This window comes from Nostoc sp. (genome assembly GCF_036919815.1).
Taxonomy (GTDB): domain Bacteria; phylum Cyanobacteriota; class Cyanobacteriia; order Cyanobacteriales; family Nostocaceae; genus Nostoc.
Genome location: NZ_JBALCE010000073.1, coordinates 1 through 57,671, shown reverse-complemented (window position 1 = coordinate 57,671; position 57,671 = coordinate 1). Strand labels below are relative to the sequence as shown.

The window sequence follows — 57,671 nt, the reverse complement described above, 5'->3', positions numbered from 1 at the left end:
AATTCTGGTTCAAAGTGTAGTTCGTTGGTAGAGAAGAAGAAAAAGGCTGAGTCTGCATTTGGCGTAGCTTGCCAGATGAAAATAAATGCCGTTGGTAGCCAAATTGATTTTTGGGTGATGGCTTGGCGTAGCTGCCCCAATTGATGTTTGATTGATAGAGAGTTAGTGTGATTAGTGTCTTGAGAATCTTTGTTAACGGGAGACTCAGCAATTAACCAAGCTACCCCTGAAACGATCAGAGGAAACAAGGCGGTAATCCCAAAGACAGTACGGGTAGTAAAGTATTGGAGCAGCAGACCGCTAAAGTATGCTGTTATTAAACCTCCGATCGCAGCAGCACCCCAGCACAGAGATTGTAGTGAACCGGCTTTCGCTTGTGATTCGCCTCTAGCTCGTTCTACAACCAGCGAGTCAACTATAACATCACTCATGGCGACAGAGAGAGAACTAAGGGCGATCGCTAACGTTGCTGCCCAGCTAGTATGAACTATTGTCGCCAGACTCACCCAAGAAACAGATCCCAGTATCCCGGATAAAATCAAGTAAGGACGCCGACGATAGCCAAATATCGGTAAGCCATCAGAGATAAAACCAAACACCGGCTTGATCATCCAAGGTAGAAAGACAATTCCCAATAGCGCCGACACTTCAACTGGACTCAGTAGCAGTTCATCTTTGAGGAAAAAGCTAACAGCTAGACGCGATAACCCTAAAATTCCTTGGACAAAGTAAACCGTGAGAATTGCAATTAACTCTGCATTAGGTTCATTACCCAAGAAGATTTTTTGTGTTAATGAGTCTTTGACCTTGGACAAGCCAGATGATTGAACCACCATTTGATAAATATTTTTTAAATTTTATTTACTTTTCTATCATATCGATTCTTCAGACGTGGGTTTTCTGTAAGCTGTTTCCTTTAAAGTAAGTGGGTGTGAATAATTAAAGGTTTATAGTCAGGGCTTCAGCCCGGAAAATAGCGCTGAAGCCCTGACTACAAGGGAATTTAATTAATTTTATATTCCGTAACATAGTTTGATTTATTCTTGCCCACTTACTTATTTCTTCTTTGAGTATTCTTTAAGACTTTCTTAACTACTTTTCTTTCTTCTAGCAAGACTTCCTTAGACATATTCCTACTCTGAAAGCTTGCTATGCTTTGAGTGTAGGAGAAGGGTGATCATAAGGATTAGGGCGAACCTACCGTCAGTAAGCTCGCCCTAACTTGTATTTAATGTTGAATTGTCGTCGAAAGTTTTGAAATCCTGTCTACGGCACGCTACGCGAACGTGAAGCCTGGGCTTAGGATGTAAAGAAAATTAGGAGAATCTTACAAAATCATTGAGGAGAAGTAAAAGTATAACCTCTCATGCACGGTTTGTCAACACCGAGCCAGGAAGGTGACTTCCTGGCTTAGGCATCCACTTATGACAATTGCAAAACTGACTTTTTGTTGACTCGACGAGTCATAACTGAACTAGCACCCACAAAACCAATCACAAGAACTCCTAATAGCGAAGAAGACTCAGGAACTGCTTTGGTAACTACATTACCGGTGATACTCTTGTAGCTAGTAGCGACTGTGTGATTATCTGATTCAAAACCAGTTCCGCCAATATTGCTGAATTGAACCTGATCAAAAGTTCCGGCAACATCGTAGAAGTTGATGAACGCATAGGGTTCTCCACTATTTTGATTTTTGAATGTCGAATTAGGATTACCGTAATAGCTGGCTTTATTTGCGAGGTTTCCGATATAACTAACCACATCGGCAGTAGTTATAGTTTGTACAACCTTATTTTTTGAAAGAAATGTCAGTACGTTATTAGCATCTCCCGCAGACCACCAAAGTCCAAAGTAACTTTGTGCGGTAGTCAAATTTAGGGTAGAAACCGTTTGACCAGATATGTTGGCGTTTACATCAAAATATTTGCCTGTTCCACCAGCACCACCATATTGGTCTGCATTCTGGATCAGAGTAGTCTTATAGCTACCAACATTTAGCGTTCCATCATTCGATTGAAAGCCTGCTGTACTGTAACCTGTTGTTTGTGCATCAAAAGTTTGTACATGAGCATTCACAAGATTTGATAATTGGGCATTTTGTACGCCTGCGTTTTCGATTGATACCGTAAAAGACGAAGCCATTACAGGACGGGTAAAAGTAGCCAAGGACAAAACGACACCAGAAGCGATCGCGGACTTAATTAAAAGACTTTTCATTTGGCAATTCTTCTCGGTTTTAAAATTTTTCTCGTTCAACACTCATTGTCCGAGGTGCTTCTAGATTTCAACATCAGAATAATTACTACTTTTTCGATTTGACTTCGCCCAGAGAAAAATGTAATTTATTGAATTTCATTTAGAGGAAAATTACTGATATTATGTTCTCTGATGTCAATCGCTTTATATAGAAAGCGCAAAGTTCTCAGTGCTAAATTGTAAACAAACTTTTTTTTATAAAAGGTGCATAAATGCATCCGACTGAAACAGCTGCTGTCTTTACTCGCGTTATCGGTTTAATTAGTGGCACATCCGTAGATGGCATAGATGCCGCCTTGGTAGAGATTTCCGGTACAGAATTGGATCTGAAAGTTGAGTTGCTAGCTGGGGTAACATATCCCTATCCAGCCGAACTCAGAGAAAGAATATTAGCAGTTGGTGCAGGCGTTGCGATCTCAATGGCAGAATTGGCAGAAATAGATGATGCGATCGCCATTGTGTTTGCCCAAGCCGCCCAAAATATTCAAATTGCTCATCAGCCAGCCACTCTCATTGGCTCTCACGGTCAGACGGTTTATCATCGACCACCTGCGGATAGGGCAATAGGGAATCAGGAAGAAAACCACTCCCATTCGGCTACGCCCTTCTCTTCGAGAGGCTGCGCCAACGACTACGCTCAGGACAAGCTCACGGCAAGCCCACTCCCTAGTACAGACGCGATTAATCGCATCTCTGCCCACTCCCCACTCGGCTACAGTCTGCAACTAGGGCGCGGTGCATTAATTGCCTATCTTACGGGTATTACAACTGTGAGCAACTTCCGCGTTGCTGATATCGCTATTGGTGGTCATGGTGCGCCTCTCGTACCCAGAGTAGATGCCTATTTACTCAGTCATCCCCAGGAGGGGCGTTGTATTCAAAACATTGGTGGTATTGGTAATGTTGCTTATATTCCCCCTCGGCATGGCGACTGGCTTTCAAAAATTCGCGCTTGGGATACTGGCCCAGGAAATAGTCTATTGGATCTAGCGGTGGAGCATTTAAGCGCTGGTGCTAAAACTTACGATGAAGATGGCAATTGGGCAGCGAGTGGTACTCCTTGCCATCCGTTGGTAGAACAATGGCTCAACCAAGACTACTTTCATCTACCGCCGCCCAAATCCACTGGTCGAGAGTTATTTGGTGTGACTTATATGCATCAGTGTTTAAAAGATGCCCAAGCATACCAACTTAATGCTGCCGACGTATTGGCAACTCTTACCGAACTTACAGCTGCTTCAATTGTTCATAGTTACCGCACTTTTTTGCCGTCAATGCCCCAACGGGTATTATTATGTGGCGGTGGTAGTCGCAATCTCTATTTGAAACAAAGATTACAGTTATTGTTGACATCAATACCAGTCTGGACTACAGATGAAGTCGGCTTGAGCGCAGATTTTAAAGAAGCGATCGCCTTCGCGGTTTTAGCCTACTGGCGAAATTTGGGTATTCCTGGCAACCTACCTACTGCGACTGGGGCACCTCAAGAAGTGCTTTTAGGAGAAATTTACCAAGGTCAACATAATTCATAATTGATAATTGATAATTCATAATTTAATTCAATTAGGACTTACGCAAAACTACATACTGTAGGGGCAATTGATGTAGCTTTAGCTGACCGCAGGGTATTGCCCCTACCTAAAAACAAGGGTTTCGGCTATTGTTTGCGTGAGTCCTGAAACAGGAAAAACATATAATATCAAAAAATTTCTTCAACGCGATCGCGGTTCATTACTTAACTTCATTACTCAGTACTGCTATAACTGTAGTCTTGGCGGCACTCGATCAAGGCAGGGAATATAAAAGGTGGCTCATACTTTTTTATTGGAACCAGGACGCTGGGCAATACAAGGAAATTGGCTGGAACGTAATGGGATGCCAATCAGCGTCAAGGGTATGACCTTAATAGCTTGGAATCGAGATAACTGGTTCACTATGGCCACAAAACTAATATTTCCTGGTAGCGATCGCTCGGAAATCTCTTTGCAATACAAGGGGCGGTTGCATGATGGAGAACGTCAGTATACTTTTTTACTCCAACATAATCTTTTGGGGCAGGTTGAAGGCGAAGGCTGGATTGGTCTAGATACTATTGTGCAGCATTACCAGGTACTAGGCGATCGTCAGCGTCGTAGTGGGTTTGAAACCCTACACCGAATTTCGGAAGATACATACTACCTCAGTAGTGGCGTCTTGGCTGGTCATTTTTTAACTAACACAATGGAAGCTAGCCTAGAGCGTCAGTCAACCTAAGAGCAGTAAGTAGTTAGTACAGCACTGCGAAATTGAGCAAGGCAATTACTAGAGTTAAGCTTGATCTCAAAGTTCCCGAAAGCCCTTGCTCTAAGAACTCTGGGCAGTTTAATGCTCTAAAAATTCCGGGAAAAAAGCTTGATCTCGATGTGGCCGTTTTAAGGGGTTAAGTGCTGCCTGACAAAAGGTATTACAGAGTACAAAATCTTACAGCGTAGGCGCAGCCCGCCGCAGGCATCGTCCTTTGGAGAAAAGAAAATTTGTGATCTATGTAATATCTCATGCCCGACCTTAACGAGTAATCGTTTATTCTCACCTAATTACTAAGTTTTAACTAAGTAGGCAAGAATAGATCAAACTATGTTACGCAATGTAAGATTCATGAAATAGACTCTTAGTAAAGGGTTCCAGCCCTCAAAATAGTGTTAGAGTCCTGACTACAAACCTGGGATTATTTATATCTACGTACTTATTGTAAAAAAGTAATTTTCAAATTATCATCAAGATTGTAGCATTTTGCTTTAGCCATGTAGTCAGTAGTCTGGAGTTCAGTTTCATGAATCCTAAAGTGTCAGTCATTATCCCTGCTTACAATACTGAAGCTTATATTGCCAAGGCAATAGAGTCAGCCTTACAGCAAACGCTCACTGATATTGAAGTGATCATGGTCGATGATGGTTCAAGTGATAAAACTGTAGAAGTCGCTAAAAGTTTTACTGACCAACGTCTTAAAGTGATAGTTAATCAACAAAATCTTGGGGTTTCTGCTGCGCGTAATCGTGCCATCAGAACAGCTCAAGGAGAATGGATTGCTGTTCTTGATTCAGATGACTGGTATGCTCCTGAAAGATTAGAAAAGCTTGTGTTGCTGGCAGAAGAAACAAATGCCGATATGATTGCTGACGATCTTTATTTAATCAAAGATGGTGCAACATCTCCTTGGAGTACATTGATTCAAGAAAGTGGAGAAGATGTAGATATAGATAAAGTTCTCCAAATTGATATCGTTGATTTTGTAGAAACTGATGTCTATGGACAAGCAGGGTTGCATCTTGGTTTAAGCAAGCCTATATTCAAACGAGAATTTCTGGTTAAGCACGGCATTGAGTACGATGAAACCATAAGAATAACTGAGGACTTTTGGCTTTATATGAAATGCTTAATCAATGGCGCTCGCTTTTTTCTGGTGCCAAAACCCTATTATTTCTACCGATCACGCCCCAATTCTATTGTACATCAAGGCATATTATCACGTCTAAATCAATGCTGCATAGCGACTAATTCTTTCATGCAACAAGAAGTTGTGAAAAAAAATCCAGCTTTAATGCGTGCTCTCTCTTATAATCTGGCAGTCTTTAAGAAAAATCTAGCTTACTTTCAAGTTGTAGTCCCTATAAAACAAGGGAAGTTGGTAACAGCATTCACAGAATTGAGCAAAAATCCATACTTTTTTTCTGATTTTATTCCCCGATTTAACAAGATGATCCAACGTCGAATTCAATACTATGCAATGGGTAATAAATTAGTTTTTGACATGTCTTATAACCTACAGAGAAAACGAAAAACTACCAATTAGTACTATCACACTTTTATTAAGAAATAATATATCCTTACGTAGTCAGAATGATCCCGAAGCTTAAAAATCTGGTCAGGCAATAAGTATCTGTGATTATCCCTACTTACAAAACAAAGGCAGAGGACAGTCTTGCTGGAGGTAGGAGGAAAGTGCTGATCAAGCAAAACTTTAGTTGTGGTTTATTGACCACTAAAATAATAGTTAGAAATCCTAATAAGCTAGAGCATTATTTATGAGGGATGAGGGCTTGGAACTGATAAAATCTTCCCAGCACGGCTTCATATTGCCCCGTCAGGCTTTATTGATATTCAAAACTCCGCACTCATTACTCAGTTCTCAGAACTCTGTAGTGACTGTGGTACTACCTAATTAGGGTTTTTGGCAGATCATAGAGTTATCTATTTAGTCAAAATTGGGCAAACTAAAACTACACGACAATTAAAGTGCAAAATGGTACAAAGCGTCATTATAAATCTACCCTTTCTGCTTGTTTGAACTAGTATGTTGCACCAGTTGTAATAACCGTCTCGGTTGCAAACTGCCAGATAATGGTTTCAATCCTCTAAAAGAGGACTGAAAAAAGCTAGTACAGCACTGCCTAAATAGAGCAACGATTGGAAATCGCACAAAAGCCTATCCTATAAGCTTTTTAACATCCATTTCTGCCTGGCGGTACAAGCCGAAAAAGTCATTTATAGGCGCAATAATTCAGATATCAGTTTGAATGCACTTGTCCTCCCAAACACTTACAATCTGCTTTTGGATTTAAATTATCTATGTCAGACCCCAACATTGGTCGCTTACTCAGCAAACGCTACCAACTCCAGGAGTTAATCGGTACTGGAGCAATGGGTCGGGTTTATCGCGCTAAAGATACTTTGTTGGGAGGTGTACCCGTTGCCGTTAAGTTTCTCGCGCTATCAATCCAAAATGAAAAGCTGCGATTGCAAGACCGCTTTGAGCGAGAAGCAAAAACCTGTGCTTTACTAGGGCAAAAAAGTATCCACATTGTCCGAGTTATGGACTATGGCGTAGATGATAATAATACGCCGTTCTACGTGATGGAATACTTACAAGGACAAAGCCTGAACAATATTATTCGCAAGCAACGACTGCCTTTACCAAGATTCCTGAGTATGGCGCGTCAACTTAGCCTGGGGTTACAGTGCGCCCATGATGGTATCCCAGTTGATGGTACAATTTGCCCAATTATCCATCGTGATGTCAAGCCAAGCAATATACTGGTGATTCAAGATCCCAGTTTCGGAGAATTGGTCAAGGTTTTAGATTTTGGTATTGCTAAGTTATTACAGTCAGATGGCGACCATACAAAATTTTATTTGGGGACATTGGCTTATTCTTCTCCTGAACAGATGGAGGGTAAAGAATTAGACAACCGTGCTGATATTTATAGTTTGGGCGTAATGATGTTTGAGATGCTCACAGGCAAAATGCCACTGGTGGCATCAACTCACTCTTTTGGAGCGTGGTATAAAATACATCACTATCAAAAACCACGTTCTTTTGCTGAGACTACGCCGGGATTAGAACTACCAAAAGAAATCGAAAATTTGGTGATGAGTTGTCTAGCTAAAGTACCACGCGATCGCCCCCAAAATATCGCTGAAATCCTCAGAGTTTTAGCATCTCTAGAAAAGCCTGAGCATATACGCATCCCTAAGCAAGACAGCCATGCCCTAGTTCCTGCTATTACAGTTAGCCCTAAGCTTGTTGAACAAAAGACAAAAGCCGATTTGCACCCATCCGGGTCAAACGATGAAATAGCTCAGGCCATTTCCTGGCCTGAAAATAAACCAATTGCCGATATTGTGTTTCCCCAGCCCATTCATACCAATGGGGAGGTTTTACCAGCTCTGTGGGTGATGCTACCGCAAGAGGAAATTCAAAAGCGCTTACTCTGTACCCGCTATAACCAATTTCTTTTCATTTCTATTCCTCATCCCATGCTGCTATGGATTACTGTGATCTACAACCGCAAACATGGCGCTAAATGGTTACCTTATTACCTTGATCTCAAAACCACTCTTGGTCAAGAAATTGTCCGCTTACTACAGCATACAGGTTATTACCGCCTGTTGTTCTTTGGACGAGAAGCACCAAATCACTGTACCCATATCTTACTTTCCAGCATCGCTTCTGCCCAGCGCCAACGACTGCAAGAGTGGGTCGCAATGAGCAATACATTGATATTCTCTGCCGACCCGCAACTTAGTAAAAGGTTACTCAAAAGCGAGTACGAAAAGATTAAGCCTCAAATTCTGGCAAAACTGGAAGGTATTGATACAGATTCTCCATACGATCTTTGCAGCTAGCCATAATTTCCTAATGTTACATATTTGAGATGGAACTAAGGTGTGGCCACTCCAAGTATGTAAACTTTTATAAACAAAATATATATAAACATGTAAGTTCCGGTTATATGTATAAAGAGCGAAATAACTAGCTGCCAAAGCAGTGCTATCTAAATTCTCTCTTCCTATTCCTGTGTACATATTCTAGATGATTATAAATTTACGCAGGTGTGATTCTCAGACTAGACGAAACAAAAAGAAGTTTGGCTAAAGTAAACAATAAATTTAGCCTATAAATCTAAACTTAGGTCTAGATTGCAGCAGATGTGCCGTAGGCAATGTTTACTCATTCTTAGTTAATTTCGTAAATTGAACTTTTGGGCTGCTTTTGTGGAATTATTTATCGAAGTTGACGCCCCGACAGCCCCAGCTCTTTTCCTCTTTGGAACCAAGCAAGAGAAGGAGGTCGTCCACTGCGACATCAGAACGACTCTATGCCATAGTGGAACCGGAATCTAAGCCCCACTGGTGCTTAAGAAGCTCTTGATAAGTTGCCTCGCGTACTACCATTTGCTCATAAAGCTTCACCAAAAAGTCTTTAGCTTGATCGTGGCTCATGTTTTGCACCTGAGTAGAAAACGAGCAGATACTGAATTGCTGTTCCAAGGATAGTTTCATTGGTTGGTTCATAACTTAACTCCGAAAAAACAACGTGTAAAGGTGATATCGTTGACAGAAGTCCAAATGGGATAATAATTGGACTTGTAACTGTCCAACATTTGTTACTCTGTATTAAGAAAGATAACAATTGTTTGACAGGTTTGCCCACATCCTAAATGCGGAATTTTTCTGACCTGATATTTTGCACCTAATCCTACTGATATACCACCCAAGTCAGGCGAACCATATTCCAGAAAATAGGCTCTATTTGGACTGAGATAGGTATAACTACCTCTTTGACTCCTTCTTGCTTTGCACAACTCTTCTTTGAGGAGAAAAGCAGATGCTATCCTTAGCCCTCGATAGTTTTTCTAAAACAGAAAAACTAAGATGCTGTCTGCCCCAATATCAATGAAACTTCGCAGGATTGGGATTTTAAGCAGGTTGGGGAATTAATGGTAATAAGCGTGAATTATAGCCGCTTTACCTGATTACGTGCAAGAAGTCAATTTACCAAGTTATGCAAATTTAGCCTCATTAGGGCACTTTGCATACTAAAAGTATTTGTATCAAATTGTAAAAAGGAAAAATGCTCACGCTGAACAAATTGATGAGTATATTTACCGGATTAGTCATTAGACATCTCCAGAAATTAAATATGCGTTATCCAGAACCCTTGTAGAGACGTAGCAGTGCTACGTCTCTACATTCATTTTCTTTTCCTTTGTCTATTTGTCCTTGGAAAATAAGCAATGACTAATGACTAATGACTATTTTCTTCGAGTGAGACGATGACAACTGTGATGTTATCGTGCCCTCCGTGTTCTTTGGCAGCCTCAACTAGAGAGATGGCGGCTTTATCAACCCAAGGGGTGTCTTGGAGGCAGCTAGCAATCTTCTGTTCCACAAGTTCTTCTGTGAGACCATCACTACATAGTAATAAGCGATCGCCAACTTTTACGTCCAGTGGTTGCACATCAATCTGATGCAAGTCTTGACGCCCCAAACAGCGCGATAATACATGACGAAAAGGATGTAATCGTGCTTCATCTAAGGTGATGTCACCGATTTTGATTGCCCGTGCTACCCAAGTGTGGTCTTCCGTTACCTGTTCTAATTGCGACTTTCGGAAGCGATACAGCCGCGAATCGCCAACATGACCGCACCAGGGCGACTCTGGGGAGCGAAAAATTACCGCTACAACCGTTGTACCCATGTCAGCGCGTTCAGGATGATTTTGCTGATCGTGCAAAATTGCTTCGTTGGCAGCCCATAAAGCTTGCTCTAGCAATTCTTGAGAAGACTTAGGAGATTGCCAATTTGCCACTAAATACGCCTGAATTTCCTTAGTGGCAATCCGACTTGCCTCCTCACCTCCGGCATGACCACCCATGCCATCGGCGACAACGAAAAACCGCCCATCTGGGTCAATATAGTAAGCATCCTGATTATTAGAACGAATAAGTCCCGGATCACTAAAACCCGTGAAATTAAGTTTCATAAATTTTTTTTGCAACCAACAATTAATACATACGATCGTAACGGTCGAGGCGGAAAAGTAGTCGGATTAGGATCACTGAAAGCCCTGCTGCAATTAAACCAGGGACTAGTGCCCACCATGCATGATTGCTAACCACTAAGATCGTAGCTGAAAGTGTGAAACCACTGATTAACAGAGCATAACTTATTGAAAGTTGAATACTGCTTTGCCGCCGCAACAGCCGTTCAGTTTCTATAGAGCGAACGCGGAGGCGAATATCTCCCCGCTCAAGCTTTTCTAGCGTATCCTCTAACCTACGTGGTAGACCAAACGCAGTACTACTTACTTGAGCTGCTTGACGACTTAATTCGTTAAGAAAGCTATTCCCCTCAGAACCATTCATATCGGTCATAAGCTGCATTGCATATGGTTTGGCAACTTCCATAAAGTTAAACTCTGGATCTAATCCTTTACCTACCCCTTCGAGAGTAGAAAAAGCTCGCATCACAAAAGTAAAAGTTGCTGGAAATCTAAATGGCTGATTATAAGCTATTTCGTAAAGATCGTCACTAATTGCTGCGACCGATTGATTTTCAAAGGGCTTATCCATGAAATGATCGAGCATGTACTGGACGGAACGCCGCACTGGGCTAATGTCATCCGTTGGGGCGATCGCACCTAAATCGATCAGAGACTGCACAACGCGATCGCCGTCTTTTTGGGCAATACCAAACAGGGTTTGCATTAATCCTTCGCGGACGTTGGCTTTAATCCGCCCCATCATGCCAAAATCGTAGAATATTAAAGCCCCACTTCCACTAACGGCAATATTGCCGGGGTGGGGATCGGCATGGAAAAAGCCACTATTAAGTAACTGTATCAAATAGGCTTGAGCGCCTTGACGAGCGATCGCCTTTCGATCCAAACCTGCTGCTTCTAAAGCTTCGTATTGGCTAATTTTAATTCCAGGGAGATATTCCAAGGTCAGCACTCTGGAAGTTGCATAACGCCAGTATATTCTGGGAACGTTTACCCAATCATAGCCGCGAAAGTTCCGGCGAAAAGTATCAGCATTACGACCTTCGTTAAGATAATCAATTTCTTCCCAAAGAATGCGACAACACTCTTCGTAAATTCCTAACCAATCTCGCCCTTTTCCCCATTTGGGATGGTTTTGAAAGTAGCGGGTAATTCCCTTGAGAATTTGTAAATCTATTTCAAATAACTTCTTCAGTCCAGGACGTTGTACTTTGACGACAACCAATTCCCCACTATGTAGCACAGCTTTGTGTACTTGCCCCAAGCTAGCAGCAGCTAAGGGAATAGCTTCAAAATTATGGAATAGTTCAGGAATTTTTTTGCCTAGTTCTTTCTCAATGGTGGCTTCTACTTGCTCATAGCTAAATGCTGGTACTTTGTCTTGTAACTTGGCTAGTTCTTCTACATATTCACCAGGGAATATATCAGCACGGGTAGAAAATAATTGCCCGACTTTGATGAAAGTTGGCCCTAAATCCAGCAGTGTATTACGAATCCAAACCGCCTGGGTTTTGCGTCTTGCAGCTTGCTTTACCTCAGTTACTCCACCCGCGTAACTCCAAGATTTGTTGTATAGCCAAAGCTTAAACATTAAGGTCAAGACAAAAGACCAAATGTCCACAAAACGCCGTCTGCTAGAGTAGTTTTCCCGATTCCAACGGTATGCCTGATCTGAATAACCTTGTTCCATATACTTTGTGTACCGTTGGTTTGTAACCGAATCACTTGGAAGAAAAGACACTCTGATTCCTAAACTGTTTTTAATTAAGTGTCCTTTGTCATTTGTCTATAATTTTTGACCAATGACTAATGACCAATGACTAATGACCAATGACTAATGACTAATGACCAATGACTAAACTTATGCAGAAGCTCGGCGATAATGTTGCAATTCTGTGCGTAACAGGGCAATTTCTGCTCGTAATTCATCAATATCTGCTTGCAAGTCAACTGATACAGAACTGGCTTGCCGACTACCTGTGGTAGATTGACCACCATTAGCTGCTTCTGCTGCCCGATTTGCCCGCTCTAGGACTTCATCTGTAAACTGGCGCAACTGCTCTCTAGCTTCGGCATCAAATTTGCCCAAATCACTCAAAGCATCGGTCAAGGCGACCTCTAAACGCTCATTAACTACTTCAGCTACCGCTCTGCCGACGAAAAAGGCTTGCACAAGGGGGTTACTCATAAATTTTTGTGACGTTGATCCGCAAGAGAATTATAACTTGCTCGTATGCTTTACGGCTTCTGCTAGGGAGTTAGAGATTTATGTGACGCGATGTGCTATTTCAGCCCTGGCGCTTTTTCTATTTCCCCATCTCTATTTTTCCTCACAAACACTTCATGTCAAAAATATTGATTAATTAATGTATCCCTGGTAATTTAAGTATATTTGCGTATTACAAAAACAAGATCGAACGACTGGAAGTCGCGGCTACACAAAAGAAGTCCGCGCAGGCTGACTACATCTTCTAGCCTGCGGAGGCACGCTTTGTTCTGGTAGCTGCGATTTTAGTCGTCTGCTGCAAGATGTGAAAACACCATATTTGTTGCCCTTAAATTATGAATAGCTATCCAGATTTCAGCGAATATGGTTATCAAGTTTTGCGAGAATTGGGACGTAATCGGGAAGGAGGAAGGATTACTTGGCTATAAAGAAGTCGGGAATCTTGTCTGGTTTGTGAGGAAGATAAAATTGCCCTCTCTTTTTTTCTACCTAACTTAAGAATGCGATCGCCTTTTTTGCAAAGCCTTAATGTAGTGCGATCGCTTTTATAAAAAAATTATCATAATTATAATAACTAACTATTGATATAGGTTAATCTATGTTTACCAAACATATTGCAGAGTATTTCAACTTTCTTTCTTCTGAAGATATTAGACTGAAAGATTCAAGAATTGGTATTGAAAGAATTCTTTATGAATACATTGATTGTCGACGTTCTCCAGAAGAAATTGCCCAAATCTATAAATTAATCTCTCTGGAACAAGTATATGCAACTATTCTTTATTATCTGCAAAACAAAGAAACCGTCAGTGCTTATATGAGAAACTGGATAGAACACGGTCAGAGAATGCGAGAACAACAGAGGCTTAATCCCCCGCCAGTGTCAGAAAAACTGCGCCAACTCAGAATTGAAAGACAAGCTAAACAGCAAGCATGAAACTGAAATATCTGATTGATCAAAATGTCAATCCTATATATGGAAATAAAATTAAGCTCTCTTAAAATCAACCTAGAACTAATTGATGGCAGCAAAACTGCGGGAGTTAAATATTGAGCCAGATACAGTTTAGACTACTGCGATATCTTCGATGGGCTTCGCCTACGCATTATGATTATTCTTCTATTTCAAAATTAACTCCTTGATAAATATCGCTGAAGGGAATTTGAAAACCTATTGATTTTAGTGATAATACCGCATCTATTGATTCGTATTCAGTTAATACCCATTGCCCTTCAGCATTTTTATTAAACTGCTCAACAAGATATTCATATTGATTAATCATAATATATTCTTTGAGTGTCGCAATAGAACGATAAAATCTAAATTTATTAGTTCGATCGTGATTCTCTGTCGATTTAGATAATACTTCCACAATCATTATGGGATTGGTGACTGTAGTAGTGCCAGTTCCCTCATATATTGGTTCTCCCTGAATAACCATGACATCAGGATAAGTGTAGATACGATAACGCTGTATCCACAATTTGACATCACCCATGTAGATTTTGTAGTTTTTACCCCGCATCGTAAATTTAAAATTGGCATAAAAATTACCTGCGATTTCATTGTGATTAGTCGTACCACCAGCTATAGGAATTATTTCTCCATCTCTATATTCATTTTTGGATTCTGATGTCTCCTCTAGTTGTAAATATTCCTCTGGGCTGTAGGATTTTTTCGGTGTTTGTGTTTGCATAAAAACCATATCTGTGAAATATAAATTAATCAGGATAATGCTTGGCTAAAAACTCTTCAGCTTCTCTGCGATCTTTAATCACTCCATCCAATGTAGCAGCAACTACATCATCTAAGATTTGCCGATACTGCGGCCCTGGTTTGTAACCAAGTTTCTTTAAATCATTGCCATTTAATAGTGGTTGCACATTCGCCCAAACAGTTAAATATTTCCAAATCTGATGTCTAATCTCTCGCGGACTTTGCACAGCGATTAAAATCAGCATTGGTAAATCGCACTGTCGCAGCAACTGCACTACTTGACTGGGGCGTTGCAAAGTGGGTAATAATGTCATCACCTGAGTTTGCACTTGAGTTAAGTTCTTCAGCCTAGCAATGCTATCCTCTGGCAATTGGAGATTTTTTGCTACTTTCACCCCATATTCTGGTGCTAGGTGGGCAATTAACGTTTCTAAGCGCATTTCCCAATGCATAAGAGTTGGTTGTGGGTCAAATCGCCGTAAACAGCGTTCTAGCAAACGTAATTGCCGCAGGAGTTCTGCATCTAGCTTCAGGGTAGTATGGATACATTGCAATGCCCCTAAATTATCGAGTAACTGCAAAGCCGATTTCCAGTAAGGGGCTTCTAGGATGTGTTTTAATTCTGTTTTCAGTCGAGTTTGCAGGGCTGGAGTTCTGCTATTCTCTTGAGCAGTGCGATCGTAAACGCCACTGTTGATGGCATAGCGGATAAACTCTTCAGTTTGCGGTTCAATCTCAAATCCGAAGCGCACGGCAAAACGCACACCACGATAAATGCGGGTGGGGTCTTCGATAAAGCTATTGGCGTGCAGAACTCGAATTTGTTTAGCTTGTAAATCGATTAATCCACCAAAGAAGTCAAGTAGGGGCGCAGCATGCTGCGCCCCTACACCAGCACGGGGGATAGTAAGGCGCAAGGCGAGGGCGTTGATAGTAAAATCTCGGCGATACAAATCTTGACGAATGGAACTAGCCTCAACTTCAGGATTTGCTGCTGGATAAGGATAGAATTCTGTTCTAGCGGTGGCAATATCTACCCATAAAGAATCTAATTCTGGGTCTTTGTGCCACAACAAAGCAGCAGTTTGAAAAGCCCCGTGGATTTCTAAGCGAGCCGCAGGATAAAGTTGTTGAAGTGCCTTTGCTAATTCCACACCAGCGCCAACATCTGCTGATTTGTGAAAACCATCAACCACAAGGTCAATATCTTTAATCATCAAAGTGCCCGATGCTTGGGCTAATAGTAAATCCCGCACCGCACCTCCCACTAGATAAAGATGCCAACCGCGTTTTTCTGCCTCTTGTGATGCTTTGGTAAGTAATTGCCACAGTTGCGGAGCAAGTTTTTTCTGCAACTCAATGTTAAGTCCTGTTAGCGGATAGCTAGGGTTTAGCCCGTGCTGAGTTGGGAGTGATAATTGAGACTCAGGACTGTTTTGATGTAATTCCCGCAAGACATCTGTACGGGTGACAATACCAACTAACTGCTCGTTCTCTAATACTGGTAAGCGCCCGATATCATAAGTCACCATCAGCGCTTCAATTTCTGGCAATGTCGTATCTGGTGTAATCCTTTTGAGATTCCTACTCATGTAACCCTTGACTGGCGCATGACTAAATCCGTGATGCAAAGCGATATCAATATCCCGCCGCGAAATAATACCTACCAGTTGCTTTTGAGCATCAACTACAGATAAACCAGAGTGTCCATAGCGTAATAAAATGCGTTGTGCTTCGGCAATTGTGGTTTCAGGCAAAATAGTGCGGACAGGAGAAGACATCAAATCCCTAGCAGTGGGAGGATGGGGAATTTGTGCTTTTATTCCGTCAAGGAGTTGTTTTAATATTGCCTGCGAATCTACTTTGCGTAGGTTCAACGATGCAGCTTGCGAATGACCGCCGCCACCCAAGAGTTGGAATAATAGATTTAGATTTGTCTTGGGAATTTGCGATCGCCCAATTACTGTTAAGCGTGAATCACTTTCACCCAAAGGATATTCATTAGCTAATAGTATCGCATCAATTTCGGTTAATTCCACGAGTTCTGAGGCCAAACTGGATAATCCTGGGACAAAACCAGCTGTTTTCAGAGTTACCCAAGCAACCGTATATCCATGCAGACAGAGATATTCTAAATTTTCCAGCGATTTAGTTAATAGCTGCTGCAATTGCCAAGACAAGCCAGGGTCACGGTAGGTAGAAATTACTGATAAACTGGCACGTTGTTGCATCAACCAAGCCAAAGCTAAAGCATCCCGTGGTGTAGACTGGTCAAAAGCCAAGGAACCAGTGTCAACGTGGATACCTAAAGCCATCACAGTTGCTTCGGCAGGAGTTAGAGAAATTTGCTGTTGTTGCAATTGCTCAACAATTAAAGTTGTAGTGGCTCCGACTGAAGAAATATGCGATCGCGTGGCCCGAATATCTGACTCTTGTCCTAAGTGATGGTCATAAACTATAATCTCTCTTAAGTTGGGTAAATCTAACCACTGGGCAGCTTTACCCAAGCGATCGCGCTGTTGCGTATCCACCACAGTCAGAGAACGAATTTTTTCTGGATTCACCGAACGGCGTTCAATCAGCGAATATTCATCCCGATGCAATGCTAAAAAATCCTGTACAGGAGGGTGACAACCGCCAGTCAGCACAATCTTACTTCCCGGTAGTAGACGTGTTAGCCCTACTGCTGCTCCTAGTGCATCAAAATCTGCTGTTGTGTGGCAAAGAATTAAATCCATAGTCATTAGTCATTAGTCATTGGTCATTGGTCATTAGTCATCGGTACTAGACAAAGGACAAATGACTAAAATTTTGTAATTTCTGGTAATTTTAGGACTTAGGCAAAAGTACACGCACTCTGGGGCAATTCATGTAGCTTTAGCTGACCGCAGGGTATTGCCCCTACCTGAAAATAAGGGTTTCGGTTATTGTTTGCGTAAGTCCTGAATTTAAAAACAAGAAAAAAGTGGGAGTGTCGTTTAGAGTACAAAGCCGAGGCAGTGCGGGAACAGGGGTTTCCCCAAGTGTAGCAACTGCCGTTTTGAATATTTTGTAATTGTTCAACTGTGCTCTGGGGCATCTCGTGCAATATAAGCAAAGCGAGAGTTTTTGTCCGACGGGATAGCGTGAGTCACTGACAAGCCTACAATGTACTGCTTGCAGTCAGTGTAGGAGTATGTCACTGTAGGATATATCACTGTTTCGCTGTATTAGGAGAAGCAAAAATGACTATAATATTCCAATTTGCTCTGATAGGTCTAGTTTTGTTGTCTTTTGTCCTGGTTGTTGGCGTTCCCGTTGCTTACGCGACTCCCCAAAATTGGGGTGAATCTAAAAAACTACTCTGGGTTGGTTCCGGCGTCTGGATTGGTTTGGTATTTTTAGTTGGTTTCTTAAACTTTTTTGTCGTGTAGGCGACGGCTTCGCTCTGGCGTAGGCACATAATATAAGAACTAGAGGAGCAGAAAAGCCAAGGTCAAAGACCAAAGGAAAAAAGGAGAAATTTTTTCGGATTTCCTTTTTTCTGACAGTGCTTTCCTGCTTCTCTACATTTAAAGAAGAAATGTATATTGGCCAGAAGTATAGTTCATTAAGAGGCAATCATGGCAGTTTTCGAGGGAACTTTTACCCAAACGGAGCCTTTGCGGTTTGCAGTGGTGATTGGTCGATTCAATGACCTTGTTACCGGAAAGCTGCTAGAGGGATGTCAAGATTGCTTGAAACGCCACGGTGTAGACCCTAACCCCCACGGTAATCAGGTGGACTATGTTTGGGTGCCGGGAAGTTTTGAAGTACCTTTAGTAGCTCGCCAACTAGCACTTTCCCATCGTTATGATGCTGTAATTTGTCTAGGTGCAGTCATTCGAGGGCAAACACCCCATTTTGATTACGTATCCTCAGAAGTTTCTAAAGGCATTGCCGCCGCTAGCTTTCAAACTGGGGTGCCAGTAATTTTTGGCATTTTGACAGTAGATACTATGCAGCAAGCCTTAGAACGGGCAGGCATCAAAGGTAATCATGGCTGGGATTATGCCATGAATGCCCTAGAAATGGCCAGCCTCATGCGGCAACTGCGTTCTAATCTGGCAGAACCGTATTCTCGTAATAGCCAGTCTTTGCCGGCCTCTTTTCAAAGTGCCAGCCTCGGCAATTTAACCACGGGGTCAGAAGAACTAGGCTAGTACCGCAAGGCGGAATTCAAAATGACGCTCTCTACGAGACCCTTCTCTACAAGACGCTGCGCGTAGCTTGTTTCTTTGCAGGAATACGCGGACTCGCTAACAAAATTCAAACACGTATACAGCGTAAGCGTTTTATGGTTACTGAGCTTGCGGTTGGCGTAGCCTCTCCAAGAGTTGTATTGATTTGGAATAAGTGGTTTATTTCCACCGTGCTGGACTTACATAGGACTTACGCAAAACTACACTCACTCTGGGGCAATACCCTGCGGTCAGCTAAAGCTACATCAATTGCCCCTAAGAAGAAGATCATTCTTTTCGGCTATTGTTTGCGTAAGTCCTGTAACATAGTGCGTCATTTGTCACTTCTCCTTTGTTATTCACTAATGACCAAATTAATGGGTTGACAATTAGAGATAAATCTGGGATATTGATATTTAGATGATAAATGCGGGCATGGCTCAGTGGTAGAGCGTCACCTTGCCAAGGTGAATGTCGCGCGTTCGAATCGCGTTGCCCGCTTCCAACTAAAACCTCTTAGAGTTAAAAATTCTAAGAGGTTTAGTATTTTTAAGGTGCATTTAAGTTTTTGTCGATTTGCGTTACACTCCTGTCAACCACTCCCAATGTGGACAGTTTGAACAAAAAAATCATCTACTGTCTAAATTTGAATATCGTCCATTCAAATCACGTTACCTAGTTTCTAAGAAATATAAAACCCAGCTTTAGAATAGTCAAGATATGCATTAGCTTGGCTACAATCTTTATAGGTGTAATCAATTCGTTTTGTGTAGGGTGTATTACACTGGACTAAAGGTGGTTTTAAATACTAGTGTTGTCAGGTGCAAAACGTCTTTTAAGAGTGAAGTTAGCCGCAATCTATTTGGCCAAAAAGTCACACACATGCTCTGGATGTTTTGGCAATTCCGGCTCTTGAAAAGCTTGTGAACTTCAAGGAATAGACATTGGACATAATCACGATCTCACCTTGATAACTGGATAGTAATATATAGTGACCCAAAGGAAAATCTAGGATTTGTTGGTGTCTGTTGTTTATGAGCGTAGCCTTCCCAAACGATTTGTTTTAGGAGCGATCGCCACGTAAGCTTAAGATTGTACCAAGTCTGTCAGCAGAATTAAATGCCCAAAAACGCAACCATATTACCTTGAAAGCAACAGATGAAGAGAAGGAAATTTTTAAACAAGATTGCCAGTTACGGGGAAAGACTACAAACAGAGAACCCTGTATTGATATGGCAATTACGATACTTAAAGTTGGCGGTATCTACTGTTTGCAATGATGAATATGTATGTATATGCTGTCCATCTATATGAAGAGAGAAGCCTCTAAGGCAGTTACCAACGGATTATATTCTCGCAGTTCATGTAAAACACGCTCAAGTTATTAGAACGCTTGTGCAATCTCAAAAACCCGAAAAAATCGACTTCAATGCCGAATACCCCTGTCCCTGTCGTCGCCGGGGTCAGTTAATTCCGATTACGCTGACAGATGCATTTGGTTGCGATCGCTGTCAGCAAATCTTTGTTGTAGAAGATAATGGTCATGTCCTAGAACAGCTTTCTACCACCTATCCCTACAAGCGGGCTTGGCGTTGGATGGGAAATAGTTGGCATGTTGTCCATCCGCGCTTGGGAGAAAGCTATCTGCCTATAGCGCTGGGGATTATTTTCGTGCTAGTGATTATATGGCTACCATTAGCACTGCGATTAGCAAATGGTTCCAGCATTATTGCTTGGGCAATGGTGGCGGTGCTGTTGGCTATCTTACCAGCACTAATGGTCTGGCTTACCTACAGACGTTAACTCAATGACTGTTGAAGTTTTGGATGATCACCCCGAACCGATTACTAGCGCCCAACGAGCCTATCAAGCTTCCCTAAAGTTGGGGATCACAAAGGGAGCAGACCGGAGTCGTGCAGTATTGGCGATGGCACAAGCCCTTGAGCGCTCATTTGACGACATTCTAGAAGCCAATACCTTGGATTTAGAAGCCAGTCGAGAAATGGCAGTGCCAGAGTTGATATTAGAGTGGCTGAAGCTGACTCCCAAAAGGCTAGAGATGACAGTAGACATTTTACAACGGTTGGGGGAATTATCAGATCCGCTGCGGCGCGTCAGAACTGCTGATTATCAACTGGCAGATTCCCAGAGTTACACCCAGTTAATGCCCTTGGGAGTGATTGGATTTATTTATGAAGCGTTTCCCGATTTAGGAGCGATCGCAGCGGGTTTTTGTATTAAAACTGGCAATTGTATAATTCTCAAAGGCAGTACTGAAGCTAGCCATTCTAACGCCGCGATCGCTGAAGTACTGCAAAATGCGATCGCAGAAGTTGGACTTCCTCCGGGCTGTCTAGAACTGATCACAGCCGAACATGGTGCTTCGATTCGGGATTTAGTCACCCAAGACCAGTACGTGAATTTAGTGATTCCCTACGGACGTTCTAGCTTAGTGCAGCAGGTAGTACGACAGTCAACTTGCCCAGTTTTAAAGTCAGCGATGGGTAACTGTTATCTCTACTGGTCGCCCAATAGCAGCTTAGAAATGGTGCGCTTGATGATTCTTGATAGCCATCAGAGCGAACCTGATCAAGTTAATGGCATTGAAAAGGTACTCATTCATCGCCAAGCCTTGCCATCATCAATAGCCGTTCTGTGGAACAGCTTAATGGAAAAAGGCTTTGAAATTAAAGGGGATGCAGAACTAGTAAAAGCCTTTCCCCAGTTGCATCTGGTGAAGGAAGGCGAATGGGGAAACCCTTATTTAACTAGGACAGTAGCTTTTAAACTGGTGGATAGCTTAGAGACTGCGATCGCCTGGATTAATCAATACAGCAGTGGTCACGCCGATTCTATCGTTACTGAATCTTACCAGGAAAGTCGGCAGTTTGCCTTAGGGGTTAACAGTGCCTCTAGCTACATCAACACTTCCCCGCGTTTTTCCCGCAACCCCTCGCGGGGAGATTCAGTATTTCTCGGCATGTCTAACCAAAAAGGTCATCGTCGGGGATTTATCAGCCTGGAAACATTGACCACCGTTAAGCACATTGTTCAGGGAAATGGTAGATTTTAAATAATGGTTAAAACAAAAGTAGAGCCAATAGCCAACATTGATTTAACAACCTCCGGCTCAATCCCTAAAGGCTTTAAACAAGTAATTTGATTCATCATTTCGAGCATACTATATTCTTTAATATCAAACCCTTGTTCATAAGCGAACTGTTTCACATGGTCGATGTTTTCAAAGTGATAATTATTAATAGCTCGACCTGAGACATTACTTGCAGTTTGATTGAGTCTTTGCAACCCAGGACTAATTTGCCGTAGTTGATTCAAGCCATCAAAAGTGGTTAGGTCAGGTGTAATCCATGCACCGCCGTAAACTCGCAGTATCTCACGAACATTAGCAAACACCTTTTGCTTTTCTGCTAAGGTTAGGTATGTTAACAATCCTTCGCATAAAACAACTACAGGTTGGTTTTGATCTAAATAATTTACGTTCAAAGGAAACTGACTAGGTTGGTTAGTAGCATCAATTGCTTCAAAATACAAATTCTGCCGTTCTCCAATCGTTTTACTAGTTGCTGCTTCTGACTAATCATTGCAGGTAAATCACTTTCAACAAAAGTGATATTTTGATTTTGAGACATTGCCATACCACGAGGTAATAATCCAGATGCTAACTCGATAATTTGGGTAGTCTCAAATTGCAAGTGTTGAGATATTACTTGATTAACAGCTTTGTAACGAGCCTCAACAAGAACAGACACTTCAGCAGGCTGAGTTAATTTTTTTTGTTGCAGTTGTTCTATGAAGCTTTCGGCATTAACTAATTGAGCTAATTCCTTGCCATAAGGGATATCAGTAAACTGCCTAGTATAAGCTACCATCAAAGCTGTTGGACTAATTGCATCAAAAGAGCTTGCTTGTGATTGAACCATTTGCTACCTCACATATAGTTTTTTATCTGACCTAATATTTGTGTATCTAATATATACTTAGCGTATTTGCCAAGCACAGTTCTTAGGGGCAAAGGGATATTGACACTCTCAGGGCTAAAACCCGCACCGTTTCATAACCGATGCCACTGCTCGAACCTGTGACAATTGCTACTCTTCCTTTTTGACTCAGAATATTTTCCGCATTCCATTTTTAATTTTATTTACACCTCCTTGATTAATCGAATGTTCGTTTAACTAACTCTCAAAAAAATTAATTAACAAAAGTAAACATAGATTAAAAATGATAACTAACATCATAATTTATTAAGTTCTTCAGGCTCAATTCAGAGTATGCTTAATAGAAATCTAGTTGAGAATTTCAGCAACTAAGTACAAATAAACTTAAATATTTGTTGAGTTTTTTATACTTTGCCATTCGTTTGAGTGTTAAATACTAAAAAACAAAGTTTATTTGTGCCAACTTACTAACTAGGTTGTCGAGCAAGGCAGTAAACTTAACAAAAATTACCTAAGATGATCAGAAGAATTTTGCTGGCTGTATCGGGATTGGGACACGCAGAAGAAATGCTCAAAACCCTAAAAGAAATCCCTTCAATTCAATCTGCAAAAGTTACAATTTTGCATGTTGTTCCTGCACAAAATGCTGCTGCTAGCATGACAACTAAATGGGAAAATGGTGGTAAAATTCTGGCGAATGCTATTCAAACTTTAAACTTAGATCCTAGCCAGGTTTCTTCAATTTTGCGTGAAGGCGACCCCAAAGATGTGGTTTGCCAAGTAGCTGATGAAATTGATGCTGACTTGATTATTATGGGTTCACGCGGACTGAAGCGGTTGCAATCGATTTTATCGAACTCAGTCAGTCAGTATGTTTTCCAACTATCTTCTCGCCCCATGTTGCTGGTAAAAGATGACATTTATGTGAAAAAAATTAGGCGCATTATGGTGGCAATAGATAACTCGGATTCAGCAAAAAATTGCTTGAAATTGGCTCTATTCTTGTTGCGAGATATTCAGGGCGGCCAGTTAATTTTGGCAAATGTTAGTACAGATTTAGGCGGTAAAAAATCGGAAATAACCGAGATTAAGTCAGACAAAAATCCAGTTTTGGCAGCCGCAGTTGCAGAAGCACAAAAACAGGGCATTCAATCTCGTTCTTATATCAGCAGTGGTAAACCCGGTGAAGAAATTTGTCGATTGGCAGAAGAGTTGAATATAGACTTATTATTGCTCGGTTCTCCAGATCGTCGTCCATCCATCGCTAAGACTTTTGTTGATATAGACAGACTCATTGGCTCTTCCTTGTCTGACTATGTTCGAGTTAATGCCACTTGTCCGGTATTGTTAGCGCGGACAATCGCTTAAAGTCAAAATAGAGTTGGCGGTTGATAAATAAAAACCCCTACACTACTAGTACAGGGGTTATTTATTTTATACAGGAACTCTTAACTATCTTTTCCACCTTCGCGGCTAGCAGTTTGGATGTACAGAATTAGTAAAAACACGGCGGGAACCAGTACGAACAAAATGCTCGCTATGAACCCCAGGTCATTAACTTGCATGGCAAGAAAACCTCTCTTAAATTTCCAGTCAACAACATTAGGATAGCATCATCAATGACAGAATTATACCAATTCAAAATTTTCGCGTAGCGTCTCGTAGAGAGGAAACTCAATTTTGGTAAGTATTTTGACTACTGACTGGATAGAAGTGGAAGCAATGGCAGATTTGAGAATTTAAGGCTTTGTGACTACACTGACAGAGCCATTCACTAAAGTTTGACAGGCAAGGCGGTAATTTTCCGGCTTTTTCTTGAATTTCCGGTTTTCTACGTCTGTGCGGGGGGAAAGATTTTGTAGTCCTTCGACTATCTCGACAACGCAAGTGCCACACTGACCATTACCACCGCAATTCGTCATTTTGCCAATTAATGTATATATATCAATGTTATTTTGCATGGCTTGGAGCCGGAGATTTGCACCATCCGCCGCCACTACTTCTTTATTTTCTTTAACGAATTTGATATTACCCATAACTGTCTCCTCCTTGACTCTAAGCTTGGCTGTCAAGGCTTCATATTGACATAGCTTGATTCATATCTTATTTATTATATTAATTCATTACAGAATATTAATAAATATTAATTTTATCAAATATGGTGTCACAAAAAAATAAGACAGGTAAAGTACCTGTCCTATAAATTGAAAAATAGATTAACTTACCTAAATCCCACGGCTGCTTGCCAAACGAAAGCAAGCAACAAGAAGAATACAGGGATGACTGGGAGAACGTCTACCAAAGGATCGAAGATTTGGTAAGCTTCAGGCAGTTTTGCTAATAAAAGTGCTGCTTCCATGTTTGTTTAAATCCACCTATCCAACACAGCTTTCATAATTGAGATATACTTTAACATGGTTTGGTCATTTGTTAGGAGTTAGGAGAGACGCGATTAATCGCGTCTGTACTTAGGAGAGACGCGATTAATCGCGTCTGTACAGGAGTTGAAAATTATTATTCTTCCCCTGTTTCCTCTGCCCCTCTTACCCCCTCATCTTCCTCATCTCCCGTTTCTTGATTGAGCCAGTGACCAAATTCTATGACAAAGCGATCGCTCAATATTGCTTCTCGAATCTTTTGAGTAAAGCGAATTAGTTCGGTAATGTTGTGAATGCTCAACAAGGTATAAGCTAAAATTTCCTGCGATCGCACTAAATGAGATACGTAAGCACGGCTAAAATTTTGACAAGTGTAGCAGGGACAAGTTTCATCCAAGGGCGCAAAATCTTCACGAAACTTAGCATTTTTTAAATTCCAGCGTCCGCCCTGGACTATTGCCGTCCCATGTCTGGCCCAGCGTGTGGGAATTACGCAATCAAATAAATCTACACCAGATGCGATCGCGATCGCCATTTCCCGATAAGTACCCACACCCATCAAGTAACGCGGCTTTTCCGGTGGTAAAAGCGGTGCTGTCACTTTTACAATTTCAGCGATCATTTCCGGCGGTTCTCCCACACTCACGCCACCAATGGCATATCCGGGCAAATCCAACTTAGCTAAAGCTTGGGCTGCACGGCAACGCAAATCCAGATACACGCCCCCCTGCACAATCCCAAACAAAGCCTGCTCACTGCGTTGATGAGCCGTTATGCAGCGTTCTAACCAGCGATAAGTGCGCTCAGTTGCCGTTTCTACCTCTTGGCGAGTCGCTGGATAGGGCGGACACTCATCAAATGCCATGATTACATCTGCCCCTAAAGTATTTTGAATCTCAATAGATAACTCAGGTGTTAAGTTAATAATTTGTCCATCATGGGGCGATCGAAAAGTTACGCCTTCTTCAGTAATTTTCCGCATCTCACTTAAGCTGAACACCTGAAATCCACCCGAATCCGTGAGCATCGGTCCGTTCCAACCCATAAATTTGTGCAACCCACCACCCCCAGCCACGATCGCTTCTCCTGGTTGTAGGTGAAGATGATAAGTATTAGATAAGATCATTTGCGCCCCAGTATCTCGTAGCTGGGCTGGGGTGATAGTTTTGACATTTGCCAGCGTTCCCACTGGCATAAATCTGGGGGTTTCTACAACACCGTGAGGCGTGAAAAACACTCCGGCTCTAGCTTTTGTCTGACTACAGCAAGCAAGACATTCAAAGGAAAAATTCGCACTCATGCCATTTGGTATTTTAGACTTGTCGTGAGCCTCAGCCGAACGATTTTAGATTGTGAAACGCTAATCGGTAAAGAGCCATAAAACCAAATGGTATTAGGGCAAAATTAATATTATTTGGCTAAATTATCGAGAAACATAAAAACTGATAATTGAGTTTTAATGAATACTTAAGCACTCACGACTAACTTAGTTACCAACTTTACGAGTATATACTGGAATAATTGTTATTTAGAAAGAATCACAACAGTCATCGTCAATTTCTGCATCCCACCTGGCTGAGAGTACTTGCTCCATCATCGCTTCTATGGCGCTGACATTGAAGTTTCGTTCTCGTCGCTCTTGTAAAGGGGTTGAGCGGGGAATCAACCGCAGACAAACCCCATCCTGCATCAAATCAAAATAGGTTTCTTGTTGCGACGACTGTTTTAGTTCCAAGTAATCAAAACTACAAACATTCAGATATAGCGCGTGGTTAGCCACTAAAGTAGACCTTTGCGGATTAGCAAAAACTTCCATCACATCCCCTTCACCCTCGCTCAAGACCTTATCTTCTTGGGTGTAGATGTAGTGGACTCGACCTAAATCTGTCAGCAATCGCCGGATGTCGAGCTTATTTACAATGATGCCCGTGTTAATAATGCACGGGGCTGGTATCCTGATGTCGGGTAGATGGTGACTCATAGGAAAATAGCGATTGAGCTAAAAAGAGTGACAACATAGCTAAACTGTCATAATTGAATAGCTTGTTTACTCCCACATTTAAAAAAATATCAATTTTGTGGGGCAATCGTCTAATTAATTTGGAGTAAATTTTTAGTTAACAAATACAAAACACAAATTTTGATCGCTGATGAAATTGTAATTTGCTGAATTACATATTTTTGTATAAAAATAACTAAGCTGTATTTAGTTACCACTTAGATCAGGATAACAAAATTTTCAGTGAGAATTTCTAATATGAAGTAAATCTTATCTAAAGCTTTAAAGTCCGCTCATGTCGCTTGTACCGAAATTAAACTATTATCCAGCAATTAACCAAATATTAATGTAATTCAGATGACGAAACAGCAACAGTGGTGGAAAAAGCTGCTGTCAAAGCTGGCAGCTAGTATTATATTTTACACTATTATTCCAATACCGGATTTGAACGGATTGGACTTTCGGGGAGTGGCACGTCTTGCTTCGCTTGTAGGGTTGATAATTGGGGGAATTTTAGCGTTACTGGATACGGGGATGGATTACATTGGTATGCCAGTGTTAACTCGTAGTGCTTTGATAGTAAGTGTTTGGATTGCCATAACTGGAGGACTACACTTAGATGGGGCAATGGATACTGCCGATGGTTTGGCAGTGGGCGACCCAGAGCGGCGACTGGAGGTGATGGCAGATAGTGCTACAGGTGCATTTGGGGCAATGGCAGCGATCGCCTTGGTGACACTGAAAATAACAGCTTTGACAGATATGCCAGAAAACCGTTGGTTATTGCTGATGGCTGCTTGTGGCTGGGGACGCTGGGGACAACAGCTAGCGATCGCGCGATATCCTTATCTGAAACCAACTGGTAAAGGTGCATTTCACAAACAAGCGATTCGTTCTTACAAAGATTTGTTACCGGGATTGTTTTTGTTGTTTAGTTTGAGTGGTTTACTTTGGCTGATAGATAAACAGCAGTTATTTCTCGCAGTGGGAATGATAGTTGTGGGAAGTGCGATCGCCACTTTAACTGGTGCGTGGTTCAACCACAAATTAGGCGGACACACTGGAGATACCTACGGCGCAGTCGTTGAGTGGACTGAAGCCTTATTTCTTTGCGTGCTGACCGTTTTTTAGAAATGAGGGACATAAGGCAATATGGTTCAGTTAAGGCTTAACTCTTTATCAAAGTCAATTTTTTAACGAACCGCAAAGGACGCAAAGGACGCAAAGGAAGAGAAGGAAGAAATGCTTAACTGAACTGTATTGGGAGATAAGGGAGATGAGGGAGATGAGGAAGAATAACAACTACTCCCCACTCCCCACTCCCCACTCCCCGATCATTTAATCGGTTGCAACTTTGTCACCTTGAGTTTAAAAGCCCCAACCCCAGTTTCCCCAAAAGACCGGACACGAATAACATAATTCCCTCTCTCGACGATGCGAGTAAATAGTAGGGAATTGCTAGTACCATCAGGGCCATCATCATTTTCTGCCAAAGTCGAACCATCAGGTGCCAGCAGTGTGATCATGGTGTCAAAGTTTTCTGATGACAGGTCAACTGCTAAATTGTCGCCCTTCTCTAACTTCACTGTGTAATCACGGGCAAACCCACCTTGACCTGTAGGAATGTCTTTGTCTGAGAGGCGATCAGTAATTTCAGTAGTGCTAGATAAAGGGATTGGACTATACAACTTATTTTGAGCAAAAGCTGCACTTGTACTTATGCCTATTGCCAGCAATGTGGCAGGAATGATCATGAGTTGTTTTAAACCTGCCTCAAAAACTTTATTCATACATTTCAAGCAATTTTTCCCCAAAAATAGAGTAATTCGGTCAATTTATATCATTCTCTGCCAAAGCTTGCCCATTAATTCTTGATTTATCCGTCTCTAACCGTAGTGGCTACTGCTACTAATCCTAAAACTGCAATTCCATGCTGACGAAGTGTTTGCACAGCAGACCTGGCAGTAGCACCAGTAGTATAAATATCGTCAACTAACAGCACTGGGACATTTGGAGGACGATCGCGAAATTCTTGCCCAACAGCAAAAGCATTGTCCAAGTTTTTTTCTCGTTTAGATACCGACAAACCAAACTGCGCTTCAGTTTCTCGCACTCTTGCTAAACCGTTTAGTTTCAATTTTAATCCAGTTATTTCGCAGAAGCTTTGTGCTATTAGTGCGGCTTGATTGTATTTACGTTGCTTTTGTTTGCTAGGGTGAAGTGGGATGGGAACTACCACAGGCTGGCTATCTCGCCTCGGTGAATTTAACAACCATGCTTCTCCTAACCATTGACCCAAAGGACGAGCTATTTGGGGTTGATTTTCGTATTTCATCGCCGCGATCGCCCTTTTCACCGGGCCAATATACTCCCCCCAGCCAAACACTGGTATTGGCTCTTGCCATAAAGAAATCGGGTCTTTACGTTGACATTTTTGCAGTTGTCTGGTGCAGTTGTGACAGAATTCTTGGGAAGTTGCGCGTTGACATAGAGGGCAATGAGATTGGAGAAAAAGATTGAGTAAGCCTGTGAGATTTTTAATCCAAGTGTGCATTTTAGGACTTAGGAGACGCGATTAATCGCGTCTGTACAAGAGTTTGGAGAGACGCGATTAATCGCGTACAGGAGTTAGGAGTTCAAACTTCATAACTCTTGTGCAGTGACTTAACATACACGCGATCGCATCTTGGCGTTTCTACTCCCGTTGCTGGAGTGTAGCCGTTGCTTTCATACAGCTTGACTGCTTCCACCAAAACGCTGGCGGTTTCAATCCAAATTTGCCCAAATCCACGCGCTGCGATCGCTACTTCTAGCTGTTGTAACAAATATTTCCCCAGTCCCAAACCCCTAATGCTGGGCAAAAGATACATTTTGCGGATTTCTACAGCTTTTTCACCACGCTGTGTAGGATAGTATGCTCCAGTACCTACTAACTGGCTTTGGTGTTCAATTACCCAAAACTCTCCCCCAGTCGCTAAATAATATTCCTCTACTTGCAACACATCTCGGTCAGCGCCCTTTGGTTCCCAACCTAGACCGTATTCTGATAATACATAACTGATGACTTCGGCGGCTCTAGTGCGATCGCTTTCCACCCAATCACGAATTATAAAATCTTGATAATAGTTTTTCATCACCATTTGCTGGTCAAGTTTACACAGAAAATTTTTCCGCATCTATATTCCAATTTACCCAGCAAATAGGTTTTCTGGCAGAGTCGATTTCAAGCAGTACTCTCAAGGCGTGAATTCTGCCAGTACTGAAAAAAGTCATTTTTAACTGATAATTCCTAGATTGTTGTAGATTTCGATGAGATTGCCATCAGGATCGCGAAAATGAGCTGTGCGGATTCCCCAGGCTGGGCGATCTTGTGGTTGAGTCACAATCAGCGCATTTTGATCTTTTAGTTGCTCATAGACCTCATCGACGTTATCGACTGCGAAAATCAAGACAATTTTATCTCGATTGGCAACATAGGAAGGCTGTTCGATTCTTGGGACTACTTCAGCCATTAATTCTTTTTTGAACAAACCCAGCTTGAGATATCCGGTATTAAACTCAGCATATCCGCTATCTTCATCGCCCCAATCGACATCAAATTTCAGCAGATCCCGGTAGAACAGAAAAGAATCTTTGTAATTGGAGACAAGCAGTCTCAGGTGTGTTAGCTGAAGCTTCATATCTGTTGCCTTAGTCTACTAACTGTGAATTCTAGGTTTTGGATGTAAAGTCGCTAGCAACTCGCTTTCGACAATTGCCAATTCATCAAGCTGTTGCATGACAATTTATTTGTCGAAGTAAGTAGCAGCTAAAACCCAATATATACCGTAGTGACGCGCTTCGGATGCCATTAGCGCCGGATAAAATTTAAACAATAGCCGAAAAGACTGATTTTCTTCTTAGGGCAATTCATGTAGCTTTAGCTGACCGCAGGGTATTGCCCCTACCGTGTGTAGTTTTGCGTAAGTCCTATTCAGGAGTCAGAAGTCAGAAGTCAAACAGTCTTTATACTTGGCTTTGAGACGAATCGTTGTGTACTTCACTTTCCTTGAAATCTGCTGTAGCAAATTTGATCTTCTTTATTTAATCTAATTTAACCCAACCAATATTTCGTCCAGCATAGTTCTTTTATGATCAACACAGAAGAAAGTAACTTAATTAAGTTATACATCAGTTGGAGCAATCGCATCTAACAGCACTAATCCCATTTGCTTCAATAAAGCAGTGTTACTTCAGAGTATTGATGTTTAATTAAACACTTAATATAACTAGTATTACAGTTGCAATCCCTTGCTTAAACTCTGTTCTAGTAGCAGCAGTATGTTTTGCCAGACGTTTAAATACAACAAGGTTACGTTATGCAACTATAATATTACTGAACAGTACTTACTGTATTATTTACTATAATGCTACTCGTAATAAAATAGTAAATTTTCGGTAATAAGCCATGATAGAATTTGCGGCCATTACTTCATTGATTACTAAATATGCTCCTAAAGCTATTCAAATATTCATCACACAAGCTCAACAAAACGAAGCTGTTATCAAAGTTTTACAGGAATTAGAACTCAATCCTACCCAAATTCCTGATGATGTTGATACTGTTTATGTTTACGCTCTTGTAAGGTATGGTGTATTTAAGCCAGAAGCAATTTTAAACCTGTTTAGAAATAGAAAAATTAAAGATGATTTTTTGGCTGCTTACACTTCTAAAGCTCCCTTTGAATTTGCAAAAAAAACAAAAGAATTTCTTAATCAAAATAGCGAACTAAAAACGCAGATAATCGATGCTAAAATTAACTTTTTAGGTGAATTAGAAGAATTTGGTGAAGCTTTTATTGCAGTTGCTAAACAAACAAAATCTTCAAAATATCAGCCTTATCCAGATTGAAATTTAGATGTTTATCCTAAATAATTTCAAGCATTAATCTTTGAAAAAACTCGCTTATTTTGCGGTCGTGATTTTGTTTTCAAGGCTATTCAAAAATTCTTCATAACTCAAAACAAGGGTTATTTTAGTGTGATTGGGGATGCAGGTATGGGTAAAAGCGCTATTGCTGCTAAATATGTTTTAGCTACTAAATTTCCTTGTTATTTTAATGTTTTCGCAGAAGGACGCAACAACCCAGAAAAGTTTTTAGCCAGTATTCGTCAACAATTAATTAAGCGTCATTCTCTCCAAAATGCAGACAATGCTGATTTAAGAACTTTCCTGCAAAAAGCCAGTGAAGAACTAAAAGGACAAAAACTTGTAATTGTTGTTGATGCACTAGATGAAGTAGAACAAGAAGGAAATGGTAATCTTTTAGATTTACCACAAAATCTTCCCGATGGAGTTTATTTTTTATTAACGAGAAGACTTTATAATCAAGAAACTAAACGTTTAACTTTGTCTCCAGATACTCCTGTAGATGAATTAGATTTAACAAAGGGTGATTATACAGCTTTAAGTCGAGAAGATGTAAAAGAGTATATTCACTTATTTTTGAAGAATGATCATAAACTGAGAAGTTGGATTAATGAGCGCAATATTTCTGAGGATAATTTTACTCAGGAAATAGCTGTTAAGAGTGAAAATAATTTTATATATTTGCGCTATCTATTGCCGGGAATCTCTGAAGGTAAATACAATGATTTAACTTTAAAAGGATTACCACAAGGTCTTCAGGACTATTATACGACTCATTGGAATCGGATGGGGATGGATAATGAGTCGAATGAAAAGAAGGTAAAAATACTGTATATATTGGTAGAAAGAGGTGAGCCAATATCCATAAACATGATTGCGGAAATTCTTGATGAGGATGAATATGAGGTAAAATCGGTGTTAAATGATTGGGTTGAGTATGTAACACCGAAACTAAATGCAGATGAACAAAAAACTTACTATAGTATTTATCATCGAAGTTTTTTGGAATTTCTCAAAGGGCAAGACAAACTAGGTAAAGGTCGAAAACTGTTTAAAGAAGTTAATCAAAGTATGGCTAATTATATGATCAAGGAGATCAAATAAAATGGGGGATTTTGCTACTAAGTTAGCCTCAAAATCAGCAGAATTTAAAAATTTGTTTTTGGGTCAATTTCCTGAACAAATATTAAAAGTAGGAAATTCGGAAATTTATTATAAAACTCTCATAGATTTTGATTTTATTTCTCTGAAAATTCAATATCATAATTTTGGAGTGGAACCCCTGATTAGGGATTATTCCTTAATTGAAGATTCTGAAATATTAGAGAATTTAGAAGAACAAGAGAAACTAGACCCCGAACAAGTCAAAACCCTGAAATTAATTCAACGTGCGCTACAGTTATCAGCCCATGTTTTGAATCAAGACCCAAATCAATTAGTAGGACAATTATGGGGAAGGTTGCAGAGTTTTCCCCAGCCAGAAATTCAGAGAATATTAACAGATGCAGTAGAAAGTAAAAGTGAAATTCCTCGATTTCGCCCCATTACAGCCAGCTTAATGACTCCAGGCGGAAACCTACTGCGTACTCTGACTGGTCATAACTCCTGGGTAAGTGCAGTAGCGATCGCCCCAGATGGAAAAACAGCCGTTTCTGGTTCAGGTGACAACACCCTGAAACTATGGGATTTGGAGACAGGAAAGGAAATCTCTACCCTGACTGGTCATAACTCCAGTGTATATGCAGTAGCGATCGCCCCAGATGGAAAAACAGCCGTTTCTGGTTCTGATGACAACACCCTGAAACAGTGGGATCTAGAGACAGGAAAGGAAATCTCTACCCTGACTGGTCATAACTCCTGGGTAAGTGCAGTAGCGATCGCCCCAGATGGAAAAACAGCCGTTTCTGCTTCAGATGACAACACCCTGAAACAGTGGGATCTAGAGACAGCAAAGGAAATCTCTACTTTTATTGGTGATAGTCCTATATATTGCTGTGCAGTTTCCCCAGATGGATTGACAATTGTAGCAGGAGAACAATCAGGGCGTGTTCATTTCCTGCGGTTAGAAGGAGGGCATATAGAGTGAGCAAATCTTATTTTATTTATCTTGATGTTTGTTGTTTAAATCGCCCTTTTGATGATTGGAGTCATGATAGAAACCGTTTAGAAGGTGAAGCAGTTATTAAAATTTTAAAGTAGGTTAAATCAGGAAAATATAAATTAGTCAGTAGGGAAGCTATTGAACCAGAGTTAATAAAAATGACTAATCTTTATAAATTAAAAAAATTATAACCCCCTATTATTTGGTTAATGAATAGTTTTTTATTAAATGGAGATGATGAAAATGACACTCATTGAATTACGCACAAAAGGTTATCAAGCCTTAGTTAAATAGTTGGGACAACTTGACACAATTCGCTTTTTACAATAAATGGGTTGGGGTTCTGATGATTATACAAAAGAACGCCAAGAGTCTCTAAAAAATTTAACAAGAGCAGAATTTTGGCAAGATATTGAAGAAATTAGAAAAGAAACAATAGGCTAATAATAAATACATTATTGTCGATTAAATTTTAAAGATGATTCTAGTGCGATCGCTTGTTAATTCCAGAAATTGAATTCCTTATAAGCTCGACTTTATCCAAAATTAATAACTTGGATCTCTTGTATCGGCAAAACCCTAGCTTTTTGGCAAAAACTTTTTCCATATCACTGATTTTAGGTGAAAACTAAAAAGTAAAACTACGGTCATACAAAGCTTTCAGCGTCAGCTTAAGCGTTGCCAAAAAATGGATAAAGTCGAGATAAGAGGTTGTTTTAAAAGTCATGATTGATGTATAAAATATTTGTTTACCCCACCCTAACCCTCCCCTTATAAAGGGGAGGGAACCGGATTTTCTTGTTTCCCCCCTTTATAAGGGGGGATTAAGGGGGGTAATAATTCGATTAAAGTCACAGCTAACTACTTTTAAAACATCCTTTAACAGTAAATGAAGTAAATCAATGTTTGATAACACAACTATCAAAAATCCGAGAGGACATCGCAAAGAATTTCAAGCAATTATTACAGAAAAAAGCCGTAATTTTGTGGGTCGTGAATTTGTCTTTGCTGCTATCAACAACTTTTTCAATCAATCTGACCGGGGCTACTTTACTATTATCGGTGATCCTGGTATTGGTAAAAGTGCCATTCTTGCCCATTATGTCAGCCAAAATCCCGGAGTTGTCTATTACAATGTCGAAATACCAGGTAAAAATCGCGTTGAGCAATTTCTGACGATTATTTGCACTCAATTAATAGAAATTGCCCAACATCAAGGTACTAAAACTTGTGTTGAGCATCTCGGCTCCGCTCGATGGAACCGGAGTCGAAACAATCTCACCACGAACTTTCCTGATTTTACCACAGAAGGCAGTGGTTTTTTATCGTTATTGCTGCAACAAATCAGCGATAGATTGCAACCAAAACAACGGTTAATTATTACAATTGATGGCTGCGATCGCATTGATCTCAATAATCAACCACGCGGCTCAAATATTTTCTATTTACCCCGTTATCTACCCGAAAAAGTTTATTTTATCCTGAGTCGTCGTTCTTTTTTGACAGAGAAATCAGGTTTATTAATTGAAAATCCAGTCCAATCTTTAGATTTATCAAATTACCCTGAACAAAATCGCGCTGATATCCAGAAATATATTAAAAGTTATTTAAAGTCTCCCAATATTAATCATCAATTATTAACGCAGATTAGCCAAGATGAAACTAATTTTCTGTATGTTAGTGAAATCTTAGCAGCTATTAATGAGGATATTTACCCCCCAAATTTACAACTCTATTACCAAAATCACTTAGAAAAAATGAATTTAGCAACCAGTAAACAGCAACCAATGGCTTTACAGGTGTTAAATATATTAGTTCAAGAGCAAGCAATATCAATAGAAGCGATCGCAGAAAAATTAGATGAAGATGAATATGAAATAAAGGTAATTTTAGACAAGTGGCGAGAGTTTTTACATTTAGAATCAATAGCAGCAGAAATGCATTATAGTCTTTATCATGCTAGTTTTCGTGATTGGTTGAGGCCACAAATTGAGTCTAATATCAAGTTCGGGTGATTACTTATAATAAAATCTATCAATGTAGGTTGGGTTGAACGGCAGTGAAACCCAACATGAACAAGGATCAAATGTTGGGTTACCCTGCGGGAAGCGAGCTACATGACTCAACCCAACAAAGCAGATATTGTAGCAGTGCTACGTCTCTATATTCTTTTTCACTCTGGCTTTAGCCCAGTGAGAGTCAATCCTGCTCCCGCCGTGACTCCATATCTTGAGTAGAAATCATACTGCTGACTTTCTCTACATCTACCATCATCAAAACTGCTCCCTGCATTTCAATGCCAAGCAGGGGAGTAATTGCCAGATAACATTTTATTTGTCTACCCCGACGATTGGTAGCATTGAGGATCATTTCTTGAAACTGTTTTTTCCTGGATAAGGATTCGCGGATGGGCGATCGCAACTGCTCGACGGGTAGCCCAATGTCTAGGCTGAAGATAGACTGTCCTAGAACTTCATCAGTTCGTAAGCCCCATAAATCTTCTACCATGTAATTCCAAATTAAAATCTTAAAGCTGCTGTCAATTACCACTATTCCAGTTTGGAGACTTCTGAGAATAGAGATCAGGAAAATGTTAGTACGATTAAGTTCTGTGGTGCGATCGCTCAGTTCGTAATTAATTGTTTGTAATTCTTCATTAGTAGATTGTAACTCTTCATTCATCGTCTCCAATTCTTCATTAGTAGATTGTAGTTCTTCGTTGGTAGTTTCTAATTCTTCATTAGTAGATTGTAGTTCTTCGTTGGTAGTTTCTAATTCTTCATTAGTAGATTGTAGTTCTTCGTTAGTAGTTTCTAGTTCCTGTTGGGAGCGTTGCAGCGCCTCTTGGAGGTTAATATAACGGGTGACATCACTAAAGGCGATGCTGACACCTAAGAAACTGGTGTCTGTTTCTTGCAAAGGCGTAATTTGCACATCCAGATATTGCATTTCTGTGTTTGACAAATGGCGTTCTACATTTGTCAGAGTGATCGGGCGGCGTTCAGTATAAGCCTGTTCAATTAGCGATCGCAACTCAAGTGGTCGATAGGAAAGTTCTAAATCCTGGAAGGGACGAGCTAAATCTTTGGGGGAAAGGGCGAACAAAGTCCGCGCCTGCTCGTTCACCATTATCAGAGTGCCATTGATATCAATGACTAATTGAGCAATTGGTGCTGTGTCAAAACCCATGTCTCGCAGCCTGAGGAGTCGAGACAAACGGCTGGTAGATTCTTCATCTATTGAATTTGCCATAATTAAGAGGCGATCGCGGATATTCACCGACGATATCTTAGTAAATATCCGGTTTTTTAAATCCAGTGGCGTAAACAAATTAGAATGCATCAATAGCATTTCTGCTTTTCCCAAAAACAGATAGCCATTATCATTTAGTGCAAAATGAAACCGGGCTAAAATTCGCCCTTGAGTCTCAGAATTAAAATACATTAATGTATTGCGGCTGACTAACAAATCTAAGCGCGAAATCGGCGCATCCTGAAGCAGATCGTGGCGACCAAAAATTACTGAGCGGCGCAAGTCTTGACGAAAGACATAGCAGTTGCCGACAACTTCAAAGTATTTCTGCCGTAGTTCATCTGGCACTGTCTGGATATCTTTTGCTGAATATACAGCAAGACGTGCCTGGTTGAGAGCATCTTCATCTACATCTGTGGCGTAGATTTTAACTCGTTGGCGAAATTCCTCTGCTCCCAACATTTCAGCCATCAACATTGCCAGGGTATAAGCTTCTTCCCCAGAAGCACAGCCAGCGCTCCAGATGCGGATTTGGTCAGAAGTTTTTTTATTCCTAATCAGATTAGGCAGTATTTGCTCTGCTATGTATTCCCAAGCTGATGAATCTCGAAAAAAAGCCGTGACGTTAATTAGGATAGTGTTAAAAAGATAATTGAATTCTTCTGGATGAACTTCTAAATAGTCTAAATATTCTTCAAACTTCTCTATGCTAAATGACTGCATCCGCTTCTGTACCCGACGTATCAAAGTCGAGCGCTTATAGCCTGTAAAATCAAATCCCCGGTTTTGTCTGAGATAAATCAGGAGATTTTCAAATTCGGGATTTCTTTCTGCGGAAGTCATACCAATTTTGGATTTTAGATTTGCGATTTTAGATTAAAAGTCTTTTTATTCAGTCGTCTTTAGACGAGTTTAGTTATTAGTCTCAGAATGAATTATGAGGCAGTTCTTAGGACTGATACAATATAATATCTCAGTTATATTTCAACATTCTCCCATGACCAAAGTCACCAGGGCGCTGGAGATTTGATCAAGGGGAAGAATAAAATCTATGTTGCCAGTTTGAATTGCGGCGGAGGGCATCCCGGAAAATTCGGCGGTTTCTACGTCTTGGACAATGATAGTACCGCCCATTTTTTTAATCGCTTCGACTCCCATCGCGCCGTCGCTACCCGTTCCTGTTAGCACAATAGCGATCGCTCTGTCTTTGTAAGCGGCTGCAACTGATTCAAATAATAGATCAGCTGAAGGACGTAAAAAATGTACTAATTCCGACTGTGATAAGGAAAGTGTGCCGTCACTGTTAACCAACAGATGATGATTAGGTGGAGCAATGTAAGCCTTTCCTGGGGTAAGGCAATCTCCTTCTTCTGCCTGTTTGACACTAATATCCGTGCGCCGACTTAAAATTTCTGCCATGAACGAGCGGTGTTGGGGAGCGAGGTGTTGCACAATGGCGATCGCGGCTGTAAATTCTTTGGGTAGAGTCGATAGCACTTTAGTTAAAGCAGTCAGACCGCCTGCTGAGGCTGCGATCGCCACAATATCAAAGGCAGCATTAGTAAAGTAAGGTAGATGATTGTTGCCATCTTCTGCCATCTGAATCATGATTTTGCAGCTATGACTATCTAGGTAACTTCTTTTGTTACAAACAGCAATTAATAAATTTACAATTTTTTATCGTTGTTTAAATAAATTATACAGGATATTGGAATTCAGGATTTTTTTGCCTTACCTATCAAGTTTATGTCTTAATCTTCCTGCTCTAGAATGCGTTTCGCCTCTAAAAGTTGTTGCCTATGTTCCTCACTAACTGTCGGGTATTGCAGATTTAGTTCTTGTAATTTTGTGCAGATAATATTGGCCACTACCAGACGTGTAAACCATTTGCGATCGGCAGGAATAATATACCACGGTGCCCATTTAGTACTAGTAGAGTTGAAAACTTCTTCATAAGCATTCATATAATCATCCCAAAAAGCTCGTTCTTGGACATCGCTATCTGAAAACTTCCAATTTTTTTCAGGATATTCAATCCGTTCTAAAAAGCGTTTTTTCTGCTCTGATTTCGAGACATTTAAAAAAAACTTCAGGATAATTACACCATTGTTTACCAAATGTTTTTCAAACTTATTGATTTCTTCAAAGCGCTGTTTCCATATCTTCTTTCCTTCAGGTAAGTGGGGAAGTTGTTGTTTCTGAAGTATTTCTGGATGGACACGAACCACAAGCACTTCTTCATAATATGAACGGTTGAATATCCCAATTCGGCCTCTTTCTGGCAAAGCTTTCGTTGTTCGCCATAGGTAGTCATGGTCTAATTCTTCTGCACTGGGACTCTTAAAACTAAACACCTGAAATCCTTGTGGGTTTACACCAGAGGTCACGTGTTTAATTGTGCTATCTTTGCCAGCAGCATCCATTGCCTGAAAAATAATCAGCAAGGCATAAGTATTTTGAGCATAGAGAATATTTTGATAATTTGCTAGTCGTTCAATATCTGCCTGTAATTTGCTTGCAGCATCAGTTTTTTCATGAAAATCGGTCTTATAGGCTGGGTCATAGTTTTTTTTCAGAGAAATCTTTGAACCTGGTGGAACAATGAAAGCATCGTGATTCATGTATAAAATTTCCTAACGGCTGTTTATACCGAAGCACATTTTGAAGTGCTAATGTCTAAAAGTTATGATTTATTAATTAAATAATTTTAACTCATCTTACGACTACGAAAACATTGCTTGTCTGACGACACGCTGCCTTGACGCTCGTTTTCTTGAATTGCCGTGGGAAATCGAAGTCATTAGTACTTACTACTTACGCACCAGTTACGGAATAACGTAGACGCAAACACGAGTGCGTCTCGTAGAGAAACGCAAAGCTACATAGGGTAGGGGCAATACCCTGCGGTCAGCTAAAGCTACATGAATTGCCCCTACCTAAAAATCATTCTTTTCGGCTATTGTTTGCGTAAGTCCTGGAGGTAAAGAAGATAAATTTAAAACTGATTCACCTATCAAAACTTTTGCGACAGACCACTAGTACTAATGACTCAATCGGCTAGGGTATTATGAACTCTCAATTATTCGTCCATCTCTTTTAATGTCGCTAATGCCGATGGCGATAAACGACTTAGATAGCGGAATATCCAGTATTTAAAAATAGTGTTTAAAATCACCGGAAATGTCGCAATAAAGAAAAAGATTGCATTTCTAGTGGCTGGCAGACCTAAATGTTCTGCAAACCCCTCAAGAATGACCTCCCATCCATCTGGTGAGTGAAATCCTACAAATATATCTGTAAACAGAATAATCAAAAAAGCTTTAGCACTATCACTCAGACCAGAGACAATGGTATCCATAAAAGACTTGAGAATCACAATTTCTCTTTTGCTCAGAGCGATGATTATACCAAAAGAAAATAGTGAGATTAAATCTGCAAAAACATTGCTAAGAGCGCTACTACTTTTAATGTGAAATCCCTCAGCTATTTCCATTGCTTTGTCTTTAATTTTTTCTTTTATTACCTCTGAATCTAGTGGAGGTGCTTGCTTGAGTAAATATTCAAATCTCAATCCTTGCTCAAAATTATGTAATTCCAGGAGAGCTTCTTTTTCCAGATCAGAATTGATGAAAATTTGAATTGGATTATCTCCTCTAATCCTTTCTAATACGGGAATTACTAAAAAATATTTAGATAAGTTTTGAGCTAAAAGGGGTACAATAATTAGAGTTATTAAAAATCTCAGAGCAATTCTTGTCCTATTTCGAGAATTTCGGTAATTCCTGATAAATTCTTCTTCTGTCTGCGGGGCAAAATCTGCTTTAATTCTATTAACTGTTTTGCCTATAGACCTCGGAAAGGCTCCAGTTGTTTGAGATGGAGATGTTGATTTAATATCATTAATATTAGATAACTCTGGCTGTTTATTGATTTTGCTCCGCTTAATTTGTCTGGCTTCAGAAGTTGATAGTAATCCGCTATGATCAATTACTTTATCTTTGATAGCGTACTTCTCTACAACTTCATCAATAATCTTCAGCTTTTCTAATAAAACAGAATTAGATATATTGACAATTCCCCGACTAAGCTGAAATTCTGCAAGTCTGACCTTGATAATAGTTAAATTTTTATCAAGGTATCCTTGCCAGTAAGACATCACGGTTTCAGTATATTTTACTGATTCTAAAGATATTTTTTTGTTATCAAAATGTTCTCTCTCAATATTTTTAATTCTTTGAGCTGCTTGTTGAGCTTCTAAGAGTGCCCTTTCTGGTGTATCTAAAAACCAATTGTTAAGCGATCGCAAATATTCTTTGATATTTTGGCGAACTAAATTTGCTGTTTTGGCGAATGAATCTCTCATACATATATGACTCTTTATATAATGTGTATTATAGTTATAAAAACCGGAAAAAAGTCGTGTATCCGATTTTTGTCACAGAAAATTAACTATGAGAAATTACTTGTTTTCACTACTATGAAGAATGTATGTAAATAATGTAACACGCTCCCAGATTATAGTTTACAGCTTGATATAGCAGGCTTTGTCATGCCTCACCCTGTTAAGATTTTTTAGCCTTATTTAGAAAAATTGTCAAGAAACTAAAATAGATATATCTTGACTTAGTTTCAGTAAGCTTGTCTAACAAGTAGAACTTGAGGATTTTTGATGACAAATATAGCGCTTATCGGGCTTTGTGAGGTACAAGAACCCCACCCCCAACCGCCTCCCCGCTCTTCGAGAGGGGCTATGATCTACCTCATGTGATTAGGAAACGCTATAAAGTATCCTTATTCTGTCCCTTGTTATAAAACTCGCCAGATGATCATCTGATGCTATATCGGCACAAATAAGAGTTGGTAACAACCGCAAGTAAAAAATCGGAACCCAGAATTTATTGGCAATATGAAACTCAGTCTGTGCATGATTGTGAAAAACGAAGCAGCAACACTGCCCAAATGCCTGAACAGTGTCAGAAAAGTAGTGGATGAAATGGTAGTCTTGGATACAGGCTCAATCGATCGCACTCCCAATATTGCCCAACAACTCGGTGCAAAAGTCCATCATTTTAAATGGTGTAATGACTTCAGTGCTGCCCGGAATGCCGCTCTAAAATATGTTAGTGGTGATTGGATTTTGGTATTAGATGCTGATGAAACTCTGACACCAGCAATTGTACCGCAGTTGCGAGAGGCGATCGCTAGAGACGAATACCTGCTGATCAACCTCGTCCGCCAGGAAGTTGGTGCAGAACAATCTCCCTATTCTCTGGTTTCCAGGCTATTCCGCAATCATTCAGATATTCATTTTGACCGTCCTTACCATGCCTTGGTAGATGATAGTGTGTCAGCAATTTTAACCAAAGAACCCCATTGGCAAGTAGGTTATTTACCAGGGGTGGCACTTTTACACACAGGATATCAAAAAAGTGCGATCGCTCAAAATAACAAATATGCCAAAGCAGCTACCGCCATGTCAGGCTTTCTTGCTACTCATCCTGATGATCCCTATGTTTGCAGTAAATTAGGGGCATTGTATGTGGAAACTGGGAAAATTTCCCAAGGTATGGAGTTGCTGAGACGAGGAATCACTGCGGCTGAAGAAAACTACGATATTTTATATGAACTCCACTATCATTTAGGCATTGCCTACAGTCGATTGCAAAAATCCCCACAGGCTATTTCGCACTATCAAGCTGCGATCAAATTGCCAATTTACCCGATGCTCAAATTAGGAGCATACAACAACTTGGGTAACTTACTCAAAGCAGCAGGAGATTTCAACGGTGCAAAAACTGCTTACGCCACAACTTTAAAAATTGACCCGACTTTTGTTGTTGGACATTATAATTTAGCGATGATATTTAAGGCTTTGGGTTTATTTACAGACGCGATCGCATATTATCAAAATGCAATCCGGTTAAATCCCAACTATGCTGAAGCCTATCAAAATTTAGGGGTAGTGTTGCTGAAAGTTGGCAATCATCAAGATAGTTTAACAGCTTTTAGAAAAGCGATCGCCCTTCATGAAAGGTATAATCCCGAAGAGGCCAAAAGACTACGCCAGGGGTTGCGGGAGATGGAGTTGATGTAGAAGTATTTCAATCTTAAATTTTTAAGTGCGAAATGTGCGCTGATATCTTGCACCATTCTCGATTAACACCATCTCCCGCCCAGAAATAAATTTCTGTTTCTTAGAGCTTGTTTTAAAAGTGGTTTGCTGTGATTTTAGGTACTTATTGATCCCCCCTAACCCACGCCAGTCGCTCCACTTGGGGAGACCCCAAGACCGCGCTGGCTCCCCTTAAAAAGGGGGGAACCGAAATCAAAGTCCCCCTTTTTAAGGGGGATTTAGGGGGATCTAGAACTTTTTACTACCGATAAGAGGACTTTTCAAACATCCTCTTATAGCGAAAGTCCATTTCAATGGACTGAAATCTTTTCTCAGTCATCTTTAGATGACTTTCGCTATTAGCCTAGTAATTCATTACTAGGCGGTTGTTGGAACTGGTGCAAGATTTAAGTTATAAACCATTAAAAATATTGCGGTTTTCTCCTCATAAAGATGGTTTAACCGCAATTAGACTACATAATATTTAATGGATCTACATCAATTGTCAAACTAACAGATGGCGGACAAAGCGATCGCACTTCTTCCCAATCTGGCAATTTTGGCAATGCATCCGGGGCAAATTTAATCAATATCTGCCAGCGATAACGATTAGCTACTCGTAAAATACTCGCTGGTGCTGGGCCTAATATCTCAAATTCTTCTTCTGTACTCAAGGCTGTAGCAATAATTTGCGCCGTATTTTGCACTTGAATCGCGTCAAGACTACTTAAACGCAATAAAATTAACCGTCCATAAGGGGGATAATTGAGTGCTTGGCGTTGTTCTAATTCAGCTTCAGAGAAAGACAGATAATCGTGCGATCGCACTGCTGCAATTACCTGATGCTCTGTAGTATAAGTCTGCACAATTACTCTACCCGGATCATCGCCTCTCCCAGCACGTCCAGCTACCTGAGTCAAGGTTTGAAATGCCCGTTCACTGGCGCGATAGTCTGATAAATTTAGCAATCCATCGGCAGCAACGACGCCCACAAGTGTTACCTGTGGTAAATCTAAACCTTTGGTAAGCATTTGCGTTCCTACTAATAAATCTGCTTCGCCGTTGGCAAATTGGGTGAGTAGAGTCCGGTGTGAACCTTTGTTGCGGGTGGTATCGCTATCAAAACGAATCAAGCGCAACTCTGGGAACTGTCGCACTAATTCCTGCGTGACTCGTTGAGTACCGCTACCGAAAAATTTTAGGTAAGGGGAACTACAATCAGGGCAGAATTTAGGATGCGATCGCGCATAGTTACAGTAATGACAACGCAGTAATTCCGGCGCTTTTTCTTCGGTGTGGTGATATGCCAGCGATACATCACAGTGCGGACATTCCAACACATATCCACAACTGCGGCAAGATACAAAAGTACTGTGTCCCCGACGATGAATAAATAAAATTCCCTGTTGTTTTCTCTCTTGCAACTGTTGCAAAGCTGCTTGCAGCGATCTACTAAATATAGAGCGATTTCCCTGCTGCAACTCTTGCCGCATATCGACTATTTCCACCGGCGGTAAAGGGCGGGAATTGATACGTTCGGGCAAACTTAAGTAATGAGTGCTGAGTGCTGTTAGCGGTAGCGGGGCGTTTAGCCCGTGCTGAGTGTTGAGTGCGAAGTGAGGAGTGCTGAGTGAGGAGTTGAAATTTATTTCTTGTCCCCCCTCTCTGCTTGCGGAGGGGGGGCTAGGGGGTGAGGTTCTGACCCTTACCCAACTCTCCAAGGAAGGCGTAGCGGAACCCAACACTAAGGGACAATTTTCTAATTCTGCTCGCCATTGGGCAACGCTGCGGGCGTGGTAGGTAGGAATGGGCGAGTCTTGTTTAAAGCTGCTGTCGTGTTCTTCATCTAAAATGATTAAACTCAATTTAGGTAAAGGGGCGAAAACGGCGCTACGGGTACCAATAACAACTTGGGGTTCTCCTGTGAGCATTTGCCGCCAAGTGTCATAACGTTCACCATCGGAAAGGGCGCTGTGATAGACGCTGACTTTATTACCAAAGCGGGCGCGAAAACGATCAGTTAGCTGGGGTGTGAGTCCAATTTCTGGGACTAAGACAAGGGCGGATTTGCCTTGGTTGAGGAGAGGTGCGATCGCTTGCAAATATACTTCGGTTTTTCCCGAACCTGTTACTCCATGCAACAAAACTTCAGCAAATCCATCTAGTCTCTGGATTGTTTCTAAGGCGCTAGCTTGGGCAGCAGTTAAGCATTTAGCACCATCACCTACTAATTGTGGACCCTGTTCTGTTCGCAATACTTCGCGTTCTTCGATGACGATGTAACCCTTTTGTACCAAAGTCTTCAGGATAGAGGAACTAGCATTGCAAATTACCAGTAATTCATTTTGCCACAACTCACCACCACGCCGTCGTAGTACTTCCAAAATTTCTCGTTGGCGAGTAGTTAACTCGTGATCGATTGTAGCTATCAGCGTGACTGCTTTTTGCAGTTTTGGTCGAGTTAGCCGTGGTGGTTCTAAATAGCTTTCTACTAAACCAAATCGTAACAACTCCCGAATTCCCCGATAAGCAGATTTGACTTTTTGTTGGAGGTAGGCGAAACTGTAGTTTCCCGCCGGCTGCCCTTGTAAAAGTTCCCAAATTTGCCGCGCAGTTGGAGTCAGAAAAGCTGAAGGATTGCCAGATGTAAGTAAATAATTACTTTCGTTTTCTCCTGTGCCTCTAATGATGCGGATACGACGTTGCGATCGCCCCAGCAACCCTGGTGGTAAAGCAACCCGGATCACTTGAATCAGGGGCGTATAGTAATATGCAGCGACTCGATTGAGTAATTCCCAATAAGCACTTGGGAAAAATCCAACGCTGACTATATCTTCTACTTCCCGGATTTTTTCTGGTGGTAAATCGACATTTGGTTGTGCCAGTAACCGAATAGCGATCGCTCCTAATTGTTGTGCCCCAAATGGCACGCTCAAAATATCCCCTGGTTTTATTTCTAACTGGGCTGGCAATCGATAAGTAAATAGTCCTGTACTTCCTGGACAGTCTACCAGTACTTCAACCCACCTATTAAGAGTTGCACCCGACTGGTACGATTCACTAGGCTCGGCCACCACTAAAGGAGAGAAATTTACTTGATTAATATACATAGTTGCTGACTTTATAGTTTAACATTTTACTCACATAGCTGGTCAAAATTAACCTAGCCAATTAAACTCTAACTTTTTCTTTTCTTAGACTTAAATGGTATTTCTCAATACTGTTATCCTTCATAATACTTGATAAGTTTCCTCTTATGTAATCTACTAGACAATCTCGCCTCTTCTATACGTGCAATAAATATTTGATGCCCATTATACAAATAAAAGTATGCCCAATCTTGCTGCAACAGTTGCTCTATCTACTAATTAGGGAGTAGTCTTTTTCCGCCTATCGATAGATATTCAACCCTTTCTGTATATGAGATTATTTTATACAAATAAGATCATCCCAAAATTAAGCTGCCATTGTTGTAATTTTTATCATCTAGGTAACTTTTAATCGGCAATGCATAACCCCAACATCAGATTTTCGATTTATCCAGTGATTTTCAACGCCTAAACATTAAAATTATTTAGAAAAATATATGAAAGTTTAAGAAATTGGGATGATTAGCTGAGATTTTTATATTTGTTAAGGTTGAGAAAGTTTGAGGAGGATTTGACATATTTGATAATTCCGAAAAAAATGAAGAATAGATATGTTGGTTGTAAGCCTGAAAAGAAAGTTTTGTTGGGTGTCAAGGCCAGTTTAGTTATAGGTTGTATCTAACCGTAACCTATAGTTGGTAGGTAGATACAGATTTTTATTTCTGAAGATAAATTAGCAGAAGCTTGAATTTCGCTATATAAACGGGTGCATTCGTCCCTTAGGGAAAACTACCAAGCCTCAAACGAGTAGCTGTAAGTAAATTAGGTACAAAACAAAACAACAATCCCTAAAGGAAACTATGAATATTGTTGAATTGGGAAAAATGGAAATACTGGAGAACACTGCTGATAGTGAAGAACCATCACTCGAAAATTTAGATGCTGTAGCAGATCAAGAATCTCCAATTGTAGTAGAAAATCCCGAATCAGACGAACGGGATGGAGATGACATGGCGGCGGCTCGTCCTTCGGGATACAATAAAACCGAACATGATGATGCTGTAGGCGCATTTTTTAAAGAAATGGCGCGTTATCCGCTTCTAAAACCTGATGAAGAGGTAGAGTTAGCGCGGCGAGTCAGGTTTTTAGAAGAAGTTAGGGAATTACAAGCTGCTTTACAATTAAAACTGGGACAAGAACCTAGCAAGCTAGAAGTGGCTTCTGAGCTAGAAATGACGGAAAAGCAATTAGAAAGTCGCTTGTATCAAGGTAGAGTAGCGAAACGCAAAATGATTCGCTCGAACTTGAGATTGGTAGTTTCTATTGCCAAGCGATATCTAAATCGGGGAGTGCCTTTTCTGGATTTAATTCAGGAAGGAGCAATGGGTTTAAATCGCGCTACAGAAAAGTTCGATCCCGATAAAGGATATAAGTTTTCTACTTACGCCTATTGGTGGATTAGACAAGCGATTACCAGGGCTATAGCTAATGATGCGCGGACAATTCGGCTACCTATTCATATTGTTGAAAAGCTTAATAAGCTGAAAAAAGCCCAACGAGAACTTAAACAAAAACTCTGTCGTAATCCCACCGAAGGGGAAATGGCAGAAGCTTTGGAAATTAGTGTGCAACAATTACGCCAGCTACAACAACTACGGCGTCAAGCACTTTCTCTCAACCACCGCGTCGGTAAAGAAGAAGACACGGAATTGATGGATTTGCTAGAAGATGAAGATAACCTGTCTCCAGAAGCAAAAATGAATGAAAACATGATGCGTCAGGAGATTTGGGAAGTCTTGGGTGACGTATTAACTCCACGAGAGAAAGATGTTATTTCTCTGCGCTATGGTTTGACAACCAGCGAACCCTGTACTTTAGAAGAAGTTGGCAATATGTTCAATCTTTCTCGTGAGCGAGTGCGACAAATTCAAAGCAAAGCTATGCGAAAATTGCGGCGTCCCCACATTGCTAAACGTTTAAAAGGTTGGTTGATTTAATTACATTGATCAAGGTAGACTGATCTAATTAGCTCCACTAACGAATATCGATCAAATAAAGCGCAAAACTTGAAATTTCGTAGGGGAGCCAGTGCCTTGCGGAGGTTCCCGACGTTCAAAGAGTCTCTATCCGTTGTAGCAAATTTATCTGTATATTTCTTGAGCTTCACATACTGCAAGTTGCAAAAACAGGGCGTTTTGTACCTTTTTTTAGCTTTTGTTTAGTCATTACTTAAAAAAAATTGCCCAGTTGCCTATAGACTATGGACTATGAACTATGGACTATAGACTAATGACTTCGCCTAGCAATTTGATTGTACGTTTTGCTGAACCGGCCGATCACAGCGTACTGTTTAAATTAATTCAGGGACTTGCAGAGTATGAAAAATTATCTCATGCTATTACTGGCAATGCTCTGGCACTTAAAGAACATTTATTTGGTTCACGGAGGTATGTAGAGGCAATTTTAGCAGAATCTGCGGGTCAAGCTGTTGGTTTTGCCCTATTTTTTCATAATTATTCAACATTTCTGACGAAGCCAGGAATTTATCTAGAAGATTTATTTGTTTTACCAGAATATCGCCGGCTCGGTATTGGTAAGGCTCTGCTTACTAAAGTAGCCCAAATAGCTATAGAACGTGATTGTGGGCGGTTAGAGTGGAGTGTGTTGGATTGGAACGAATCAGCCCAAGCATTCTACCGTAGTATGGGAGCATCTATATTAGATGATTGGCGAATTTGTCGTGTTACAGAAGATGCACTTGTTCAGTTAGGGGCTGTCAAGTAAATAACAAAGGATGAAATTTAAAGGATAAAACAGCATAATTTTCATCTTTTATATTTCATTGTTCAAATAAATTTGCATTATGATCATAGACGTAGATACTTTCGCAAAGCGTCTCGTAGAGAAGCAGTTGCCAGATATCGCTCTCTACTAACAACCCTAAATTTACAGCTATTTTCACGTAAATAGACCACGCTATATCCCGACAACAAATGTGGTTAAAATAAATGAAAATTCCTGTAAAAACCGAAGATTAAAAATCCCGAAACTTTAATAAACTGAAGTTTGACAGCTTGTCATTTGACTATGGCAACGTCTCAACTGACAATTATGGAAGATATTGCACAGGGAACACGAAATGAAAAAAATTATTACCGTGATGCTGTTAGGCATAGCAATCTTCACCTTTGTCTTCAGTAGTCCAGCATTGGCAGCAGATGCTGTTAGTGGAGCTAAAGTATTTAGTGCCAATTGTGCCTCTTGTCACGCCGGAGGTAAGAATCTGGTTCAAGCGCAAAAAAACCTGAAGAAGGACGCTTTGGAAAAGTATGGTTTGTACTCAGCAGAGGCGATTATTGCCCAAGTTACAAAAGGTAAAAATGCCATGCCCGCCTTCGGAAGTCGCTTGAAACCTAACCAAATTGAAGATGTAGCGGCTTATGTGCTTTCACAAGCAGATAAGGACTGGAAGTAGACTAAAATCTAACTTCAAAAATTAACAATTTGCGGGGCTTTTTGTCCCGCTAATTTTAGGGTTGCCGAAATTGTCAAATAGGATGTTTATGACTGGTTTCTGGCGATTATTTCTCAGTGTAATTATTGCTTTATATTTCATTTGTTTGACTCCATCCGCACATTCATCACCAATTTTAATTACGCAAATTACAGCTGGTGATTTATTGGAGTTGGGTGTAGATAAGATGCGGCATGGTAATTATCAGCAAGCAATAGAGAATTTCAACCAGGCGATTGAACTTAAGAAAGATTTTGCTGTAGCTTATAGCGATCGCGCTCTTGCATATCTCAAATTACAAGATTACCATCAAGCGATCGCAGATTGTACTCAAGCAATAAATTTTGCACCGGATAATTTTGAGGCTTATCTGAACCGGGGAGTCGCACTCTACAGACAAGGGGATTATCCAGCTGCCATTGTCGATCATAATCGAGCGATCGCACTTAAACCCGATGATTTTCGAGCTTACTACAACCGAGGGCTAGCCCGTGCTGGGGATGGGAAAGACTTTGAGGCAATTGTTGACTTTAATTTAGCCCTAACTCAAATCCCCCAAATAAGCAGCTTACTGCTTGCAGATATCTACAATGACCGAGGTTTGGCGCATTTTGTCTTGCAAGATACCCAAGCAGCTATGCTTGACTTTAATCTCGCAATTCGTCTCAATGCTAACGATAATAGAGCGTACTTTAACCGGGGTTGTGTTTGTGGACAAAATGGAGATGACTTTGGTGCAGTGCGTGATTTTTCCCAAGTCATCAGACTTAACCCCAGTAATGCCCAGGCTTATGTTAATCGGGGAGTAGCTCGTTATCGCTTAGGATATCATTTAGAAGCGATGTCTGATTTACAAAAAGCATCTGAGTACTTTGAAAACCAAGGAAAGAGAGTTGCCTACGAAAAAACTCTAGATTTACTGAAGAGTTTGCGACAACAAATTTCGTTTGCAACTGAAATCGCTCTTTTCTAACACCGTAAGAGGATGTTTGAGAAGTATTAGGCGAATATAATTCGCTACTATACAAACTTAGTTTGCGTGGGCGGACTAAGTTAAAATCAAGGTTTTGCCTCGTGTAGACGCGGTTTGTAACTGCCCTTTTAAGCTGAGTTGACACCAATAAGCAATGTTTCCTACCAACGTATTTGTATCATTATTAAAGTGAAACAGTTTTAGATAAGAGCGGTAAATTTTGAAGCGAGATTGAACCCATAGCTGATGTTTCAGATAAAAGTCGGATCGCGGCAAAATATCTATATTGTCAGATTTCATTTTAATATTCTTGTGTAATGGTATCTTACTTGATAGCTAATAGCTTTCCATATTGCCCAGCTTCTATCCCAGATTACTGTGTATAAATATGCTAGAAACTAAATCAAGTCCTCATACACATACAGACACATCAACCAAAGCTGATACCTTGACTGGCTCTGTTGTCTCCTCTTCTGCTTCTCAGGAAATCTACGATGTTGTAGTGGTTGGCGCTGGGCCTATTGGGTTAGCAACTGCTATTGGCTTACGTAAACGTGGTATTGAAAATATCCTTGTCATCGATCAAACTCGCGCCTTTCGTCAAGTTGGTCAGGGGTTGGATCTTCTCCCAAATGGATTAAAGGCTCTCAAATATTTAGATCCTAACGCCTACGAAGAAGTCAAAAAAACTGGACTTGATTTATTGAATCCCCAGCAGTCTAATGGCCAGAAAACTGTCGAACCTACTCAAGAGCAACAACCTTCAAAGAGTTCACCCCAATGGGTTTACAAAAATTTGCAGGGAGAGATAATTTGGTCAATCTCGCTTAGTTTTGATGACTGGTTTAAAGATTATGGCGAGGGTCGAGTGTCAATTTCTTGGTACAATTTGCAGACAGCCCTCAGACAGCTACTTCCCGAAGACCGAGTTAAAGCTAATCACCGTTGTATTAATATTGTGAATGAGCCGGAAAACGATTGTGTGCGGATAGATTGTGTATCTGACACTGAAGCCAACCCCTATGCTTATTGGGCAGAAGGGCAGAAACAGAATGATACACAGCCCCAGAAATCGGATGCTGCCCCCCAAGAACTAGCAACAAAATCGATTCGAGCTAAACTAATTGTTGCAGCAGACGGGATTAATTCTACAGTTCGTAGACTGCTTTACACAGATAGTCAATACCATGATTTTGCCCGACCTGAATACTCCGGGTTTGCAGCTATATTTTGTAGAGAAATACCTGACATAACAACCGAACTGCGGACGAAATTAGAAGAATATTTCTTTCAAGACTCACCAGTTGTAACAATCACTAATGATGAAATATCTGGAAATCCTGTTTGTAGAAATAACATCAGGATGATTTTATTTCGCAGACCAATTGGTGAACTAAGGTACGTGATACATCTTGCTTTGCCTTTGGACTTGTTGCAAGAAAAGTCTGAAAACTCTTTAATTGACTTAGCTCTCCAGGAGTTGGAGAAGGCGGGCTTTCCTGATGCACTTAAGCAATTAGTACGTATATCTCCTCCTGCCAAGATGCAGCAACGCCCATACTATATTCACCGCGCTACTATTTCAGATTCTGTACAAGTTCCTAGCACAATTGACCCCAATACTGAAGCTGATGCTGTCAAAATTCCACCAGCCTGGAGTGTAGGGCGAATCGTATTAGTTGGCGATGCTGCACATGGAATGCCTCCCTTCATGGGTCAAGGAGCTAATCAAGGATTTGAAGATGCACTGCTGATTGCAACACTAATCGCTAAAATTGCTGAGGAGAATAACTGGGATGATACGCAAGCTATAGCCACAGCCTTCGAGAAATATGAGTGTCTTCGTCGCCCATTGATGGCATACGTCCAAGAGATAACATTAAAACCGTCACCCTACTCCTCAGACAAAGAGTGGCAAGAATACGGACAACAGGTGTATTGTCGCAATTTCGATCAATTGATTGAGCAGAAGAGACGCGATTAATTGCGTCTGTACTTTGAAGAGACGCGATTAATCGCGTCTGTACAGGAGTTTGGAAGATAGTAATTTACCGCCTGTGAAAAATTTTGATTACAATGCAGATGTCCACTAGGCGGCGTGCTGTCTATTCACATAAATCCAGAAGATACTCAATGAGTAATCAATTAAAAGACTACAATCCTAGCGGCGTAGGTGAAGTAAATGGCAACCTCTTGGGTTTGCCCTGCGATTACGAGTCTGCAAACTTGGTTGTCTTTGGTGTGCCGTGGGAAGTCACTGTTTCCTATGGTGCAGGCACTGCTAATGCCCCACAGCGAATTCTTGATGCTTCGACTCAACTAGATTTGTTCGATTTTGATAATCCTGATGGTTGGAAGCAGGGAATTTTCATGGTGGAAATTTCCCAGGATATTGTAGAGAAGAACACATACTATCGCGTCTTGGCAGCAAAAATTATCGAGCGATTAGCCCAAGGTAAACAACTCTCAGATACACCAGATTTAACACCTGTGCTGACAGAAATTAATCAGGCTGGTGAACAGGTGAATCAATGGCTGTTTGAAAATTGTCAACAAGCAATTAATCATGGTAAGCGAGTTGCAGTCATTGGTGGAGATCACAGTTCACCGTTAGGTTATTTCCAAGCATTAGCGGCTAACTACCCAAACTATGGCATTTTGCACATTGATGCCCACGCAGATTTACGCGATGCCTATGAGGGATTTGAGTTTTCCCATGCGTCTATTATGTTTAATGCGATGAAAATACCGCAAATTTCTAAGTTAGTGCAGGTGGGTTTGCGTGATATTAGTCATGATGAAGTGGAAATGATTGACCAATCTAGCGATCGCATTATTGCTTATTATGACCCAGCTATTAAGCAAAAGCTTTACTCTGGAACAACTTGGATTGATTTATGCCGAGAAATTATCAGTCATTTACCTGAGTATGTTTACATTAGCTTTGATGCAGATGGTCTAGATCCAAAACTCTGTCCGAGTACAGGTACTCCTGTTCCCGGTGGGTTGGAATTAGAGCAAACTTTTTGTCTGTTCCGAGAATTGGTGAATAGTGGCAGAAAAATTATTGGCTTTGATATCTGCGAAGTCGGTGATGGTGAGTGGGATGGTAATGTTGGAGCGCGGGTAGTTTACAAGCTGGCAAATTTGATGGATTTATCTCAGCAGAAAACATAAACGATAAAATTTTGGCCGAGTGGCAATAATACTGAACTTAAGGCGATGACAATAGCAACTCCTCCGTCTCTCACCCTCGAAGAATTTCTCAAACTGCCGGAAACTAAGCCTGCTAGTGAGTTTATTGACGGTCAAATTTACCAAAAAACTATACCTGCTGGCAAACACTCTCGCCTGCAAGTCAAGTTTTGTGATGCTGTAAATCAAGTTGCAGAAACATCACAAATTGCCCTCGCCTTTTCAGAATTGCGCTGTAGCTTTGGTGGACGTTCTATTGTTCCCGATGCTGCTGTATTCATTTGGGAACGAATTCCTTTTGAAGCTGATGGCGAAGTACCCAATGCTTTTAAAATTTATCCCGACTGGACTATTCGTAATTCGTAATTCGTAATTCGTAATTCGTAATTCGTAATTCGTAATTCGTAATTGGAACACGAGTTGTCGAGTAAAAAGGGCGATTGCTCGACCTCTGAACTCGGAAGTTGCACCTTTGAACACGAGTTGTCGAGTAAAAAGAGCGTTGGCGCAGCCCGCCGCAGGCATCGTTTGACCTCTGAACTCGAAGCTTGCACCTTTGAACACGAGTTGTCGAGTAAAAAGAGCGATGGCTCGACCTTTTATCCTCGCACTTGCAGCTTTGACCCTAATCATTTGAGTTTTGAACTGGAAGCTTGCACCTTGGAACACAAATTGTCGAGTAAAAAGGGTGATGTTTCTACCTGTCAACCTCGGCAATAGTCTAGTTTTACTCATCTAGACGGAGTGCGATCGCATTCAGCAATTCCTCAAAGTCTGATTCGCTGTGAATATCACGAGTCAGCGTGTTCATATCTTTTAGCAGGTTAGTGAGTTCAGCGATCGTGTTGCGAATCTCGGTGTACTGGTCAATTTCTTCACGAAATCCCTGTAAATTAGCTGCACCAACTTCTCTCATACCTTTGTCTAAATCTTTAATTTCTTCTTCCCAATGCTTAATATATTTAAGTCTTGTAATAGGCTTATCAATTTGGGCATCTGCTAACACAATAGGGAAAATACGATCATAAAATTCCCCGTTTTTAGCAATTTGCACTAGCTCAAACATACAATTGGGAGATTTTAAATACTTATCACTAATAATTGCGATCGCACATTTACCGCGTCCAATCCGTTCCATAAAGGCTTTAATTAGTCTTTTGTAGCCCAACTCACTTTTGTCCCGGATGATTTTGATGCCTTTTGCCTGCAAACTCTGATCTAGTTGATTGACAAATTGCTCACTCTCTCCACCCCAAGCATAGGAGATGAAGATTTCCTTCTCGAACTCCATTACATATTGACTATTCATCTTGCTATCTCGTAACCGATGTGTCAATGATTCATCTCGCTTTCGCTCCAGTTCGCTTTGCAATTGTGCAACTTGAGGGTCGAGGGGGTCGAGTTCCCCATCTGCTCTAATGGTTTGGAACATGACATCATCAATTAACTTGCGGACATCTACCATTCCATAGCTTTTGTCGCACTCAATCTGGTAGCGGCCAGCATTCAAGCGGTTTTTGAGTGAGTTCAGAGAATAGGAATGAGGTGTCGGCAGGTTTTTGCAAGTCTCACAGTTACACGGAACTAGGGTTTGAGGTTGCAAACGTTCGTAAGAGTTGTGGATTTTTTCTAGTTCATGGGTGACAACAGCCATTAGTTCTTTTTTACGGTTTCCGGCTACACGGATTTGAATTTCCCGTTGATCGTAGTTTTCAATGACTTCTACACGAGTTTGGTCTTTGTTGAGAACAATGCCTGTTTTCCAAACGAGTTTTTGCTGTTCAATCCAAGGGTGCGTCTCGACAATAAAACGGGTGAGGATGCCTTTGGGCATGAAGTTATAGGTGTAGCGCAGGATGAGGTTGTGGCGATCGTCCCAAGTATAATCAGCTTTTTCAATAGAGAGCAATTGAGGCGCAATATAGGTGTCACGATGACCGGGAATTTCGTAGCAAAGCTTAAACCGCATCATTAATTGAAGTAGTTCATCTCGCATATCTGCATATTCGCCGTCTTGCCAAATATCTTTGAGGTCGTCCTTAGTAAAACAACCCAACTTTTTCTTAACATTATCATTGTCCAAAACTTTGTAAACAGCAGTAGTTCCCCATTCGGGTTTAAGGATAACGTAGTGTTTCAGTGTAGAATCGTCTTGAAAATGCAAGCAAACGCCGAGGTCATGGAGATAGTTGCTCAAGCGCAGCATATCTTTACGGTCTGTTAATTTATTAAGTCGGCAAAGGGTACAGTATTGTTCAAAGCTGATGTAGTTTGAGGAATAGTTCTCTAGCGCTGCTCTGACTCTTAACCAGAGTTTTGGTAGAGGTGTACCAACGTGGTCAAGATTGCTGATGTATAGCTGAATCGCGTCTTTAATCTCTGTTAAACCGCGATTAGTTTCTAAATTGGTTGCCAGTGTTTTCTCCAGATTGCTGAATTCTCCTCGTAACTGGCGCTCATTAACTGGGCAATCACGGTCTTGTTTTTCGTTTTTGATGATGATAACTGGACTCTTGTCGCTCAAGAGTTCGACAACCTTCAGCCACCAGTAAAAATCGGTGTTTTCTTTGCGAGTGTCGGCAACTAAAGCATAAAGCGATCGCTTGCTGAGGAAAAACTGATGGGTTTGGTGGTAGATTTCCTGACCGCCAAAATCCCAGATGTTAACGCGAAAATCTTTGCCATTTGGCTGTGTAAAGTGCCACTGGATCACCTCAATGCCTTGAGTTGATTCCTCATCTGGCTGGAGTTCGTAGGTTTCATCTGCAATTTTCTTGGCTAAAGAGGTTTTACCGGCTCCTCCTTCGCCAATAATTAAGAACTTTGCTTCGTAGAAGAGTTCTGTTTCGGCTGGGTCTTGCACTCGGAAATAGAAATCGAGAATTTCATTTACATCACCCGGATCTTCGGATAAATCCTTCGACCCCAAAATCTCTGGTGGAATGGGAACTGGGTTGCTACGAAGATCCAGCTTGTTCAGGTTGGTGAGTTGTCTGATTTCCGGTGGCAGACTGCTCAGGTGATTGTTGTAGAGGTTGAGCGATCGCAGGTTGGTGAGTTGCTTAATTTCCGGTGGCAAACTGCTCAGTTGATTGTTGTAGAGGTAGAGGGTTTGCAGGTTGGTGAGTTGTCTAAATTCCGTTGGTAGACTGCTCAGTTGATTACCGCTGAGGTTGAGCGTTTGCAGGTTGGTGAGTTGGACTATTTCCGGTGGCAGACTGCTCAGTTGATTGTAGCTGAGGTTGAGCGTTTGCAGGTTGGTGAGTTGGACTATTTCCGGTGGCAGACTACTCAGTTGATTGTAGCTGAGGTTGAGCGTTTGCAGGTTGGTGAGTTGGACTATTTCCGGTGGCAGACTGCTCAGTTGATTACCGCTGAGGTTGAGCGTTTGCAGGTTGGTGAGTTGGACTATTTCCGGTGGCAGACTGCTCAGTTGATTACCGCTGAGGTTGAGCGTTTGCAGGTTGG

The 57,671-nt window shown here is 40.9% G+C and carries 49 protein-coding genes, 1 tRNA gene and 2 pseudogenes (1 of these 52 running past the window's edge); 25 read left to right on the top strand and 27 right to left on the bottom strand.

Features of this window, described 5'->3' with window-relative positions:
• Positions 1-836, bottom strand: partial view of a folate/biopterin family MFS transporter gene (locus V7K15_RS17295; RefSeq protein WP_334907022.1) — the 5' portion only. It extends 580 nt beyond the left edge of the window; only the first 836 of its 1,416 coding nucleotides appear in the window; it begins with the start codon at positions 834-836; its stop codon lies beyond the left edge, outside the window.
• A 586-nt stretch (positions 837-1,422) separates the two neighbouring features.
• Complete coding sequence (locus V7K15_RS17290; protein ID WP_334907020.1) at positions 1,423-2,220, bottom strand: Npun_F0296 family exosortase-dependent surface protein; 798 nt, start codon at positions 2,218-2,220, stop codon at positions 1,423-1,425.
• A gap of 251 nt (positions 2,221-2,471) precedes the next feature.
• Here V7K15_RS17290 and V7K15_RS17285 point away from each other — a divergent pair, with 251 nt between their 5' ends.
• The 4 genes from V7K15_RS17285 to V7K15_RS17270 all read left to right on the top strand — a co-directional run bounded on the left by V7K15_RS17285 (position 2,472) and on the right by V7K15_RS17270 (position 8,421).
• Entirely contained in the window at positions 2,472-3,791 is a 1,320-nt protein-coding gene (locus V7K15_RS17285) for an anhydro-N-acetylmuramic acid kinase (protein WP_334907018.1), read from the top strand.
• 274 nt (positions 3,792-4,065) lie between these two features.
• Positions 4,066-4,512 (top strand): hypothetical protein, encoded by a 447-nt coding sequence (locus tag V7K15_RS17280; protein ID WP_334907017.1) that lies wholly within the window; start codon positions 4,066-4,068, stop codon positions 4,510-4,512.
• 556 nt (positions 4,513-5,068) lie between these two features.
• Positions 5,069-6,088, top strand: a complete 1,020-nt coding sequence (locus V7K15_RS17275) for a glycosyltransferase family 2 protein (protein ID WP_334907015.1) — start codon at positions 5,069-5,071, stop codon at positions 6,086-6,088.
• A 776-nt stretch (positions 6,089-6,864) separates the two neighbouring features.
• Positions 6,865-8,421, top strand: coding sequence for a serine/threonine-protein kinase (locus tag V7K15_RS17270; protein WP_334907013.1), 1,557 nt, complete (start codon positions 6,865-6,867; stop codon positions 8,419-8,421).
• 471 nt (positions 8,422-8,892) lie between these two features.
• Here V7K15_RS17270 and V7K15_RS17265 read toward each other — a convergent pair whose 3' ends face one another.
• The 4 genes from V7K15_RS17265 to V7K15_RS17250 form a co-directional block, all read right to left on the bottom strand.
• Entirely contained in the window at positions 8,893-9,090 is a 198-nt protein-coding gene (locus tag V7K15_RS17265) for an NblA/ycf18 family protein (RefSeq protein ID WP_104908243.1), read from the bottom strand.
• Positions 9,091-9,823: 733 nt separating this feature from the next.
• Positions 9,824-10,561 carry a Stp1/IreP family PP2C-type Ser/Thr phosphatase gene (locus V7K15_RS17260; RefSeq protein ID WP_334907011.1) on the bottom strand — a complete coding sequence of 246 codons (738 nt, stop codon included), beginning with the start codon at positions 10,559-10,561 and terminating at the stop codon, positions 9,824-9,826.
• A 22-nt stretch (positions 10,562-10,583) separates the two neighbouring features.
• Entirely contained in the window at positions 10,584-12,269 is a 1,686-nt protein-coding gene (locus tag V7K15_RS17255) for an ABC1 kinase family protein (RefSeq protein WP_334907091.1), read from the bottom strand.
• Between the two features lie 171 nt (positions 12,270-12,440).
• Positions 12,441-12,767, bottom strand: a complete 327-nt coding sequence (locus tag V7K15_RS17250; protein WP_334907009.1) for a DUF6825 family protein — start codon at positions 12,765-12,767, stop codon at positions 12,441-12,443.
• A 637-nt stretch (positions 12,768-13,404) separates the two neighbouring features.
• On the opposite strand from V7K15_RS17250, the gene V7K15_RS17245 reads away from it, so the two are divergent.
• Positions 13,405-13,743, top strand: a complete 339-nt coding sequence (locus V7K15_RS17245) for a DUF433 domain-containing protein (protein ID WP_334907007.1) — start codon at positions 13,405-13,407, stop codon at positions 13,741-13,743.
• Positions 13,744-13,918: 175 nt separating this feature from the next.
• Here V7K15_RS17245 and V7K15_RS17240 read toward each other — a convergent pair whose 3' ends face one another.
• Positions 13,919-14,503 carry a Uma2 family endonuclease gene (locus V7K15_RS17240; RefSeq protein ID WP_334907005.1) on the bottom strand — a complete coding sequence of 195 codons (585 nt, stop codon included), beginning with the start codon at positions 14,501-14,503 and terminating at the stop codon, positions 13,919-13,921.
• A 25-nt stretch (positions 14,504-14,528) separates the two neighbouring features.
• Complete coding sequence (locus V7K15_RS17235) at positions 14,529-17,261, bottom strand: CBS domain-containing protein (protein ID WP_334907003.1); 2,733 nt, start codon at positions 17,259-17,261, stop codon at positions 14,529-14,531.
• Positions 17,262-17,747: 486 nt separating this feature from the next.
• On the opposite strand from V7K15_RS17235, the gene psbZ reads away from it, so the two are divergent.
• The 5 genes from psbZ to V7K15_RS17210 all read left to right on the top strand — a co-directional run bounded on the left by psbZ (position 17,748) and on the right by V7K15_RS17210 (position 21,795).
• Entirely contained in the window at positions 17,748-17,936 is a 189-nt protein-coding gene (gene psbZ, locus V7K15_RS17230) for a photosystem II reaction center protein PsbZ (protein WP_334907001.1), read from the top strand.
• Between the two features lie 189 nt (positions 17,937-18,125).
• Entirely contained in the window at positions 18,126-18,704 is a 579-nt protein-coding gene (gene ribH, locus V7K15_RS17225; RefSeq protein WP_334906999.1) for a 6,7-dimethyl-8-ribityllumazine synthase, read from the top strand.
• Positions 18,705-19,151: 447 nt separating this feature from the next.
• Positions 19,152-19,223: transfer RNA gene (locus V7K15_RS17220), tRNA-Gly, on the top strand.
• Positions 19,224-20,117: 894 nt separating this feature from the next.
• Positions 20,118-20,525 carry a hypothetical protein gene (locus V7K15_RS17215; RefSeq protein ID WP_292806035.1) on the top strand — a complete coding sequence of 136 codons (408 nt, stop codon included), beginning with the start codon at positions 20,118-20,120 and terminating at the stop codon, positions 20,523-20,525.
• 4 nt (positions 20,526-20,529) lie between these two features.
• Positions 20,530-21,795, top strand: a complete 1,266-nt coding sequence (locus V7K15_RS17210) for a glutamate-5-semialdehyde dehydrogenase (protein WP_334906997.1) — start codon at positions 20,530-20,532, stop codon at positions 21,793-21,795.
• Here V7K15_RS17210 and V7K15_RS17205 read toward each other — a convergent pair.
• Positions 21,792-22,274, bottom strand: coding sequence for a hypothetical protein (locus V7K15_RS17205; protein ID WP_334906995.1), 483 nt, complete (start codon positions 22,272-22,274; stop codon positions 21,792-21,794). The genes V7K15_RS17210 and V7K15_RS17205 overlap by 4 nt on opposite strands.
• Complete coding sequence (locus V7K15_RS17200; RefSeq protein WP_334906993.1) at positions 22,223-22,663, bottom strand: class I SAM-dependent methyltransferase; 441 nt, start codon at positions 22,661-22,663, stop codon at positions 22,223-22,225. The genes V7K15_RS17205 and V7K15_RS17200 overlap by 52 nt, the downstream gene beginning before the upstream one ends.
• A gap of 534 nt (positions 22,664-23,197) precedes the next feature.
• On the opposite strand from V7K15_RS17200, the gene V7K15_RS17195 reads away from it, so the two are divergent.
• On the top strand, positions 23,198-24,049 hold the full coding sequence (locus tag V7K15_RS17195; protein ID WP_334906991.1) for a universal stress protein: 852 nt from the start codon (positions 23,198-23,200) through the stop codon (positions 24,047-24,049).
• Between the two features lie 80 nt (positions 24,050-24,129).
• Here V7K15_RS17195 and psbM read toward each other — a convergent pair whose 3' ends face one another.
• From psbM to V7K15_RS17170, 5 genes are all read right to left on the bottom strand, one after another.
• A complete protein-coding gene (gene psbM / locus V7K15_RS17190) occupies positions 24,130-24,246 on the bottom strand; it encodes a photosystem II reaction center protein PsbM (protein WP_084227279.1) in 117 nt (38 codons plus the stop codon).
• 174 nt (positions 24,247-24,420) lie between these two features.
• The gene (locus V7K15_RS17185; protein WP_334906989.1) at positions 24,421-24,717 is read right to left on the bottom strand and encodes a 2Fe-2S iron-sulfur cluster-binding protein; all 297 of its coding nucleotides are present in this window, start codon (positions 24,715-24,717) and stop codon (positions 24,421-24,423) included.
• A gap of 185 nt (positions 24,718-24,902) precedes the next feature.
• A complete protein-coding gene (locus V7K15_RS17180) occupies positions 24,903-25,040 on the bottom strand; it encodes a photosystem II reaction center protein K (protein WP_006195022.1) in 138 nt (45 codons plus the stop codon).
• Positions 25,041-25,195: 155 nt separating this feature from the next.
• Entirely contained in the window at positions 25,196-26,359 is a 1,164-nt protein-coding gene (gene tgt, locus V7K15_RS17175) for a tRNA guanosine(34) transglycosylase Tgt (protein ID WP_334906987.1), read from the bottom strand.
• A 228-nt stretch (positions 26,360-26,587) separates the two neighbouring features.
• Positions 26,588-27,040 (bottom strand): hypothetical protein, encoded by a 453-nt coding sequence (locus tag V7K15_RS17170; protein ID WP_334906985.1) that lies wholly within the window; start codon positions 27,038-27,040, stop codon positions 26,588-26,590.
• Between the two features lie 375 nt (positions 27,041-27,415).
• Between V7K15_RS17170 and cobS the strand changes: the two genes are divergently transcribed.
• Entirely contained in the window at positions 27,416-28,189 is a 774-nt protein-coding gene (cobS, locus tag V7K15_RS17165; RefSeq protein ID WP_334906983.1) for an adenosylcobinamide-GDP ribazoletransferase, read from the top strand.
• Positions 28,190-28,392: 203 nt separating this feature from the next.
• On the opposite strand, the gene V7K15_RS17160 is transcribed toward cobS, so the two are convergent.
• The 5 genes and pseudogenes from V7K15_RS17160 to miaE form a co-directional block, all read right to left on the bottom strand.
• Positions 28,393-28,848 (bottom strand): PPC domain-containing protein, encoded by a 456-nt coding sequence (locus V7K15_RS17160; protein ID WP_334906981.1) that lies wholly within the window; start codon positions 28,846-28,848, stop codon positions 28,393-28,395.
• 86 nt (positions 28,849-28,934) lie between these two features.
• A complete protein-coding gene (locus V7K15_RS17155) occupies positions 28,935-29,612 on the bottom strand; it encodes a ComF family protein (RefSeq protein ID WP_334906979.1) in 678 nt (225 codons plus the stop codon).
• A gap of 82 nt (positions 29,613-29,694) precedes the next feature.
• A complete protein-coding gene (locus tag V7K15_RS17150) occupies positions 29,695-30,192 on the bottom strand; it encodes a GNAT family N-acetyltransferase (protein WP_334907089.1) in 498 nt (165 codons plus the stop codon).
• 141 nt (positions 30,193-30,333) lie between these two features.
• On the bottom strand, positions 30,334-30,738 hold the full coding sequence (locus V7K15_RS17145; RefSeq protein WP_334906977.1) for a VOC family protein: 405 nt from the start codon (positions 30,736-30,738) through the stop codon (positions 30,334-30,336).
• 18 nt (positions 30,739-30,756) lie between these two features.
• Positions 30,757-30,933, bottom strand: a pseudogene (gene miaE, locus V7K15_RS17140) (tRNA isopentenyl-2-thiomethyl-A-37 hydroxylase MiaE); the annotation flags it as partial.
• 572 nt (positions 30,934-31,505) lie between these two features.
• Between miaE and V7K15_RS17135 the strand changes: the two are divergent.
• The 4 genes from V7K15_RS17135 (at position 31,506) to V7K15_RS17120 (ending at position 36,083) form a co-directional block, all read left to right on the top strand.
• Complete coding sequence (locus V7K15_RS17135) at positions 31,506-31,949, top strand: hypothetical protein (RefSeq protein ID WP_334906975.1); 444 nt, start codon at positions 31,506-31,508, stop codon at positions 31,947-31,949.
• A 36-nt stretch (positions 31,950-31,985) separates the two neighbouring features.
• A complete protein-coding gene (locus V7K15_RS17130; protein WP_334907087.1) occupies positions 31,986-33,071 on the top strand; it encodes an ATP-binding protein in 1,086 nt (361 codons plus the stop codon).
• Between the two features lies 1 nt (position 33,072).
• Complete coding sequence (locus V7K15_RS17125; protein ID WP_334906973.1) at positions 33,073-34,053, top strand: WD40 repeat domain-containing protein; 981 nt, start codon at positions 33,073-33,075, stop codon at positions 34,051-34,053.
• Positions 34,054-34,970: 917 nt separating this feature from the next.
• Complete coding sequence (locus V7K15_RS17120; protein ID WP_334906971.1) at positions 34,971-36,083, top strand: ATP-binding protein; 1,113 nt, start codon at positions 34,971-34,973, stop codon at positions 36,081-36,083.
• Between the two features lie 184 nt (positions 36,084-36,267).
• Here the strand turns inward: V7K15_RS17120 and V7K15_RS17115 are convergent, their stop codons facing one another.
• The 4 genes from V7K15_RS17115 to V7K15_RS17100 form a co-directional block, all read right to left on the bottom strand.
• Positions 36,268-38,163: a CheR family methyltransferase gene (locus V7K15_RS17115; protein WP_334906969.1), complete on the bottom strand. Its 1,896-nt coding sequence runs from the start codon at positions 38,161-38,163 to the stop codon at positions 36,268-36,270.
• Positions 38,164-38,304: 141 nt separating this feature from the next.
• Positions 38,305-38,928: a chemotaxis protein CheB gene (locus V7K15_RS17110; protein WP_334906967.1), complete on the bottom strand. Its 624-nt coding sequence runs from the start codon at positions 38,926-38,928 to the stop codon at positions 38,305-38,307.
• A gap of 143 nt (positions 38,929-39,071) precedes the next feature.
• Positions 39,072-39,941 (bottom strand): polyphosphate kinase 2 family protein, encoded by an 870-nt coding sequence (locus V7K15_RS17105; protein ID WP_334906965.1) that lies wholly within the window; start codon positions 39,939-39,941, stop codon positions 39,072-39,074.
• 458 nt (positions 39,942-40,399) lie between these two features.
• Complete coding sequence (locus V7K15_RS17100) at positions 40,400-41,683, bottom strand: proton extrusion protein PcxA (RefSeq protein WP_334906963.1); 1,284 nt, start codon at positions 41,681-41,683, stop codon at positions 40,400-40,402.
• A gap of 543 nt (positions 41,684-42,226) precedes the next feature.
• Here V7K15_RS17100 and V7K15_RS17095 point away from each other — a divergent pair.
• The gene (locus V7K15_RS17095) at positions 42,227-43,414 is read left to right on the top strand and encodes a tetratricopeptide repeat protein (protein WP_334906961.1); all 1,188 of its coding nucleotides are present in this window, start codon (positions 42,227-42,229) and stop codon (positions 43,412-43,414) included.
• 491 nt (positions 43,415-43,905) lie between these two features.
• Here V7K15_RS17095 and priA read toward each other — a convergent pair whose 3' ends face one another.
• Positions 43,906-46,542, bottom strand: a complete 2,637-nt coding sequence (priA, locus tag V7K15_RS17090; protein WP_334906959.1) for a primosomal protein N' — start codon at positions 46,540-46,542, stop codon at positions 43,906-43,908.
• An 839-nt stretch (positions 46,543-47,381) separates the two neighbouring features.
• Here priA and V7K15_RS17085 point away from each other — a divergent pair.
• The 4 genes from V7K15_RS17085 to V7K15_RS17070 all read left to right on the top strand — a co-directional run bounded on the left by V7K15_RS17085 (position 47,382) and on the right by V7K15_RS17070 (position 51,008).
• Positions 47,382-48,518, top strand: coding sequence for an RpoD/SigA family RNA polymerase sigma factor (locus tag V7K15_RS17085; RefSeq protein ID WP_334906957.1), 1,137 nt, complete (start codon positions 47,382-47,384; stop codon positions 48,516-48,518).
• 292 nt (positions 48,519-48,810) lie between these two features.
• The gene (locus tag V7K15_RS17080; RefSeq protein WP_334906955.1) at positions 48,811-49,305 is read left to right on the top strand and encodes a GNAT family N-acetyltransferase; all 495 of its coding nucleotides are present in this window, start codon (positions 48,811-48,813) and stop codon (positions 49,303-49,305) included.
• A gap of 355 nt (positions 49,306-49,660) precedes the next feature.
• A complete protein-coding gene (gene petJ, locus V7K15_RS17075) occupies positions 49,661-49,996 on the top strand; it encodes a cytochrome c6 PetJ (RefSeq protein ID WP_334906953.1) in 336 nt (111 codons plus the stop codon).
• An 88-nt stretch (positions 49,997-50,084) separates the two neighbouring features.
• Positions 50,085-51,008 (top strand): tetratricopeptide repeat protein, encoded by a 924-nt coding sequence (locus V7K15_RS17070; protein ID WP_334906951.1) that lies wholly within the window; start codon positions 50,085-50,087, stop codon positions 51,006-51,008.
• A 75-nt stretch (positions 51,009-51,083) separates the two neighbouring features.
• Here the strand turns inward: V7K15_RS17070 and V7K15_RS17065 are convergent, their stop codons facing one another.
• Positions 51,084-51,308 carry a hypothetical protein gene (locus V7K15_RS17065; RefSeq protein ID WP_334906949.1) on the bottom strand — a complete coding sequence of 75 codons (225 nt, stop codon included), beginning with the start codon at positions 51,306-51,308 and terminating at the stop codon, positions 51,084-51,086.
• A gap of 88 nt (positions 51,309-51,396) precedes the next feature.
• On the opposite strand from V7K15_RS17065, the gene V7K15_RS17060 reads away from it, so the two are divergent.
• From V7K15_RS17060 to V7K15_RS17045, 4 genes and pseudogenes are all read left to right on the top strand, one after another.
• Positions 51,397-52,992, top strand: a complete 1,596-nt coding sequence (locus V7K15_RS17060) for an FAD-dependent oxidoreductase (RefSeq protein ID WP_334906947.1) — start codon at positions 51,397-51,399, stop codon at positions 52,990-52,992.
• Between the two features lie 149 nt (positions 52,993-53,141).
• On the top strand, positions 53,142-54,185 hold the full coding sequence (gene speB / locus V7K15_RS17055) for an agmatinase SpeB (RefSeq protein WP_334906945.1): 1,044 nt from the start codon (positions 53,142-53,144) through the stop codon (positions 54,183-54,185).
• A gap of 45 nt (positions 54,186-54,230) precedes the next feature.
• Positions 54,231-54,557 (top strand): annotated as a pseudogene (locus V7K15_RS17050) (Uma2 family endonuclease); the annotation flags it as partial.
• 66 nt (positions 54,558-54,623) lie between these two features.
• Positions 54,624-54,923 (top strand): hypothetical protein, encoded by a 300-nt coding sequence (locus tag V7K15_RS17045; RefSeq protein WP_334906943.1) that lies wholly within the window; start codon positions 54,624-54,626, stop codon positions 54,921-54,923.
• Positions 54,924-54,930: 7 nt separating this feature from the next.
• Here V7K15_RS17045 and V7K15_RS17040 read toward each other — a convergent pair.
• Positions 54,931-57,671 (bottom strand): COR domain-containing protein (locus tag V7K15_RS17040; protein WP_334906941.1); only part of this gene is annotated, 2,741 nt, incomplete at its 5' end.

Excerpts from the sequence above, each read along its gene's own strand:
- V7K15_RS17290 (WP_334907020.1), bottom strand. The coding sequence starts at position 2,220 with ATGAAAAGTCTTTTAATTAAGTCCGCGATCGCTTCTGGTGTCGTTTTG.
- V7K15_RS17285 (WP_334907018.1), top strand. The coding sequence starts at position 2,472 with ATGCATCCGACTGAAACAGCTGCTGTCTTTACTCGCGTTATCGGTTTA.
- V7K15_RS17275 (WP_334907015.1), top strand. The coding sequence starts at position 5,069 with ATGAATCCTAAAGTGTCAGTCATTATCCCTGCTTACAATACTGAAGCT.
- V7K15_RS17270 (WP_334907013.1), top strand. The coding sequence starts at position 6,865 with ATGTCAGACCCCAACATTGGTCGCTTACTCAGCAAACGCTACCAACTC.
- V7K15_RS17265 (WP_104908243.1), bottom strand. The coding sequence starts at position 9,090 with ATGAACCAACCAATGAAACTATCCTTGGAACAGCAATTCAGTATCTGC.
- V7K15_RS17260 (WP_334907011.1), bottom strand. The coding sequence starts at position 10,561 with ATGAAACTTAATTTCACGGGTTTTAGTGATCCGGGACTTATTCGTTCT.
- V7K15_RS17255 (WP_334907091.1), bottom strand. The coding sequence starts at position 12,269 with ATGGAACAAGGTTATTCAGATCAGGCATACCGTTGGAATCGGGAAAAC.
- V7K15_RS17250 (WP_334907009.1), bottom strand. The coding sequence starts at position 12,767 with ATGAGTAACCCCCTTGTGCAAGCCTTTTTCGTCGGCAGAGCGGTAGCT.
- V7K15_RS17245 (WP_334907007.1), top strand. The coding sequence starts at position 13,405 with ATGTTTACCAAACATATTGCAGAGTATTTCAACTTTCTTTCTTCTGAA.
- V7K15_RS17240 (WP_334907005.1), bottom strand. The coding sequence starts at position 14,503 with ATGCAAACACAAACACCGAAAAAATCCTACAGCCCAGAGGAATATTTA.
- V7K15_RS17235 (WP_334907003.1), bottom strand. The coding sequence starts at position 17,261 with ATGGATTTAATTCTTTGCCACACAACAGCAGATTTTGATGCACTAGGA.
- psbZ (WP_334907001.1), top strand. The coding sequence starts at position 17,748 with ATGACTATAATATTCCAATTTGCTCTGATAGGTCTAGTTTTGTTGTCT.
- ribH (WP_334906999.1), top strand. The coding sequence starts at position 18,126 with ATGGCAGTTTTCGAGGGAACTTTTACCCAAACGGAGCCTTTGCGGTTT.
- V7K15_RS17210 (WP_334906997.1), top strand. The coding sequence starts at position 20,530 with ATGACTGTTGAAGTTTTGGATGATCACCCCGAACCGATTACTAGCGCC.
- V7K15_RS17200 (WP_334906993.1), bottom strand. The coding sequence starts at position 22,663 with ATGGTTCAATCACAAGCAAGCTCTTTTGATGCAATTAGTCCAACAGCT.
- V7K15_RS17195 (WP_334906991.1), top strand. The coding sequence starts at position 23,198 with ATGATCAGAAGAATTTTGCTGGCTGTATCGGGATTGGGACACGCAGAA.
- psbM (WP_084227279.1), bottom strand. The coding sequence starts at position 24,246 with ATGCAAGTTAATGACCTGGGGTTCATAGCGAGCATTTTGTTCGTACTG.
- V7K15_RS17185 (WP_334906989.1), bottom strand. The coding sequence starts at position 24,717 with ATGGGTAATATCAAATTCGTTAAAGAAAATAAAGAAGTAGTGGCGGCG.
- V7K15_RS17180 (WP_006195022.1), bottom strand. The coding sequence starts at position 25,040 with ATGGAAGCAGCACTTTTATTAGCAAAACTGCCTGAAGCTTACCAAATC.
- tgt (WP_334906987.1), bottom strand. The coding sequence starts at position 26,359 with ATGAGTGCGAATTTTTCCTTTGAATGTCTTGCTTGCTGTAGTCAGACA.
- V7K15_RS17170 (WP_334906985.1), bottom strand. The coding sequence starts at position 27,040 with ATGAGTCACCATCTACCCGACATCAGGATACCAGCCCCGTGCATTATT.
- cobS (WP_334906983.1), top strand. The coding sequence starts at position 27,416 with ATGACGAAACAGCAACAGTGGTGGAAAAAGCTGCTGTCAAAGCTGGCA.
- V7K15_RS17160 (WP_334906981.1), bottom strand. The coding sequence starts at position 28,848 with ATGAATAAAGTTTTTGAGGCAGGTTTAAAACAACTCATGATCATTCCT.
- V7K15_RS17155 (WP_334906979.1), bottom strand. The coding sequence starts at position 29,612 with ATGCACACTTGGATTAAAAATCTCACAGGCTTACTCAATCTTTTTCTC.
- V7K15_RS17150 (WP_334907089.1), bottom strand. The coding sequence starts at position 30,192 with ATGAAAAACTATTATCAAGATTTTATAATTCGTGATTGGGTGGAAAGC.
- V7K15_RS17145 (WP_334906977.1), bottom strand. The coding sequence starts at position 30,738 with ATGAAGCTTCAGCTAACACACCTGAGACTGCTTGTCTCCAATTACAAA.
- V7K15_RS17135 (WP_334906975.1), top strand. The coding sequence starts at position 31,506 with ATGATAGAATTTGCGGCCATTACTTCATTGATTACTAAATATGCTCCT.
- V7K15_RS17125 (WP_334906973.1), top strand. The coding sequence starts at position 33,073 with ATGGGGGATTTTGCTACTAAGTTAGCCTCAAAATCAGCAGAATTTAAA.
- V7K15_RS17120 (WP_334906971.1), top strand. The coding sequence starts at position 34,971 with ATGTTTGATAACACAACTATCAAAAATCCGAGAGGACATCGCAAAGAA.
- V7K15_RS17115 (WP_334906969.1), bottom strand. The coding sequence starts at position 38,163 with ATGACTTCCGCAGAAAGAAATCCCGAATTTGAAAATCTCCTGATTTAT.
- V7K15_RS17110 (WP_334906967.1), bottom strand. The coding sequence starts at position 38,928 with ATGATTCAGATGGCAGAAGATGGCAACAATCATCTACCTTACTTTACT.
- V7K15_RS17105 (WP_334906965.1), bottom strand. The coding sequence starts at position 39,941 with ATGAATCACGATGCTTTCATTGTTCCACCAGGTTCAAAGATTTCTCTG.
- V7K15_RS17100 (WP_334906963.1), bottom strand. The coding sequence starts at position 41,683 with ATGAGAGATTCATTCGCCAAAACAGCAAATTTAGTTCGCCAAAATATC.
- V7K15_RS17095 (WP_334906961.1), top strand. The coding sequence starts at position 42,227 with ATGAAACTCAGTCTGTGCATGATTGTGAAAAACGAAGCAGCAACACTG.
- priA (WP_334906959.1), bottom strand. The coding sequence starts at position 46,542 with ATGTATATTAATCAAGTAAATTTCTCTCCTTTAGTGGTGGCCGAGCCT.
- V7K15_RS17085 (WP_334906957.1), top strand. The coding sequence starts at position 47,382 with ATGAATATTGTTGAATTGGGAAAAATGGAAATACTGGAGAACACTGCT.
- V7K15_RS17080 (WP_334906955.1), top strand. The coding sequence starts at position 48,811 with ATGACTTCGCCTAGCAATTTGATTGTACGTTTTGCTGAACCGGCCGAT.
- petJ (WP_334906953.1), top strand. The coding sequence starts at position 49,661 with ATGAAAAAAATTATTACCGTGATGCTGTTAGGCATAGCAATCTTCACC.
- V7K15_RS17070 (WP_334906951.1), top strand. The coding sequence starts at position 50,085 with ATGACTGGTTTCTGGCGATTATTTCTCAGTGTAATTATTGCTTTATAT.
- V7K15_RS17065 (WP_334906949.1), bottom strand. The coding sequence starts at position 51,308 with ATGAAATCTGACAATATAGATATTTTGCCGCGATCCGACTTTTATCTG.
- V7K15_RS17060 (WP_334906947.1), top strand. The coding sequence starts at position 51,397 with ATGCTAGAAACTAAATCAAGTCCTCATACACATACAGACACATCAACC.
- speB (WP_334906945.1), top strand. The coding sequence starts at position 53,142 with ATGAGTAATCAATTAAAAGACTACAATCCTAGCGGCGTAGGTGAAGTA.